Genomic DNA, 45,322 nt, shown 5'->3' with positions numbered 1-45,322 from the left:
GCCGTTCTTTGGCGAAATCGACCCGCCGCAACGCCTGTTGATGGGGCCGGGGCCGGTCAACGCCCATCCCCGCGTGCTGCGCGCCATGGCGGCCGATCTGCTGGGTCAGTTCGACCCGGAAATGACCGGCTATATGAACCAGGTCATGGCGCTCTATCGCCCGATTTTCGGCACGCAGAACCAATGGACCATGTTGATCGACGGGACAGCCCGCGCGGGAATAGAGGCGGCGCTGGTGTCGCTGGTCGCGCCGGGCGACACGGTGCTGGTGATCAACTTTGGTCGCTTCGGGCTGCTGCTGCGTGAAATATTGACCCGTATCGGCGCGGTCATCGAAACCGTCGACGCGCCCTGGGGCGAAGTCGTGCCGATGGAGGCGATCGCCGCCGCCATCGCCCGCACCGGCGCCAGGATCGTGGCCTGCGTTCATGGCGACACGTCCACGACCATGGCCCAGCCGCTCGATGGCCTTGGCGACCTGTGCCGGGCGGCTGGCGCGCTCTGCTATGTCGACGCGACCGCCACCATCGGCGGCATGGAAATTGCCGCCGATCGATGGGGCGTCGATGTCGTAACTGGCGGGCTGCAAAAATGCCTTGGCGGCCCGTCCGGTTCTGCCCCCATCACCATTTCGGATCGCGCGGCTGATCATATTTTCGCCCGACGCCATACCGAAGCGGGCATTCGCAACGCCGACAGCGTCGATGGCACAGGCCCGCGTATCGGTTCCAACTATTTCGACCTCGCCATGATCATGGATTACTGGTCCGACAAGCGGTTGAACCACCATACCGAAGCCACATCCATGCTGTACGCAGCGCGGGAATGTGCGCGCGTGATGCTGGGGGAGGGGCTGGAGGCGCGCTATGCCCGCCACGCCGCCGCAGGCCGGGCCATGAGCGCGGGGTTGCGCGCCATGGGCCTCGCTTTGTTTGGCGATGACACCCATCGCATGACCAATGTGACCGGCGTTTTCATCCCCGATGGCGTCGATAATGACCGGGTCCGGGCCGTCATGCGCGATCATTTCGAAATTGAGATCGGCACCGCCTTCGGGCCGTTGCAGGGCCGCATCTGGCGGATCGGCGCGATGGGCTACAATGCCATGAAGCATAAGGTGTTGATAACGCTGGGCGCTCTGGAAGCCTGCCTGCTGCGCGAAGGTTTCGCCCTGCCGCACGGCGAAGCGGTCCCGGCAGCGCTGGAGGCGTGGGACGCATGACGCTCTCCCGTGACCTGATCGGCTATGGCCAGCACCCGCCGGACCCGCGCTGGCCCGGCGGCGCGCGTATCGCTGTCCAGTTCGTCGTCAACTATGAAGAAGGCGCGGAAAATTGCGTCCTTAACGGTGATCGAGGGTCCGAAGCCTTCCTGTCGGACATGGTCGGGGCGGCAAGCCACCCGGCGCGGGCGATGGCGATGGAAAGCCTGTATGAATATGGCAGCCGCGCCGGTTTCTGGCGCTTGCATCGCCTGTTCACCGAACGCGGCCTGCCCGTGACCATATTCGGCGTCGCCAATGCCATGGCGATGAACCCCGGTGCGGTAGAGGCCATGCTGGTGGCGGATTGGGAAATCGCCAGCCACGGCCTTAAATGGATCGACTATCAATATGTCGCCGAAGAGGTGGAACGCGCCCATATCGCACAGGCCATCGCGCTCCACGAAAGGCTGACCGGCACTCGCCCGCTCGGCTGGTATCAGGGCCGCACGTCGCCCAACACCGCGCGGCTGGTGCGCGAAGAAGGTGGCTTCGTCTATGACGCGGACAGCTATGCTGACGACCTGCCTTATTATGCAGAAGGGCAGCTGATCGTCCCCTACACGCTCGACGCCAACGACATGAAGTGCGTTGCGCTCAACGGCTTTACCGATGGCGAGCAGTTCTTCCGCTATCTGCGCGACACGTTCGATCAGCTGCGTGCCGAGGGTGGCCGGATGATGTCGGTCGGCCTGCATGGCCGCATCGCCGGGCGACCCGCCCGCGCCGCCGCGCTCGCCCGTTTCCTGGACCATGTCATCGCCAGCGGCGATGCCTGGGTCGCCCGGCGCATCGACATTGCCCGCCACTGGATGGAGGTCCACCCCGCATGACCATAGACGATCCGATCCTGCTCGCCGAAGTCACCGCCGCCTTCATGGAATATGAGCGCGCGCTGATGGCGGATGACGTGCCCGCCATGGACACGCTGTTCCATGACGCGCCTACCACCAACCGTTATGGCGTGGGCGAAGTGCTCTATGGCATTGAGGAGATCCGCGAATTCCGCAAGGGCCGCGGCGGATCGCCGCAGCGCAAGTTGGGGAAGGTGGCGATCACCGTCTATGGCGACAGTTTCGCTACCGCCGACGCCGAATTTTTCCGCGACAATAGCGAGCGGCGTGGCCGCCAGACCCAGAGCTGGGTCAAATTCGCGGACGGCTGGAAGGTCGTATCGGCCCATGTCAGTCTGGAGGGGAACACGCATTGACTGCGCTGTTCGAACATAGCCCCTGGGTGGAGGCGCGCGCTGATGCACGGCCCGCGTCGGGAGACCGCCATGCCGACCTGATGGCAGTTGTCCATGACGCGACGCCCGACGAACAATTGGCGCTGATCCGCGCGCATCCCGAACTGGCGGGCAAGGCGGCGATTGACAAGACGCTGACCGATGCCTCCGCCGCTGAACAGGCGTCAGCAGGATTGGATCGACTGACTCCGCCAGAATATGCACGGTTCCACGCCTTGAACGCGGCCTATCGCGCGCGCTTCGATTTCCCCTTCATCATCTGCGTGCGGATGACCGACAAGGCGGGTATATTGGCCGCCATGGAGCAGCGGCTCAGCCATGGTCGCGAAGAGGAGATCGCAACCGCGCTTGCCCAGATCGGCGAGATCGTCCGGCTGCGACTGGAGGATATGGCATGAGCCTGGCCGCGCTGGAATCCGAACTGGCCCGGCAACTCGTCCTGATCGGCCATGGCGGCGCCGACTGGACCCGTCCGCGCGCGCACCCGGATGGGCATGTCCATGACGTCATCATCGTCGGCGGCGGGCAGAGCGGCCTGGCCGCCGCCTTTGGCCTGCTGCGCGAGCGTGTGTCCAATATCCTGGTCATCGACGAAAATCCTGCGGGGCTGGAAGGTCCATGGGACACTTATGCGCGGATGATAACCCTGCGCACGCCCAAGGAACTCAACCCCATCGATTTCGGTATTCCGGCGCTGGCCTATCGCGCCTGGTGGGAAGCGCAGCATGGCGCGGCGGGCTGGGAGGCGGTCGACAAGATCGCACGTGGCGACTGGATGGCCTATCTGCGCTGGTATCGTCGTATCTTGAACCTGCCGGTGCGCAACGACACCAAACTCTCCCTGATCGAGCCGATGGGGGATGGCGTTCACCGCCTGCATCTGGCCGGCCAGCCGCCGCTGCTGGCGCGCAAGGTGGTACTGGCGACCGGCATACAGGGCGGTGGCGAATGGCACACGCCCGCCATGATCCGCGACGCTTTGCCCCGCGACCGCTACGCCCATACCAGCGAACCGATTGATTTTGCCGCGCTCGCTGGCAAGCGCATCGGCATATTGGGGGGAGGGGCCTCTGCCTTCGACAATGCCAATGCGGCGCTGAGCCTTGGCGTGGGTGAGGCGCATGTCTTCATACGTCGCGCCGTGCTGCCGCGCATCAACCCGATCCGATTCATGGAACGGGTCGGTTTCACCGGCCGCTATCCCGCGCTGTCGGACGCGGACAAATATGCGGTGATGGCGTCGTTCCTTGACCATAATCAGCCGCCCACCAACGACACGTTCGATCGCGCAGCCGCCTGGCCCGGCTTCGACCTTCATCTAGGTGCGCCCTGGCTGTCGGTCGATCTGATCGACGATCAGGTTCGCGTGACCACGCCGCAGGGGACGCATGATTTCGATTTCGTGATCCTGTCGACCGGCCTTGTCAGCGACCCCGGCCTGCGCAGCGAACTGGGCGCGGTCGCGCCGCATATCGCGCGCTGGGCCGATCGCTTCACCCCTCCGCCCGGCAGCGCCAATGCACTGATCGATGCGCATCCTTATCTGGGCGAGGGCTTTGAACTGACGCCCCGGACCGAAGCTGGCGCAGCGGCGCTGCACGGCCTGTTCGCCTTCAACTATTCAGCGCTCATAAGCCTGGGCCTGTCGGCATCCGCCCTGTCGGGCCTGCAAACCGCGCTGCCCCGGCTGCTGCGCGGCATCACCGACCAGCTTTTTCTGGATGATCGCACCGCGCTGGTCGCTGATCTGCTGGCCTATGACGAAGCGGAATTTGTCGGGCAGTGGCCAAAACCCCAAGAGGAGGCAGCATGATGGCCAGCCTGTCTACCCATGTCCTCGACACCAGCCATGGCTGCCCCGCCGCCGACGTCGCGCTGCGCCTGCTCCATAGCGACGGGACGATCCTGTTCGCCGGTGTGACTGATGCCGATGGCCGATGTCCCGGCCTGCCGCCGGTCGCGCCGGGGCGCTACCGGCTGGAATTCGCGATTGCCCGCTATTTTGCTTGTCGCGGCGTTGCGCTGGCCGATCCGCCCTTCCTCGACACCGTCATTATTGATTTCGGCATTGCCGATGGGAGCCATTATCACGTCCCCTTGCTCGTCTCGCCCTACGGCTATTCAACCTATCGGGGCAGTTGAAATGAGCGTGCAGTTCCTGCTGGATGGCGATCTGGTCGAGATCGCCGATGTCGATCCCACCGCTACCCTGCTCGATCATCTGCGCTACAGGATGTGCCGCACCGGCACCAAGGAGGGCTGCGCGGAGGGCGATTGCGGTGCCTGCACCGTGCTGGTCGGCGATCTGGATGGCGACGCTATCGTCTGGCGCGCGGTCAATGCCTGTATCCTGTTCTTGCCGATGCTGGATGGTCGCGCACTGCTGACCGTCGAAAGCCTGGCGCCTGCCGGCGCGCTTAATCCGTTGCAGGCGTGCATGGCTGCCAATGGCAGTTCGCAATGCGGCTTTTGCACGCCGGGGTTCGTCATGTCGCTCTATGGCCGCTGCGTCGGGGCAAGCGGGCATGACCTGCCGGTCGCCGACGTGCTGGCGGGCAATCTGTGCCGCTGCACAGGCTATGGCCCCATCCTGGCCGCAGCCAATTCGACCGGGCCGCTGGAGCGGGACGACACGGCAACCGCGGTCGCGCTGAAGGCGTTGCGCGAACGGCCCGCAGCATCAGGCCAGCATGGCGATCGCCGCTGGTTCGCGCCGCGCAGTGGAGCCGACCTTGCCGACCTGCTCGCCGACCATCCCGATGCGCGCATGGTCGCGGGCGCCACCGATGTGGGCCTTTGGGTGACGAAGGGATTGCGGAGCATCGACACGCTGATCTTTCTGGGCGAAGTTACCGAATTGCAGACGATCGAGGAAAGCCCCGCAGGCGTCCGGCTGGGCGCGGGGGTGCGCTATGCTGATGCCCACGCCGCCTTTGCGCGCCTCCATCCCGATCTGGGCGAACTTATCCGCCGGATCGGCGGGCTTCAGGTGCGCAACGCCGGGACGGTCGGCGGCAATATCGCCAATGGATCGCCCATCGGGGACGGACCGCCTGCCTTCATCGCGCTTGGGGCGGAACTGACGTTGTGCAGCCGGGACGGGCGACGGACGATGGCGCTGGAGGACTATTTCCTCGACTATGGCAAACAGGATCGTCGCCCCTGGGAATTTGTCGAAAGCCTGTGGATTCCGCGACCCGATCCCCAAGCCATCATCCATATCGCCAAATTGTCCCGCCGCTTCGACAGCGATATTTCAGCGGTCTGCGGTGCGTTTCATCTGGCGGTCGCTGACGGGATCGTGACCGGCGCGCGTGTCGCCTTTGGCGGCTTGGCGGCCACGCCGCGCCGGGCGCCGATGTGCGAAGCCGCGCTGACGGGTCAGCCTTTCACGCTGGCGACGGTGGAAAAGGCGGCTGACGCGCTGCGCGCCGACTATGCCCCCCTCTCCGACGTCCGCGGGTCCGCTGCCTATCGCCTTGACGCCGCCGCCAATCTGCTGCTGCGCCTCTGGCACCGGGAGCAGGGGCAGGCCGTGTCGGTGCTTGGTCTGGAAGCCGTCCATGGCTGATCGCGATCCTGCATGGCATGTTCTGCCCAAGCCCTCGCACCCGCATGACAGCGCGCCGCTGCATGTCACGGGCGCGGCCCGCTATGCCGATGACGGGCCGGAACCTGCCGACATGCTCCATCTGGCTTTTGGCCAGAGCGCCCATGCCCATGCCCGCATCCGGTCCATGGACCTGTCCGCCGTCCGGGCGGCCGAAGGTGTCGTGCATGTCTTTACCGCCGCCGACATCCCCGGCGCGAATGATGTCAGCCCCGTCGCAGGCGACGATCGGCTGCTGGCCGATGGCGAAGTAATCTGCGTTGGACAAGCCATCTTCCTGGTCGCCGCCACCAGCCAGCGCGCGGCGCGCAAGGCTGCACGGCTCGCCAGGATAGACTATGAACCATTGCCCGCCTGCCTGACGATCGCGGCGGCACAGGCGGCCAAGTCACTGATCGAGCCGACCCAGCGGATGGCGCGCGGCGATGCTGCTGCTGCGCTGGCCAGCGCACCCCATCGGCTGACCGGCAGCTTCGATATGGGCGGGCAGGATCATTTCTATCTGGAGGGGCAGGTCGCTGTCGCGACACCGGGCGAAGATGGCCAGCTTCATCTGCTCTGTTCCACCCAGCATCCCAGCGAAATCCAGCATCTGGTCGCCCATATGCTGCATCGCCGCTCCGCCGACGTGACGGTGGAGGTACGCCGCATGGGCGGCGCCTTTGGCGGCAAGGAAACGCAGGCGGCCCTGTTCGCCGCGGCGGCGGCACTCGTCGCGGACAAAACGGGCCGTCCCGCCAAATTCCGCTGCGACCGGGACGATGACATGGTGATGACGGGCAAGCGGCACGCCTTCCGCGTCACCTATGATGTCGGTTTCGATGCGCAGGGCCATGTGCTGGCGCTGCATTTGCGTCTCGCCTCTCGCTGCGGCGCCACGGTCGATCTGTCCCCCGCGATCAACGACCGGGCGATGTTCCATGCAGACAATTGCTATTGGCTGCCGGACGTTGAAATCCTGTCGGAACGGCTCAAGACCAATACCGTGTCCGACACAGCCTTTCGTGGCTTCGGCGGGCCGCAGGGGATGCTGGCGATAGAGCGCGTCATGGACGATGTTGCCGCGCATCTGGGTCATGATCCGCTGGCGGTGCGGTGCGCCAATCTCTACGGCCCCGGTCGCGATGTCGCGCCCTATGGCATGACCATTGCGGACAATATCGCACCGCAACTCATCGCCCGTTTGCGCGCCGACGCCCGTTATGACGCGCGCAGCGCCGCAATCGATGCCTTCAACGCCACCAGCCCGATCATCAAGCGTGGCATAGCGCTAACCCCGGTCAAGTTCGGGATCAGCTTTACCACCACGCACCTCAATCAGGCCGGCGCGCTGGTGCTGGTCTATGCCGACGGGTCGATCCAGATCAATCATGGCGGCACGGAAATGGGGCAGGGGCTGTATATCAAGGTGGCGCAGGTCGTCGCTGACGTCTTTGCCGTGCCGATCGACCAGGTGCGGATCACCGCCACGCGCACCGACAAGGTGCCCAATACGTCAGCCACCGCCGCCTCGTCCGGTGCGGACCTGAACGGCATGGCCGCCTATCAGGCGGCGATGACGATCCGCGAACGGCTGACCGGCTTCCTTGCCCGCACCTTCGGCTGCCCCGACAGCGAAGTGCATTTTACCCCCGAAGGCGTGATCGCGGGCAACGAGCGGCTGACCTTCGCGCATCTGTGTCGCAAGGCGCATATTGGCCGCGTTTCGCTTGCCGCCACCGGCTATTATGCGACTCCCGACATTGCCTATGACCGGCAAGCGCATCAGGGACGCCCCTTCTATTATTTCGCCTATGGCGCTGCCGTGTCCGAAGTCGCGATCGACACGCTGACCGGCGAGCATAAGGTGCTGGCCGTCGACATTCTCCACGATGTTGGCCGTTCGCTCAATCGCCAGATCGACATCGGCCAGATCGAGGGCGGCTTCATCCAGGGGCAGGGTTGGCTGACGACCGAGGAACTGGTCTTTGACGATCAGGGCCGCTTGCTCACCCATTCACCTGCGACCTACAAAATCCCGACCGCGTCGGATCGCCCCGCCCATATGACGATCAGCCTGTGGGATGGGCAGAATGTGGAGCCGACAATCAATCGGTCCAAGGCGGTCGGTGAGCCGCCCTTCATGCTCGCCATATCGGTCTTTTCCGCCCTGACCCGCGCCGTCGCGGCGGTTGCGCCGAATGTTCGCGCGCTGCCCCGCCTTGACGCCCCCGCCACGCCCGAACGCATATTGCGTGCGGTCAGCGAGCATCGCGCGCGATGAGCGAGTGGCTGGACTGGCTGCGGCACGTTGCAGGCAAAACACCAGGCGCCCTGATCACCATCCTGGGCAGCGAAGGCTCCGCCCCGCGCGGGGCGGGGACGCGCATGCTGGTCACGCATCAGGGGCTGCACGGCACCATTGGCGGCGGTCAGCTCGAATATCGCGCGGTCGAACAGGCGCGCGCCATATTGGCGCTGCCGCCGGGCCAGTGGCGGGTGCAGGATTATCCGCTTGGGCCGCTGCTGGGCCAATGTTGCGGCGGCCGGGTACGGTTGCTCATTGAACATTGCGATCCCGACGTCATGGGCTGGCTGGCGGATGCTGCGGACGATCGAATTCTCGTTTCGACGTTCCAATCCGACCGGGTGGAAAGGCACGTGGGCGATCATGCCGTGCCGTCGCCCCCGTCGGCGCGGGGCGACCGTCCCCGTGCGGGCGACTGTCTGGCGGAAATTATCGGTCAGTACCGTCGGCCGCTCTATCTGTTCGGTGCGGGTCATGTCGGTCAGGCAATCGCCCGCCACGCTGCAAACCTGCCATTCCGCCTGTCCTGGTTCGACACGCGCCCGGTTTTCGAGACGATTGATGGGGTCGCCGTCGTGCCGGAGGCTGCGATCGAACAATGTGTGGCCGACGCGTCTGACGACGCCGCCATCCTCATCCTGACGCACGACCATGGCCTCGACTATCGCCTGACCCACGCTGCGCTGAGTCGTCCGCCCTGCGCCTATGTCGGCCTGATCGGCTCCGCCACCAAGGGCGCGCGTTTCCATGCGCGGCTGGCGAGCGATGGCATCGATGCACAGGCCCGCGCCCGGTTGACCTCGCCGATCGGCGTGCCGGGGGTCATGGGCAAGGAACCCGATGTCATCGCCATCGCCGTCTTGGCCCAACTGCTGCAATTGAGGGCCGGATGATGCAGATGGCCAAGGGGATCAAGGGCTTTCGCAGCGAGATTCTGTCAGTGTCACGCGATCCGTATCGTCATCCTGACGCCGTTCGATATGAACCAGATGGGTTGCTCATTGTGGAGAACGGCCTCATCGTCGCGCGTGGCGACTATGCAAGTCTGGCACCCAGCTATCCGGGCATCCCGATCGACCATTTGCCCGGCCTTGTCGTCCCCGGCTTTATCGACGCCCATGTCCATTATGCGCAGATGGATCATATCGCCTCGCACGGCGAACAGCTGCTTGACTGGCTGGATCGCCATATTTTTCCTGCGGAAAAGGCGTTTGCTGATCGCGCCCATGCCACCAGCCTGGCGAACCTGTTTCTGGACGAGTTGCTGCGCAACGGTACGACCAGCGCGCTTGTCTTTCCCACGGTCCACGCGCATTCGGTCGACGCGCTGTTCGACGCAGCGCTCGGCCGGAACATGCGCATCCTGTCGGGCAAGATCTTGATGGATATGGGGCCGGATGGGCTGGCGGACAGGCCGGAAAGCGGGCGGGACGAAAGTGAAGCGCTGATCCGCCGCTGGCGGGGGCGGGGACGGCTGGGCTATGCCGTGACGCCGCGCTTCGCCCTGACGTCGTCGGACGCGCAGTTGCAGGTCGCTGGCGCATTGCTGGCCGATCATCCCGATATATTGCTGCACACGCATCTGGCCGAGAATCTCCGCGAATGTGCCGCCGTGGCCGACCGCTTCCCGACGGCACGCGACTATCTCGATGGCTATGACCGCTTTGGTCTGGTCGGTGCCCGGTCGGTTTTTGCCCATGGCGTCCACCTGTCGGACCATGCCTGCACACGCCTCGCGGAAAGCGGCGCTGGAATCGCCGTCTGTCCCAGTTCCAACCTGTTCCTGGGCTCAGGCTTTTTCAACTTTGGTCAGGCCGATGTCCATGGCGTACGGATGGGCCTTGGCACCGATGTCGGCGCAGGCACATCCTTCTCGCTGCTCCATACGGCGGGTCTTGCCTATCAGGCCGCCCTTTCGCGCGATTACCCGCTCGATCCCTTCCGCGCCCTTTATCTGGCGACAGCGGGCAGCGCCATGCTTCTGCATATCGACGATCGGGTTGGCGGGCTGGAGCCGGGGCAGGAAGCGGATTTCGTTCTGCTCGACTGTGCGGCCACGCCGTTACTGGCGCGTCGCACGGCAAAGGCCACGCTTGCAGAGCGCCTCTTCGCGTTGCAAATCCTTGGCGACGATCGCGCCATCGCGCGGACCTACATCATGGGCCAATGCGCCTGGAACCGACAAGGCACTGCATCATGACCGATCTCGACCGCTTCATCCGCGCCCTGCCCAAGGCTGAACTTCATTTGCATATCGAGGGCAGTCTGGAGCCGGAACTCATGTTCGCGCTGGCTGAGCGCAACGGCGTCGCCATTCCCTATGCCAGCGTGGAGCATGTCCGCGCGGCCTATGCCTTTGGCAATTTGCAGGATTTTCTCGACATCTATTATGCCGGGGCAGACGTGCTGCGGACACAGCGGGATTTCCACGATCTCGCCGCTGCCTATTTCGATCGCGCGGCGGCGGATGGCGTGGTTCATGCCGAACTCATGTTCGACCCGCAGACTCATACGGATCGCGGCATCCCTTTCGCTACGGTCATCAAGGGCCTGCTGTCCGCCATGGCCGACGCGCAGGCGCGCCATGGGATCAGCAGCGCGCTCATCCTTTCCTTCCTGCGTCATCTGAGCGAAGAGGCGGCCTTCGAAACGCTGGCCGCCGCCGAGCCCTGGCTCGACCGAATCGCCGCCGTCGGCCTCGATTCATCCGAAACCGGCCATCCGCCCGAAAAATTTGCCCGCGTTTTTGCCGCGGCAAGGGCAAAGGGCCTGCGCCTCACCGCTCATGCCGGAGAGGAAGGGCCGCCCGCCTATGTCTATCAGGCGCTCGACCTGCTTCAAGTCGACCGGATCGACCATGGCAATCGCGCGCTGGAAGATGATGCGCTGGTCGACCGGCTGGTACGCGAAGGCATGACGCTCACGGTCTGCCCGCTCTCCAACCTCAAGCTGTGCGTGGTCGATGATCTGGTCAACCATCCGATCGACCGGATGCTGGACCGCGGCCTGCGCGCGACGATCAACTCGGACGATCCCGCCTATTTCGGCGGCTATATCGCCGACAATTATCGCGCGGCCGCCGTGGCGCGTGGCCTTACCAGGGCGCAGTTGGGCCAGCTTGCCCGAAACAGCTTCACCGGATCTTTCCTGACGCCCGATGCCATCGCCGCCCATCTGGAACGGTTGGATGCCCTGTTATGAGGCTGCCTGGAGTCCTTTTCTCGCTGTTCGCGGCGATCGACGCTCCATGTCGATTATAACAGCCAGTTCGGCTGCCCGACGCTAGGATATGGAAATGACAATCAAGCTCATCTGTCTGGATGCCGACGATACGCTCTGGCACAATATGCGGCATTTCAACGCGACCGAAGAGGCGCTGGTGGCGATGCTCCAGCCCTTTGCCGACGCCGATATAGCCCGCGACACGCTTAATACCTGCGAAGGGCGCAATCTCAAACTCTATGGCTATGGGGCCAAGGGTTTCACGCTTTCGATGATCGAGACCGCGGCGGAACTGGCCGGGGACCAGATTTCCAAATCGATGATCGAGGATATTCTGGCAGCCGGGCGCGCTCTGCTGGCCCATCCGGTCGACCTGTTCGACGATGTCGCCGACACGCTCGACGCACTGGCCCACCGGGGTCGGCTCGTGCTGGTGACGAAGGGCGACCTGTTGCACCAGGAATCGAAACTCGCAGCTTCAGGCCTGGGCGACCTGTTCAGCGGCATTGAGATCGTCAGCGACAAGACCGAAGATACGTTCCGCCGTGTGTTCGGCCAATATGACGTCGCCTCGCACGAAGCCATCATGGCGGGGGATTCGCTGCGGTCGGACATCCGACCCGCGCTGGAGGCTGGCGCCTGGGCCGCCTATATCCCGCAGGAGGGGGCGTGGGTCCATGAAATCGCCGACACGCCCGCCGACCATCCCCGCTTCCGCCAGATCGATCGGCTGGCCGAACTGCCCGCCCTGATCGACACCATCGGCTAAACGTCGTCGTCGCCCAGCCAATGCTCTGTCTGCGGCGGCAGATATTGCGCCATGCGGTCCAGCAATATGTCCGGGTCATTGTCGATCAGCAGCATCGCCCGATGCCGGGGCTGGAGGAAACCCTCCGCAACGACAGAATCGATGAAGGTCGACATGGGCGTATAGAAGCCATTGACGTTGAGCAGGCCGCACGGCTTTTCATGATAGCCAAGCTGCGACCAGCACCAGGCCTCGAATATCTCCTCCAGCGTCCCGATGCCGCCAGGCAGGCACAGGAAACCGTCGGCAAATTTCGCCATCATCGCCTTGCGCTCATGCATCGTCTTGACGACATGCAGTTGCGTGATGCCCGGATGGTCATGTTCGCGCGCGCGCAGCGCTTCGGGAATGACGCCGATCACCTCGCCGCCCGCAGCGCATACGGTATCGGCGATCACACCCATCAGCCCGACGGTCCCGCCGCCATAAACCAGGCCAATGCCCCGCTCGGCCAGCAGCGTGCCGACCCGCTCGGCAGCTTCGCGATAGACAGGCGAGTTGCCGGGCGAGGAGCCGAGATAAACGCAGATCCGCATCAGGCCAGCCGTTCCGGCACGGAAAGCGCCTCTTCGACGATCGTACCCTTTGCACCGACCGCTTCCCAGGGGAACACGAACCAGCGCTTGTCCTCGTCCCGGTCGATCATCTCCGCCCAATAATCCACCGTCACGCGCGACCGGCTGTTGGTGATGATGACGGCAAAGCGCAGATTGTCGCCATTGCAGCCATTGTCGGCCAGCAACCGCCGCACATAATCGATCGTGCCGCCGCTATCGTTGATGTCGTCGACGAACAGCAGCCGCTGGCCCGCCGCGCTCTTGGCCGCGACCTTGGCCAGCAGTTCGTCGGCAAAGCCGGGCACCTTTGAACTATGGTCGATCGACAGCATCGGCAATTCGGTCTGATGCGAGATATAGACCGCAGGCACCAGCCCGCCACGGCCGATGCCGATGATGAAATCGGGTGTCCAGTCGTCCTGTTCAACCTGTCGCGCCAGCATTTGAACGTCGGCGACAAAGGCGTCGTTGGAGATATAGTGGAGCTGAGGCTCGGCAGTTTGGCTCATGACAGAAGGTCCGTTGACGGTCTGGAAAGATTGTCCGTTATCGGGTCTGCACGCTTTGGGCAATTGGCTGAGGGGCCGTCATGTCATGGCGGGACCGTCGATCGATATGGGATAGCTGAGTTGCGGGAAGCCGTTTTCGATTTCCTGCAAGGCTATGCCGGCCGCATAGGACGGCGTGCGCGCCGATGCGGTACACAGCGCCAGCGTCATTGGCCGCAATATCGGGTCGGAAATCTTGGTGAAGGACAGAAGGCCGCGCTGCACCTCTGTAATGACGTCGAGCGATGTCAGTACGCCGATGCCGATGCCCTGCAATACGAGCGACGTGATCATCTGGATATTGTCCGATGACACGGCCCGGTCGATCACCACGCCGGTCGTCCCTTCCAGCACCGAAATCTGCTCATAAACCGCCAATGGCTCAGCCGGCACGATCAACCTTGATCCCACGCAGCTTGAAAACCGGGCTTCCCTCTTGCCACCCAGTGGATGGCCGGTCGGCGTGACGAAGCCCAGCACGACCTCCACGAAGGATCGGACGGCCAGGTCGCGCACGGTCTGCGGTTCGAAAAATATGCCGAAATCCACCTCTCCGCGCACCGTCGCCAGCCGGGCTGCGTCATTTTCCAGCACCCGCACGCCGATGGTGATGCCGGGATATTTGCTTTGCAGCGCCCGGATCGCGGCGGGGATATAGCCCTTGGCCAGGGCGTCGATGACCGCAATATCGACATGCCCGCGTTTCAGCCCGCGCAAATCCTCTATCTGCGCGCGAACATCGGCCATGTTTTTCTGCCATTTGGTGCCCGCCGCCATCATGATCTCACCCGCAGCAGTCAGGCGCAGGCCGGTCGGCAGCCGCTCGAACAGCGGCATGCCCAGATTGGCCTCGACATTCAAAATCTGCCGATCGATCGCTGACGCAGATACGTTCAGTTCGTCCGCCGCGCGCCGGATCGAGCCCAATCGGCCTACCGCTATGAAATAGCGCAAGAAACGTGAAAGTGCCGGCATACCCACCCTATTTTTTGCAACACTGCGTCGAATTCATTGCATTTGATCGCACCACGTCAAGCCCCTAGTTGCAATGCACACCACATCGTCCGGCGGCGATTGGCGGGGATCATGGCTGTGCATGCTGCAATGCACCGTCGCGAAAAGGGTGCGCCCAAGGCGCCTTGCGACCGCGGCAGGAGCCGGCCGGGACAACAGAGAGGGCTGGAATTTCTCAATGAAATCCAGCCGACGATCAAATGGGAGAGGGACAGGGAGAATTAACAGCAGGGCGATCAATATGGGCCGCCCTGTTTCAAAAGGGGGGTATCTTATTCATGGCGAATATTGATCGCTTGCGCGGACAGCACCATGTCGCGCCGCGTCCGGACCGTTGTAGTCGGCCTTTTAGTGTGATCGCCGCCGGTCTTATGGCCTGTACCGCACTGACGACGCCGGCCCTGGCGCAGGATGCCGTGCCGAGCGATGCGTCAGAGCCGGGAGCCGAAATCGTCGTTACCGGCGCGCTGAACGCTCTGCCCGACAAGGATGTCGGATCGATCTTCGGTTTTGCCAAGACATTGGTTGAAACGCCCCGTTCGGCCTCGACGGTCAGCAGCGAACAGATTGAGCGCTTCGGCATCACGGACATTTATGATCTGGTCGCGCAGGCGCCAGGTACCTTCACCAACAGCTTCTTCGGCGTCGGTGGTGCGCTCGACATTCGCGGTACGCCCGGCGAAGTCTATTTTCGCGGCGTTCGTCGCCTGGATAATCCCGGCAACTATCCCACGCCCATCGGCGCATCGGACCGGATCGACATTGTGCGCGGCCCGGCCTCGCCCATTTATGGCCCGTCCAAAACCGGCGGCTACATGAACTTCGTGCCCAAATCCGCGCGCGTGAAGGATGGTTCGTTGCTGACCGGGCCGGAGGGTGAAATCAGCTACACGACCGGCAGTTGGAACCGCAATGTGCTGAAGGCAGAACTGCGCGGCCCGGCGAAGATCGGTACGGCCGAATTCGGCTATAGCCTGTATGCCGAGGTCGAGGATAGCGACAGCTATTACGACAATATGTCGACCAACCAGACGATCCTGCAAGCCGCGTTCGACAGCCAGATCACCGACAATTTCCGCATTGAATTTGGCGGCATGTACCAGAAATATTCGGGTCAACAAAATGGCGGCTGGAACCGCCTGACTCAGGCTCTGGTCGATGACGGCACCTACATCACCGGATCGGCCCAGCCGGTCGATACCAATGGTGACGGACAGGTATCGCAGCAGGAATTCACCGCGATCGGCGATTTCAACCCGTTCGGTTCCTTCGGTTGTGGCGGCGGCAGCGTCTTTGCCAACGCGTCCAATAATGACGCCTGCTATGCGACCAACTATCCCTGGCTTGGGCTTACCAACGTCGGCACGACAAAGCTCAGCCGGAAGAAAGTGCTGACCGGCAAGAATGATCTGTTGGTGAACAAGGCCAAGACCGCCTATTTCGACATGATCTACACCGCCGACAACGGGCTGGAGATCAAGAACCAGTTTTTCTATGACGGCATCGATAATGATAACGAAAATAGCTACGGCTTCTCCCAGTTTCATAAAAGCTGGGTGATCGAGGACAAGATCGTCATTTCGAAAAGCTTTGATAGCAGCGCGGGTAAATTCTCGTTCCAGCTGTCGCCTTCGGTACGCTACACCAAATTCCTGCACGGCGATGATTTCGATTTTGAATATTTCCACCGCGTCGACCTGACCAAGGGCTATGACGCGCTGTCGGATCGTCTGCTGTCGACCGAATGCGACTGCGATTATTCCAATTATCTCAAGGGCCATTATACCGACTATGGCTTTGCGGGCCTGGCCGACCTTGATTTCAACTTCGGCCTGGGCCTCATATTGGGTGCCCGCTATGACGATATCAGCGTCAATTCCAGCTTCATCCCGACCAAGATGAACAATGTGCCCGCCGTTACTTCTGCCAAGGGCAGCAAGGGCGGCTGGTCCTGGACGGCAAGCGCGTCTTACAAGATGCCCTTCGGCCTGATCCCCTATGCCACTGCTTCACGCCAATCGACGGTAATTGCGGGCCAGGGCTCGGAGATCGATGCCGGCACGGTGGCCGCCAACGGCTTCATCACCGCGTCCAAAATGGTTGAAGGTGGCGTCAAGGGCAGCTGGCTCGGCGGTCAGCTCTATGCCGCGCTGTCGGTGTACAAGCAGGAGCGCACCGATCACAATATCCAGTCGTCCACGGTCAACCAGTCGGTACAGACAAAGGGACTGGAAGCGGAATTCCGCTGGTCGGTGGATCGGCATTTCCTGATTACTGGCGCCTATACCAAGACGAAGGTGGTCAACCTGACCTTCCTGGATAGCGGCACGGCGTTCAGCTTTCTGGGCTATGAGGATCTGAAGGCCTATCTGAACGACCCGTCGCTGATCTTTGGTGGGCAGCCGGGGGCATTGCTGCCGATTGGCAGCAAGAATGACGCGCGCCGTGCGGGCATCCCTGAAAATCTCTACTCGCTGACCGGCACCTATTCGTTCGACAACGGCCTTGCGCTCAGCGCCAGCGTCGTGAAAGTGGACTCGGTCTTTTCCGGCCAGTCGCAGGCGGTCAAGCTGCCGGGCTATGCGCTGGTCGATCTGGGCGCGTCCTATCAACTGGACAATTGGCTGTTCCGCTTCGTGGTCAAAAATGCGACCAACGAGAAATATTTCCGCGCCAACTTTACAGAATTGTTCGGCAGCACGATCGTCCTGCCCGAACGGCCGCGCAGTTTCCAGGCGACGGTGTCGTACAAATTCTGATGATCATGGAAGGCGTCGGACTGTCGGCGCCTTCCATAGCTGATTGGTTATAAGGGACGTTTCATGCGCCTTCTGTCTTATGTCGCGACACTGGCGAGTGCGACCCTGCTCATTGCCGCGCCAGTCTTGGCCAGCGCCGCGCTGCCTTCGGGCGTCGAGGACTGCCTGCCCGGCAAAGCCTGCGCCCATCCGCTGCCAGTCCGGGTCGTTATCGTGTCGCTGTTTGAAATCGGCGAGGATAGCGGCGACAAGCCGGGCGAATTCCAGCTGTGGAAGGAACGGCGGCATCTCGATACCCGTATCCCTTTCCCCCAGTCCCATCATGACCTTTATTATAATCCCGATACCCAGATACTGGGCATGGTCACGGGCATGGGCAATATCAAGTCGGCGACTGCGACGATGGCGCTGGGCCTCGATCAGCGGTTCGACCTCTCCCACGCTTATTGGCTGGTCGCGGGGATTGCGGACATCGATCCGCAAAATGCCTCCATCGGCTCGGCCGCCTGGGCGCGCTATCTGGTGGATGGCGACCTCGCCCATGAAATCGACGCGCGGGAAATTCCTGCCGACTGGAAAAGCGGCTATTTCCCGCTGCACAGCAAAGGCCCTAATGATCCCAGCCCGCCCGTGGGCCAGGGCGAAATATTCGAGATCAATCCGGCTCTGCGCGACTGGGCCTATGACCTGACCAAGGATTTGGCGCTGCCCGACGATCCTTCGATCCGCAAGGAACGGGCGCGCTTCACCGACCATCCCATGGCGCAGCGCCCGCCCTTCGTGCTGAAGGGCGATCAACTGGCGGCCATGACCTTCTGGCACGGCGCGCGGATGACCGATTGGGCCAATGACTGGGTGAAATATTGGACGCAGGGCAAGGGTGAATTCGTCACTTCCGCCATGGAGGAAACCGGCACCTATCAGTCGATCGTCTATCTCGACCGCATCGGACGGGTGGATAAGCAGCGATTCATGGTATTGCGCGCGGGCAGCAACTTCACCATGCCGCCGCCCGGAGACAGCGCCGCCCATTATCTGCTGACCGAAAATGAAGGCTATGCCGGCATGAACGCCGCGCTCGAAAGTCTCTATCTGGTGGGGTCCAAGGTGGTGGACGAGTTAATCGATCATTGGGATCGCTATGAAAAGACCGTCCCGCAATAGCATGGCGCTTTGCGTTATCCGCGTCGCCAATGTCCTGGTCTGCATGGACGATCCCCGGTTGGGAGTTTGTCGACGGAGCCGCATCACTGGCATCATGAGCGGCATATCGTCACCATTGGCACGCTATTCCTGATCCTGCCCGGCTTTGCGCCAAGGATCGGCGCGCCTATGACCGCTGCCGCGCTGGTTGCGGTCACCCTGAACCTGATCGTGTCCAATCGGATTAGCGCGGCATAGCTTCAAAGGCCTGGAGATCGCGCTCCAGTCGGGCTTGCGCCGCCGCTTTCACATTTTTTGCGAGCCATGCGGCGCATCCTGGCGCATCCATTGCCACGCACGCCGCAGCCCGCGTACCGCCCGGCCTGTCCTGCCACAGGCTGTCGCCCGGCAGGAAACTGTAATGCAACCCGTTACGCACGATCTGCTTTAAATCCGCGTAGCGTAGCCCCTGTTCGGTGACGGCGCGCAGATATTCATTGGTCATGTCACTGCGCGACACGCCTTCATCGTCGGTCGACAGTACCACCGGCACGCCCGCTTCCCGGTATAGCGACAGCGGATGATCGCTGCCCTTCACGCCCAGGATGACCGCGTTGCTGGTCAGGTTGATCTCCACCGCTACCTGATCGCGCGCCATCTGCGCCAGCAGTGCGGGCGCGTCAGTCTCATAAGCGATGTCGATGCCATGGCCGATCCGCCTGGCACCTGCGATTTGCACTGCATCGCGAATGTGGAAGCTTAGATCGCGCGAAGGAACCAGCCCCAGTGTCAGTTCGCCCGCATGGAGCGACAATTGCACCTTGGGATGGCGCGCTTTGAGGAACGCGATCATCTGCATATGCAGCGCATAGTCGCGCACCGCGACCGGATCATGCTCCGGCGCGGCGATATTGACGCCGACAAAACGCGGATCGGCATCGGCCAGGGCAAAGCCGAAGGCGAGTTGCGCGAACACTTGCGCCGGTGGATTGGTGCGGATCGCCGTGTAGAGATAGCGCATCGCCACGTCGCAGGCAGCTTCGCGATCGGCCGTTCCGCATCCGTTGAACGTCGCACCCTGCGCATCATAGCCGTCATAATCGGCCCTCGCGCTGGCAACCGCATCCGGTAGGAGCGGCGCGATCCTGTCGTAGAGCGCGGCAAGATCGCTGGCGTCGGCATCGGCCATCTTCATGCCCAGCAACCAGCCTGCGCGCGCGCCGCTGCCGAGTTCAACATAGGAGACATGATCCGCAGCCGCCTGCCTGCGGGTCAGCGCCATCGCTTCGCCGACATGGCGACTATAGGCCGGGCCAAACGCATCAAAGGTCGCGAAGAAGCGGTCATAGCCCGACACTTCCGGGTCGCCCACGCCCGCCTCGAAACCGCGGGTGGAAAAGGCGTCGATCGCGCGCGAATAATGGGGATAGGTGCGCTCCAGCCCGGCGGCCGGGATATGTTCCGGCGGCGTGCAGGGCGGTTCGACGATATGATACGTGACGGTCGAGACACACAGGCCGTCCGCGGCTGCCCAGCGTAGATAATCTTCCGCGAAATTGGCGCCGCCCGCATGGTTGTGCAGGTCGCCGCCCTTGGGCATGGCCTGAAGGAAGATGCGCAGGCGCGGACTGCTGTCCACGATCCGATCCAGATAGGCTGCCGTGCGCGCCTCGTTGGACAAGGCGGTGGCCGGGGTTCGCGCCACGACCGGCCCGGCGCCAACCATCAGCGCCATCAACAATGCAGCCACCCGCGTCATAACAATCCCCTGTTTCGCGGCCCTTCTGGCGACGAGGCCCAGGATGTTCAATGACGATATTGCGGACATCGCGTTGCCAAAATCAGAGCGGCGGGCGGAGCGGGCAGCATGGCGGGGCCATCTCGCGGGGTGGCCTAATTTTGCGATTCATCCGTCCCGTTAACGGCAATGGACGCAACGCGGAATCCGCAATAGGCCCGCGCTCACACCCGATTTGCATGCAAACGGCGGACGATGGGCCGCCGATCGTCATGTCAAGGGGAAAGGGGACGGCGCATGGCCGCCTGCGGGACATGGGATCATATGTGATGGGCCTGAACTGGCATCCGACCTTGCCCAGTTGCATTCTGGCGCTCAGCGCGCTGGTCGCCACGGCGTCGGTTCTGGCGCGGCCGGACGAAGCAGAGCTGCCGCCTGTCGAAGATGCATTCGCAGCGCCCGACGCGACCCTGGCCATTTTGGGCGACTATTGTTCGCGCTGCCATAATGACAATGACAAGGTCGCCAACCTGTCGCTCGATGATGTGCGCAATGGCGATCTTTTCCATGGCAGGAATATGGAAATCTGGGAAAAGGTGCTGCGTCGCACCCGCCAGGGCGAAATGCCGCCGCTCAACAAGCCGCAGCCAACAGCTGCCGCCAGGGCCGCCTTCGTCCAGTGGCTGGAGAGCGGACTGGACGCCTATGCCGCACAGCATCCCGATCCCGGCCGCGCGACGATCCGTCGCCTCAACCGGGTCGAATATGCCAATGCGGTGCGCGACCTTCTGGCACTCGACGTCGATGTCAGCCGGGAACTGCCGCAGGACAATTCGGGCTATGGCTTTGACAATATCGCTGATGTGCTGAGCATCTCACCGACGTTGATGGACCGCTATATCGCCGTCGCTGGCAAAGTTGGCCGCCTGGCGACGGGCCTGACGTCCCGGCGGGAATTCGTCACATCCTATGAAGTACCCAAGGATGGTTCGGTCATGAATGGGGGCCGCCCTGCCTATAATGAGCGCGCCAGCGACGATCTGCCGCTCGGTTCGCGCGGTGGCGGGGCGTTTACCTATTACGCCCGCTATGATGCCACCTACGAGATTAGCGGCTGGCTGAACGCCAATACCAACAATGAAACCGACCGCCAGCCAGAGGATAAGGTCAGCGTCCGTGTGCCGCTGAAATCCGGGGCGCATGTCATCGGCCTGTCCTTCCGTCGCCAACTGGCGCCCGACGAGAGCGTCCAGACGCTACGCAATGATCTCGACAAGGTGCCGGTGCCGACCGCCGCGCCGGTCATGCTGCCAATGGATGTCGCGGTTGATGGCGTTCGGGTCAAAACCGTTGATGTGCCGTCCTATCGCATGTCACCGCGCTATTCGCAGCAGAATTTCCCGCGCGACGTCCTCCAGATCGACGTGGCCGGGCCATTTTCGCCAAAGGGTGTCGGCCGGACCCCCAGTCGCGATCGCATCTTCATCTGCAAGCCCCGGCGGGCCAGCGCTGAAGCCGCCTGCGCGCGGCAGATCGTCGGGGCGCTGGCCCGCCGTGCCTATCGTCGTCCGGTGAACGACAATGACCTGACGCCGCTGATGCGGGTCTATGCGACCGAGCGCGCCCAGTCCGATTTCGAACACGGGATCGAGGCAGCCGTCGAAGCGATACTGGTCTCACCCCATTTCCTGTTCCTGGTCGAGCAGGATCCGGCAGGCAGCAAGCCGGGCGGCGTCCGGCCCCTCACTGATCTGGAACTCGCGTCCCGCCTGTCCTTCTTCCTTTGGAGCAGCATTCCCGACGATACGCTGCTGTCGCTGGCCGAAACGGGCCAGTTGCAGAAGCCCGGCGTCATGGATGCGCAGATCACCCGGATGCTCGCCGATCCGCGCGCCCAGGCGTTGACGACCAATTTCGCAGGCCAGTGGCTCTATTTGCGTAACCTGGACCAACAACGGCCCGATATCACCATATTCCCCAAATTCGATACGCGCCTGCGCCGTGCCATGGCGCAGGAAACGGAAATGTTCTTCACCTATGTGTTGCGCACCAATCGCAGCCTGCTGGATTTCATCGCTGCGGACTATACCTTCCTCAACCAGCGGCTGGCCGACCATTATGGCATTGGCGGGATCACCGGCACCGCCATGCGGCGCGTCACTCTGGACCCGGCCTCCAATCGTGGCGGATTGCTGGGACAGGCGAGCATCTTGACCGTCACTTCCTATGGCAATCACACATCGGTGGTGAAGCGGGGCAAATGGATTCTCGACAATCTACTTGCCGCCTCGCCGCCGCCCCCGCCGCCCGACGTGCCCGCATTGCAGGAAAAGCATGACGGTCGCCTGCTGACCGCGCGCGAGCAGTTGGAACTGCATCGCAAAAGCCCGGCCTGCGCCGCCTGCCATGTGAAGATGGACCCGCTGGGCTTCAGTCTTGAAAATTTCGATGCGATCGGTGCCTTTCGCCAGAAAGATGCGGGCCAGCCCATCGACGTATCGGCGCGGATGCCCGACGGCACCCAATTTGCCGGCCTGTCGGGGTTAAAGCGCATCCTGCTCAGCCAAAAGGACGAATTCGCCAGCGCCTTTACCGAAAGGCTGCTGACCTATGCGCTGGCCCGCGGGGTGGATGCGCGCGACATGCCGGCCATCCGCACCATCACCCGCAGCGCCGCCGCAGATGGCTATCGCATCCAGACCGTCATCAAGGGGATCGTACACAGCGCGCCCTTCACCCTGCGGCGAACAACTGGTCAATGAGGGCAACGCGATGATCATCCTGCGTAAACCGCTTAACCGCCGTACTTTGTTGCGCGGCGCTGGCACGGCCATGGCGCTGCCATTTCTGGAAGCAATGATGCCATCTGCCAAAGCCGCCGATGTCGCGGCCCGGCCCAAAAGGCTCCAGATATTCTATTCGCCCAATGGCATGATGATGGACCAGTTCATGCCATCATCGCAGGGGCCTGGCTTCATCCTGCCACCTACGCTGGAGCCGCTGGCGCCGCACCGCGCGCAGATCAGCATTATCACCGGCCTTGGCCATCCCAGCGCGGCGGCGATGGGGGATCGTCCGGCGGGGCATGGCCGCTCTTGCCCCGCCTTCATCACCGGCGTCCATGTGAAGCAGACCGAAGGCACCGACATACGCTGCGGCATTTCGGTCGATCAGGCCTATGCCAATCATCTGGGTGACGCGACCCAGCTGAGTTCGCTCGAACTGGGTATCGATCAGGCCAGTCTGCTGGGCAGCTGCGACATCGGCTATAGCTGCGCCTATACCAATGGCATCAGTTGGCGGAACCCCACCGTCCCGCTGCCCGTCACCGCCAATCCGCGCGACGTGTTCGAGCGACTTTTCGGCGATGGCGACGCGCTGGACGCCAAAAGCCGCCTGGCCCGGCTACGGCGGCAATCGAGCATCCTGGATTTCGTGATGGACGATAGTGCGCGCCTGAGCGGCACGCTGGGGATGGAAGATCGCCGGAAGCTCGACGAATATCTGGAAGCGACCCGCGACATTGAACGGCGCATCCAGCGCGCGATCGCGTCGGGCGGTGGCGCGCAGAGTGCTGATCTGGAACGACCGGCGGGCATTCCCGACAGTTTCGATGCGCATGTCCGCCTGATGATCGACCTACAGGTGCTGGCGATGCAGGCCGACATCACCCGCATCGGCAGTTTCATGATCGGCCGGGAACTCAGCAACCGCACCTATCCGGAAATCGGCGTGCCGGATTCCCACCATATGCTCAGCCATCATGGCAATAACCCGGAGAAAAAGGCGAAACTGGCCCGTATCAACCGGCATCATATGGAATATTTTGCCTATTATCTGGAACGGATGAAGGCGGTGAAGGACGGCGAAGGATCGCTGCTGGACCGGACGCTGGTGCTGCGCGGGTCGGCCTTTGGCGATCCCAATGAACATGACCATATGGATCTGCCCATCATTGTCGCGGGCGGGCTGGTGCCGGGCAACCGGCATGTTGTGGCGCCAAAGGGGACGACCATGTCCAATCTGCTGTTGAGCACGTTGCATGTGCTGGATGTCCCCGCGACCCGCTTTGGCGACAGCGACGGCCCGTTCAAGGCGCTGGCCAATGCTTAATCGCGCATGCCTGGGTGTCGCCCTGCTGGCGCTGATGGCGGGATGCGGCATCGCGCAGGCCCGCGCGCCGCAGAGGGATGATGGGCTGGCGCGCGCGATCATGGCAAATGACGTGGCGGCCGTTCAGGCTGCACTGGCCGACAGAGCCGACCCGAACCAGAAGCTGGCCTTCGGCGCGACGCCGCTAGGCTGGGCAGTCAACACCCAAAATCCCGCGATTGTCGCCGCGCTGCTGGCTGGCGGCGCGACCGTCGACACCGCCGATCAGGATGGCGTGACGCCGTTGGCGCTCGCCTGCGAACTGGGCGATCCGGCCATATTGGCGCAGTTGCTGGATGCGCGCGCCGATGTGCGCGGCGCACGGGCCGATGGCACAAGCGCGCTCGCCATCTGCGCCCGCTACGGTCCCGCAGAAGCCGTCGAACGCATGCTCTCCCTGGGCGCGGCCCCGGACAGTGTCGACAGCCGTGGCCAGACGCCTCTTATGTGGGCCGCCGCGGCGGGCCGGACTGAGGCGATGGCCCTGTTGCTGAAGGCTGGCGCAAACCCCAATCGCGTGTCGAAGGGTGGCTTCACGCCCCTGTTCTTCGCGATCAAGAGCGGCGTAGTCCCCGCTACGCAGATCATGCTGGCCGCCGGTGCCGACAGCGCCCATCGCGGCCCGGAAACTAGCAGCGCGGTGCAGCTTGCGCTGTACCAGAAAAATTACGGGGCCGCCGCCCTGCTTGTGCCGCATGGCGCGGACATAGTGGAGCGGGATCGGACCGGCGAGCAGTTGCTTCATGGCGCAGCGGCGGGAGGCGATGCCGAACTCATCCGATTGCTGCTGGCCAAGGGCGCTGATCCCAATGGCCTGACCGGACCCTCGCGGATCACCTGGGTGACCGAAGCCAATTTCGGCGTTCCCCCGCCGCCGGTACCACCCACGCCCCCGTTGCTGATTGCTGCCGCCAATGGCCGCAAGGATGCCATGATGCTGTTGCTGGCCGCAGGCGCCGATCCGCGCTTCGTCGCGGCGGATGGTACCAACGTCGTGCTGGCAGCGGCGCGTGGGGGCAGTGCGGCGACGCTCGACTATGCCCTGTCTCTTGCGCCGGTCGTCGATATAGCGGGGAAAGATGGCATGACCGCGCTCCACCTGCTGGTTGCCGGAGGTGTCCAGCCAGAGCTGGAAGCCATGCTGCACATTCTGGCTGCTCGCGGTGCACGCACCGACATTCCCAGCAAATATGGCAAGACCGCCGCGCAAATGGCAGACGGTGGCCTTACCGAAGTGAAGCAGATTTTTCGCGCGGTCTTTCCTGACAAGATGTCGGTGAAGATGGCGGGTGCCGCGCCGCAGACCGTTCCTGACCATTGACAGCCAAACCGCAGGGTAGAACATCGCATGACCATATCGCCGTCTTTCCGTCTCCCGACGCTCGCGTTGCTGGGGCTTCCGCTCATCATCCTGCCCATGCTGGCGCAACCGCTGACAGCCGCGCCCTCCGCAGCGCCTGCGCCCAAGGCGGCTATCGCTGCGCGCCAGGCAGGCTACAAGAAGATGGGTGCGGCGATGAAGGCGCTGAACGATCAGCTCAAGAGCGGCGTGCCGGTAAAAGCCACGATGGTTGCTGCGGCCCAGACGATCGCCGCCACGGCGCGGGAACAATCCCGGCTGTTCCCGGCAGGCAGCGGCCCGACGGCGGGCGTTTCCACCGACGCCTTGCCCAATATCTGGACCGATCGCGCGACCTTTGATGGGCAGATGGCGAAGCTGATTGCTGAATCGGGCAAGCTGGTCGGCGTCGTCAATGGCGGCAATGTCGATGCGATCCGCGCGCAGGCCAAGGCGACCGGCGGTACCTGCGCCGGCTGTCATCGCCAGTTCCGCGCGGACAATTGAGCGACTGCGCCGTGTCGACTGACGCGCCATCCCGGCGTTCGCTTGTTTGGGATATGTATATCCGGCTGTTCCACTGGTTGCTCGTCGCCCTATTGGCCTTTTCCTGGTGGAGCGGCGAACAGCATGAAATGGAATGGCACCGCCTGTCGGGCTATGCCATCCTGTTCCTGCTGATTTTTCGTATCTATTGGGGGTTTGTGGGCAGCAGCACAGCCCGCTTCAGCCAATTCGTGCGCAGTCCCCGCTCGGCCTTCACCTATCTCCAAACGCTCCGGACACGGCCCTATCGTGCCACGGCGGGTCATAATCCGGTCGGTGGCTGGAGCGTCCTGCTGATGATCGTCAGCCTGATCGCCATGGTGACGGCTGGCTTGTTCGCGGTGGATGTCGATGGCCTCGAATCAGGGCCACTCGCCGACTATGTCAGCTTCGATCAGGGGCGCCTGGCCGCTGATTTGCATGGATTGTTGTTCAACCTGCTGCTCACGCTCGTTGCGCTGCACATTGCCGCCATCCTCTATTATCTGCTGCGCCTGCGCCATAATCTGATCGGCCCGATGATCCATGGCCGCAGCACCATATATATGGAAGGCGCGGCCGATCTGCCCGTCGGATCACCGTGGAAAGCGCTTGTCGGCCTGCTCATCGCCGCTGCCTGCACCTGGGCCATCGGTTTTCGCTAAGCGGCCCGGCATCGCCTAACCCTTGCTGCGGCGCGGGCGCAGCGCGTCGCGCATGGCGATGCTGGAATTGATCCGGGTCACGCCGGGCATCCGCGACAAAATTTCGCTATGGATGCGCTCATAGGCATCCACGCTGTCCGCTTCGACACGCAGCCAATAATCGACAGCACCGGTCATCAAAAAGCATTCGCGGATTTCCGGACATTGGCGCACCGCATGTTCGAAGCGGGCAAGATGATCCTCCGTCTGTCGATCGAGCGTCACCTGGACCAGCACGTTGACCAGACTGTTTTCGTCCCGTCCGCCTGCGACCACGGTATAGCCGCGAATATAGCCCTGCGCTTCCAGCTGCCGGATGCGCCGATGGCAAGCCGAGGGCGAAAGGCCGACCTCCGCCGCAATTTCCGCATTGGATCGCCGCGCGTTCAGTTTGAGCAAGCGCAGAATCGCGCGATCCACATTATCGAAGGATATGGCCATATGTGCAAATCCATTGAAACATTGTGCGATATAGGCGCTAAATATCGAATAATCATCTGCTGATTGCGTAGATATTCGAACAAACGTGATTTATTGTACGTCGACGTAGGAAGGGGAATGGTCATGCAGCATGGAACGGCGGGACGCTTGTGCATCGACCTTGGTGCGCTGGTGGCCAATTATCAGCTGATCGCGCAGCATGTCGCGCCCGCTACCGTTTCTGGAGTGGTCAAGGCCGACGCCTATGGCCTGGGCGCCGCTCCGGTATCCGCTGCCCTGCACGCCGCAGGCTGCCGACATTTCTTCGTCGCTCATTTATGCGAAGCGGCGATCCTGAAACCACATCTGCCGATCGATACCACCCTATACATCCTCAATGGGCTGCCGCCCGGCGCGGAAGGGGATTGCGTTGCGGTTGGCGCGGTGCCCGTCCTCAATTCTCTGGAACAGATTGATAGCCGGGCCGCCTTGGCCCGCACTATGGGCCGCCCCTTGCCCGGCGTGATTCAGGTCGACAGCGGTATGGGTCGCCTCGGCCTGACCCCGGAAGAGCTGGCGATCCTGCGGATGTCGCCGGAGCGACTGGATGGTATCGACCTGCGCCTTGTCATGACGCATCTGGCCTGCGCCGATGATCCCGACGACGGGTTCAACGAGCGGCAGCGTACCGCTTTCGATGCCATCGCCCACCAGTTCCCCGGCGTCCCGCGCTCGATCGACAATTCGGGCGGCGCCATGACGCCGGGCGTAGGACATGGCGACATCGTCCGCGCCGGGATCGCCCTTTATGGCGGCGCCCCCCATGGCCAGCCCAATCCCATGCGGCCGGTCATTGCGCTGGACGCCTATATCGTTCAGCTGCGCACCCTCGAAGCAGGGGCAGGGGTCGGTTATGGTCTGACCCACCGGTTCGATCGTCCTGCGCGTGTCGCGACTATCTCCGTGGGCTATGCCGATGGCTGGCCACGTCATCTCAGCAATCGGGGTAGCGCCTGGATTGGCGGCGTGCGCGTGCCCATCGTCGGGCGGGTGTCGATGGACAGTATGGCGCTTGATGTCACGGACGTGCCAGACGCCCTGCTCCATGCCGGAGCGCCGGTCGAACTGATCGGCCCGCACCAGACCATCGACGATGTCGCGGCGCAGGCCGACACGATCAGCTACGAAATATTGACCCGGCTGGGCCAGCGCTATGCGCGGACCTATCTGCCCGCGCCGGTCGCTAATCCAGACAGGAGTATCATGGCATGAAGGTCGTTATCCTGGGTGGCGGGGTCATCGGCGTGACCTCCGCCTGGTATCTCTCGCAGGCTGGGCATGAAGTCGTATTGATCGATCGCCAGAGCAACGTGGCGCAGGAAACCAGTTTCGCCAATGCTGGCGAAATCTCGCCTGGCTACGCGTCCCCCTGGGCCGCGCCTGGCATCCCCGCCAAGGCGCTGCGCTGGCTGTTCATGCAGCACGCGCCGCTGATCCTGCGCCCCAATGTGGACATGGCCATGCTGCGCTGGATGATCGCGATGCTGGGCAATTGCAACGCCGCCGACTATCGCATCAACAAGGGGCGGATGGTGCGGCTGGCCGAATATAGCCGCGATCAGCTGATTGCCCTGCGCGCCGCCACTGGCATCAGCTATGACGAGCGCCGTCAGGGCACGCTGCAACTTTTTCGCGAACAAAAGCAACTCGACGGCATCGCCAAGGATATTGAGGTGCTGCGCGCCGATAATGTGCCTTTTGAGGTGCTGGACCGCGCCGGCTGTATCACCGCCGAACCTGGCCTTGCCGCCAGCGCGTCCTCCATCGCGGGCGGCCTGCGCCTGCCCAATGACGAGACGGGCGACTGCTTCAAATTCACCAATGCCCTCGCAGACATGGCGCGGGCGCGCGGCGTCCAGTTCCTGATGGGCCGCACCATCAAGGGGCTGGCGCGCGCAGCCGGGCGGATCACCCATGTCGTGACCGACGAAGGCGACGTCACCGGCGACGCCTATCTCGTCGCCATGGGCAGCTTCTCGCCCTTGCTCCTTGCCCCGCTCGGCATGCGGCTTCCGGTCTATCCGGTGAAGGGCTATTCGATCACCGTGCCGATCGTGCGGCCCGATGCCGCGCCTGTCTCGACCCTGCTCGATGAAAGCTACAAGGTTGCGATCACCCGGCTGGGCGACCGCATCCGCGTGGGCGGCATGGCCGAATTGTCGGGCTACACCAATGATCTGCCGCAGGCGCGCCGCGATACGCTCGACCATAGCGTCGGCACGCTGTTCCCCGGCGCGGGCGACCTCAGCCAGGCAACATTCTGGAGCGGGCTGCGACCGATGACGCCTGATTCCACCCCGGTAATCGGCGCAACGTCAATCGACAATCTCTTCCTCAACACGGGCCACGGCACGCTTGGCTGGACCATGGCCTGCGGATCGGGACAGGTCATCGCCGACCTGATCGGTGGCCAGACCCCTGCCATCGAAACCGCCGATCTGGCTCTGGCGCGTTATCGCCGCTGATTTTCAAGGAGAAGCCTCATGACCATCACCCGCATCGAAACCGGCCCGCGCATGAGCGAGGCTGTCATCCATGGCGATACCGTTTATCTGGCCGGCCAGGTTGGCGAAGGCGACAGCGTGACCGCCCAGACCCAATCTGCGCTGGCGGAAATTGAGCGTCTGCTGGCGCTGGCGGGCAGTAGCAAGGCGCATATCCTGCGCGCTACGATCTGGCTCGCCGACATGGCTGATTTTGCCGAAATGAATGCGGTATGGGACGCCTGGATCGCAGACGTTGCAGCGCCCACACGCGCGACCGGCGAAGCGAAACTGGCGACGCCCGATTACAAGGTCGAAGTAATCATTACCGCCGCGCGCGCCTGAAGCTGGCGCAGGAGATAGGCCGGGGGCCATGGCAAAGCCCCCGACATGCCTGTCAGTCCAGAGTCGATGACAAACGCGCGAAACCACGCGGTTCATGTCCCCTGGCCCGCCCGAAACCTGCGTAAAGGGGCGCAACGGCATGAAAATCGGCCAAAACTGCCCGCAAAGCCCAAGTTTGCGCAACGTGGCATATGGACCAGCGCCTCAGCCTTGGTTATGCGGGCATGGCAATAACTCCCATACGGAAGGCATTTTATGAACAATAGCGATCTGGCCGACGGCATTGCCGCGGCGAACGGCATCACCAAGGCGGATGCTCGCAAGATTGTCGACGGTGTTTTTGCCGCCATCGCCGATGCCGCTGCCAAGGGTGAAGAAGTGTCGCTCAATGGCTTCGGCAAGTTCAAGGTGAAGGATTCGCCGGCGCGCGAAGGCCGCAACCCCTCGACCGGTGCGACCATTCAGATCGCTGCGTCGAAGAAGCTCGGCTTTACCCCGGCCAAGGCGGTCAAGGACAAGCTCAACGGCTGATTGGCCGAACCGGCGTCGCTCTAACGAACGACGCCGGTTATGCATTACTTTTGTGGAAGATACACGGCCTTACGCCGCCAGTCCCAGCGCGCGCAGCAGGGCGGCGGAATCGGGTTGACGTCCGCGGAAGGCGACGAAATTGTCGATTGCCGGGCGCGATCCGCCGCGCGCCAGAACATGGTCGCGAAACAGGCCGCCCAGTGCGGCGCGATCCGCCTTATCTTCGGCAAAGGCTTCAAAGGCGTCGGCCGACAGGCGTTCGGCCCACAAATAGCTGTAATAGCCAGCGGCATAACCGCCTGCAAAAATATGGCTGAAACTGTGCGAGAAGCGATGCCATGCCGGAGGGTGGATCACTGCCACATCCTGGCGCACGGCAGCGACAATCTCTTGCACTGTCGGGCCATTCTCTTGCGCCGCCGACTGGTGCAGGCGCAGATCGAACAGGGCAAATTCGACCTGCCGCAGCAGCGCCACCGCGCCCATGAAACGCCGCGCCGCCAGCATCCTTGCGATCATGGCTTCGTCCAGTGGACGGCCGTTTTCCTCATGCGCGGACACGCGCCGCAACATTGCGGGTTCCCAGGCGAAATTCTCCATGAACTGGCTCGGCAGTTCCACCGCGTCCCATTCGACGCCGGATATGCCACCGACCGATGGCATATCCACCTGCGTCAGCAGATGATGGAGGCAATGGCCCATTTCGTGGAACAGGGTCACCATTTCCTGATGGGTCAGATGCGCCGGGCGATCCGCGCTGCCGCTGGCGAAATTGCACACCAGATAGGCGATGGGAATGTGCACCGTCTCGGCTTCGCGCAGGCGTGGGCGACACACGTCCATCCACGCTCCGCCACGCTTGCCAGCGCGAGCGAACAGATCGCAATAGAGCGCGGCTATCGGTACGCCATCGGCATCATGCACGGTGAAATAGCGCACATCATCATGCCAGACCGGCGCGCCGTCGGCCGATCGGATGTCCACCCCGTACAGTTCGGTGACCAGCGCAAAAAGGCCGTCCAATATACGCGCGAGCGGCAGATGTGCGCGAATTTCCGCCTCGTCCAGGGCATGGACCGCGCGCCGCATTCGCTCGGTCGCATAGGCGATATCCCAAGGCTCCAACTGGTCGATACCCAGCTGCGCCTGCGCGAATTTCGCCAGTTCGGTCAGCTCCCGCTCCGCATGGGGGCGGGCGCGTCGGGCAAGATCGACCAGAAATGCATCGACTTCTTCACCATCGCGCGCCATTTTGGTGGAAAGCGACAAGGCGACAGGGTCGGCATAGCCCAACAGCCCTGCCGCCGCCTGCCGCAACGCCAGCAACTGTGTAATCCGGTCGCTATTGTCGAACTGCCCGGCATGAGGCCCCTGATCGGAGGCGCGGGTGCCATAGGCTTCATAAACGGTGTGCCGTAGATCGCGATCGTCGGCAAAGCCGGTAATCGCGCGCACCGACGGCGCGTGAAGATCGATCAGCCAGCCGTCCAGGCCCTTCGCCTCCGCCGTACGGGCCATGGCGTTGCGGTCGCTTTCCGGCACGCCTGCCAGTCGGGCGGGGTCGGTGATGTGCAGCGTCCAGGCTTCGGTCGCGTCCATGACCGCATTGGCAAATTCGGTCGCCAATCGGCCCTGCGCCACGCTGTTGGCGGCAAAGGCCTCCCGCTCTGCGCCGTCCAGGCCCACGCCAGACAGCTCAAACCCTTGCAATGTCAGCGCCAGCGCGCGCGCCTGCGCTTCGTCCAGCCCGTCGCGCGGGATGGCGGCCAGCGCGTCATAGAGCGCGCGATCCTGCCCGACTTCGGCAAAATAGCTGTCGATCATCGGCTGCGCGTCGCCATGCGCCGCGCGCAGTTCGGGCGTGTTCGCGACCCCGACCAGATGGGACACGGTCTGCCATACCCGCGACAGGGCGGCATCGGCGCGATCCTTCGCCAGAAAGATCGCGTCATAGCCTTGCGCGCTGGCACAGCGCCGCATCGCCGCGCGATGATCGGTAATCGCCGTTTCGACGGCGGGCAGGATATGGTCGGGCCGAATGTCGCCAAAACGCGGGTGCAGGCCGGAATCGAGCAGGGGGTTCGTCTGTGTCATGACGCTTCTTTACACAGGGCAATATGCCCTGTCTGCCCGCATCCACTCGTTTGATCGAGGCGAACGCCCAGTCCATCCGCCGCAATATGCCGGACGCCCGAATGGGCCGTGCTCCCCTGCTTGGGCCAGCGGACTATTGGCGGTTCAGACCGGCCAGCTTTCCAGCCGCCAGGCCGAATCCCAGAACATCCACTCATATCTGGTCGCGTTGCGGAAGGCGCGGGCCATGGCGTCGCGCACCGCCGGAGTCGTGGCGGCGGCCGCTTCGTCCACCAGCGCGCGAACCCGGTCGGTCGCCGCGCCAAAACCGGGATCGGCATAGGTTTCGATCCACGGTGCATAGGGGTTGGGGCTGACGGCGCGCGGCTTGATGGCGCAGCCGACTTCCCAATAGACCCAGAAACAGGGCAGGATGCCAGCGACCAATTCCTCATAGCTGCGGGTCGCGGCCAGGCTGGCGAGATAGCTGGTGTAGCCAAGGCAGGAGGGGGTTGGCTCGGCACCCTGCGCTGTGGTTGCGCTGACGCCGAACTGAGCGAAGAAGGCCTGATGCAGCGCTTCTTCAACCTGCACCGCAACTTTCGCGCCGTCGGAAAATTCCAGCCGCCCTGCGGCACTGGGCGCGCGGGCCGCGGCGATCGCCAATGTGCGGGCATATTCAGCCAGATAGAGACTGTCCTGCACGATATAATGTTGGAAGCTGTCGCGTGGCAATGTTCCGTCTGCCAGCGCGGTCAGGAATGGATGGTCCAGGATAGCCTGCCGCAACGGGGCGGCGTCCGCCCAGATCTGATCGCAAAAGCCCATCGCCATGTCCTTCGTCAAAAGCGCACGGATGCGCTGGCGCCGAATTGGCGGCCGGTGTTGATGGTGAAACTGTCGAACGGTCCATCCGGGCCAAGGCCCAGCAGTAGCGGCAATTGCTGCTGGCCAAAAGCCGAGATCGCCCAGCGCTTGTCGAGCAGGTTCTTGGCCCAAAGGTCAAACGTCCATGCCCCGTGGCTGACGCCTATACGCCCATCGACCGAGGTGTAGCCAGGTGAATGGAGGATATTGTCGATCTCGAAATCGACGCGTGAGACATAGGCGACACTAAGCCGAACATTGACAGTCGCAGGTCCGGCCGCGCCCTGCCAGCCAATACCGCTGTTGATGGTCCAGTCCGGCGCGTTGGGGGTGCGCTTGCCGCTCATGTCCAGGATAGCGGGTTCACCCGGTTCTGGCGTGGGGTTGGGCGTGAAATAGGTGCCGGTGCGGCTGTGGGTCCAGGCCAGCCCGCCATCCAGGCTGAAGCCCGCGCCCAGCGCCGCCTGCGCCGACGCTTCGATCCCGTGGACATCGACCTGTGGCACCGACAGGACGACCGAGTTGCCCAGGAACACGGTGTTCTGGAAATTGTCATAGTCAGTGATGAAGCCCGCGAGCGACAGGCGGATACGCCCATCCGCGCTCTCACCCTTGACGCCCGCCTCGATCGAGCGGGTGGTTTCGGCCGGGAACACGGCCTGCCATACATCGGTCGGGCCGGGCAGGGGGTTGAAGCCGCCCGCCTTGAAACCGATCGCGCCGGTGACATAGGCGGTCAGATGATCGGTCGGGCGCCAGGCGAGGGACAGTTTGGGCTGCCATTTCTCGAACGTCCGGGCACGTTGCGCGACAATCGTTCCAGTGACGGTACCGACCGTATCTTCCTTGCGCCGGTCGCGGTCATAGCGCAGCGCCATCGTGGCTTCGACCTGTGGCGCAATGTCGTAGCTCGCCTGCCCGAAAACACCGATCTGGCTGGAGCGGGTTTCCGCGCGCAGCGCTTCGCTGCCGAACAGCAGCGGCCCGAAATCATCGGTCCGGTCGCGCTCCAGCCGTTGGTAGAACAGGCCTACATGCCAGCGCAGCGGCCCGTCGCCGCGTGACGTCAGCCGGGTTTCGCTGGTCCAGGCTTTTATATCAACAGGTTGGGAGATGGGTTGAATACCATCCGGGAACAATGGCGCGCCGAAAAGCGTCAATGGCTTGTCGTTGCGAAAATCCAGTTCTTCAACGAAATCTTTATGATAATCGTCATAGCCGCCAGTCCATGTGAAGAGCAGCCCGTCACCCGCTTCCTGTTCATAGCTGGCCTGCGCGCCCCACCATGTACGCGATGCCCGCCCTTCAAAATCCCCGAACGGATCGGTCAATGCCGCACCCGACAGGCGCCCGCCATAAAGGCCAGTAACATTGCCCGATGAAATATAGGCCGCCCCGCCTTCTTCATTGGCCCAGCCCAGGCGAAAGCGGAACGTCGCCGTTTCGTTCAGCGCGACCTTTGCCTTCAGGCGCAGATTGCGGCTGATGCTGCCATCGACCTTCTTGTCCAGAAAGCTGTTGCGGATGAAGCCGTCGCTGTTGCGATAGGAACCGGCCAGGCGCAATTGCACCTGTTCCGACACAGGGGCATTGACCACGCCGTCGGCGGTCCAGGTCAGGCCGTTGCCGATCCCGACGGCTGCTTCGCCGCCCCAGTCCGGGCCGGGATCGTTGGTCGTCATGGCGATGGCCCCGCCCGATGCCGACCGGCCGAACAAGGCGCCCTGCGGCCCCTTCAAAATCTCGACCCGCGCCAGATCATAGGGGCGCAGCGTGAAGAGTTCGGAATCGGGCAACGCCAATCCGTCGACGATATAGGCGATAGAGGGCGATTGGCTGCGGTTGGTGGATACGCCCCGCACGGATATGAGGTTGGTGCCCGGATCCTGATCGTTGATGATGAAGATGCCGGGCGTTGCCGCGATGAAATCGTCGATCGTGGTCAGGCGCTGCGCGGCGATGGCGGCGGGACCATAGACGGCGATCGTGTCGGGCACCCGGATTTCGGCTTCTGCGCGGCCGCGCGCGGTGACGACGATGCTGTCGTCCGCATGGGCGTAGCCTGAACCCAGTAGCAGTGCGATCGATATGGCAGGCGACATAATGGCGTAAAGACGCATATCCCTATTCCTCCGCCGGTGTGAGCCGGATCAGGTTCGCGGGTTTGCAGACTGGACGCCCCCTGCGCCCGATCCGCCTCTCAGCCCTGACAGCGCCAGGACACCCCGTGGGTTGAAACTGTCGGTGCGCCTATGGCGTCCTGCACCGGGCGTCAATCGATGGCTGAGGGTCTGGCGCATATTCATGCTGAAATGGGGTCGGTTTTCAGTCGACTATGGCGTCTGGCAAGGATCATCCGTTATCGACGCCGCAGCCCGACCTTTATTCTTCCTGTTGCTATGACCTGCGTACCGGCCCTTTTACCATCATGATGATCGCCCCGTTTCTATTGCTGGCCGCTGCGGCAGATGATGCGTTGCCGCGGCGACCCCATTCGCACATCCATGCGGCGGGAGAGATTGACGAGACGCAGGGGCCGGTGCTGCTGGAGGTCACCTATACCGGCGAAGTGATGGCCAATGTAGCGGGCGGGTTGAAGCGGCGCGCGCGCTATCTCGACAATCTCGACATAGTGCTGGAGGCTGATCTGGAGGCGACGCTGGGTTGGCGCGGGGCCGAGGCGCATGTCTATGGCCTCTACAATAATGGCGCGTCGATCTCCAACGCGGTGGGGGACGTACACGCAGTCAGTAATATCGAAACGGGCATTCAGACTATATGAAGCCTGGATCAACCAGACGATCGCGCCCGGATTGTCGCTGAAGGCAGGATTATATGATCTCAACTCGGAATTTGACGCGCTCGACGCCGCTGGCGTATTCGTCGGCAGCGCGCATGGGATCGGCAGCGATATTTCGCTGACGGGTCGCAATGGTCCGTCGATCTTCCCATCGACATCGCTGGCCGCGCGTGTCGAATGGCAGCCGGCCGAGGGCTGGGCTGTGCGCGCTGCGATATTGGACGGGGTACCGGGCGATCCCGATCATCCGGCCCGCACCGCGATCAAACTGGGTAACGGCGATGGCGCGCTGCTGATCGGTGAACTCGACGTGCCGATTGCCGGCGCGCGGCTGTTGCTGGGGCATTGGCGCTACACAGCGACGTTCGAAGCCTGGGATGGAAGCATAGGGCGGGGCAATGCCGGGGTCTATCTGCGTGGGGAAATGCCGCTGATGACCGATGGCGAGGAGAAGGTGGACGGTTTCTTCCGGCTTGGCACGTCAAGCGGGCGGTTCAACATGTTCGACCGGTTCGCCAGTCTGGGCGTAAAATGGACAGGCGCGGTGAACGGGCGGCCGGAGGACGAGCTTGGTCTGGCGGTGGTGACCGCCTCCACATCCCCTGATTATCGCCGAAGCAGCGCCGCGCAGCGCACTGAATCGGTCGCCGAAATCACCTATCGTGCGCCGCTGTCGCCATGGCTTACGGTGCAGCCCAACCTGCAATATGTCCACAATCCCGGCGCTGACCCGACCATCCGCGACGCCTGGGTCGTCGGGCTGCGCTTTGCCATTGGTTCGCGCCTGATCGACTAGGGGTGATCGCAGCCGGACTGGCCAGCGCGACGTGCGGCGGGCAGGGCGAATGTGATCAGCAGGCAAAGCGCCATCGGCAGGATAGCGAACAGGAAGAAGGGCCCCGGACCCGCGCCGTTGCCGATCAGCCAGCCACCGGCCAGCGGCCCGCCGATCGCGCCGATACGGGCGACTGCCACGCCAAAGCCAATGGCAGTGGCCAGACAATCGGGCGGAAATACGCCGGTAACGACGGCCATGATGCACAGATGGACCCCGACAATGCCGCCGCCCGCCACCAGCAGCAGCAAGTTGGTCGACAAAGTCCCGGCAGACAGGATCGCCAGCAGGGCGAAAGCCGCGATGATCGTGACATAGGCACCCGCCAGCGCCAGCACGGCATGGTTGCGATCAATCAGCCAGGCAAGCGCCAGAGCGATGACCAGTCCACCCGACTGGATGATGGTGATCGATCGTGCGGCCTGATCCAGCGTGAAGCCCGCCTGCGGCAGCAAGGTCGGCGTCCAACTGATGATAAGATAGAGGCCGAAAGCATTGATACCATAGAGTAATGCAAAAACGATCGTCGGGAACCGGAGCGGCTTGCGCAATATGCGGGCAAGCGGGCGGACGGCGCGGGCGTCAGTTCCGGGCTCTGCTTTCTTTTCCGGCGGAAATAGCAGGAACAGGGCGAGCGCAAGCAGCAATGTCGCTGCGCCCGGCAACAGGAACAGGGCGCGCCAACCGCCCAGCGCGATCAGCGGCGGCGCAATCAGGCCCGCGACGATCGCGCCAAAGGAGATGCCGAGCGATACGATCGTCAACGTGCTTGCGCGTCGCCCCGGCGGTGCCCAGATCGCAGCCAGCGCGGTGACGTTGGGCAGGCATGCGCCCAGAGCCAAGCCAGTCAGCAAGCGCCATATGATGAAGCTGGCGATGTTCGTTCCGCTGGCCGTCGCCATGGTCAGCAGGCCGATACAGATGACCGAGAAGGTGATCATCCGGCGCCGGCCGAAGCGATCCCCCAGCGGCGCCAGCAAAACCGCGCCGACGCCCAGGCCCAGCAATACCGCCGAAAGGGCAAAGCCGAAGCGGGCGGGCGGAATGTCCAGCGCCTTTGCGATATGGGGCAACGCCAGCGGCATCGCCGCCAGATCATAGCCATCGACGAACAGGACCAGCCCGCACAGGAACAGCGACAGGATCAACCGCGGGGTAAAAGATGGCGTTATGCCCATGTCCTGCGGACGGGTCATGGATCGGCGTTCCTCTCTATGGGCATTGCGCAGCGCTTATCGTAACGAATGATATAATTGGTTGGCGCCACCCCAGCCTGTCAAGCGCTAAAAAACGAGCGAACGGGTTGCGATAATAATAACGAACGTTATAGTGTGCTGCTGAAAAGGCGTAATGCGCCAGCCAGGAAGAGGATAGACCATGGTTCCCGACAACATCCATATCGCCCATCCCGACAAGCTGTTCATTGGTGGCGCATGGGTCGGATCGACGGCTGACCGGATGATCGAAATCGTTTCGCCCAATAGCGAGGCGGTTATTGCCCGCGTCGTCGATGGAACCGAAGCGGACATGGATCGCGCCGTCGCTGCCGCACGCACGGCGTTCGATGATGGCCCATGGTCCACCATGGCGCCTGCCGAGCGTGGCGCGATCGTGCGGCGGATGGGCGAAGAATTGGGCAAGCGCACGCCTGAACTGTCGGCCGCCTGGACGGCGCAGGTCGGTGGCCTCGCCAGCTTCGCGCCAATCATGACTGGCGGTGCGACCGCGACATTCATGGCGATCGCAGGCTATGCCGACAGCTTTCCCTTTGTCGAAAAACGTCCGGCGAGCCAGGTCCATACGGCGATCGTGGCGCAGGAACCCGCTGGCGTTGTCGCCGCGATCGCGCCCTGGAACGCGCCCTATGGCATCATGTCGTCCAAGGTCGCCTATGCCATGGTTGCAGGCTGCACCGTCATCATGAAGCCGTCGCCGGAGACCCCGCTGGAAGCCTATATCATAGCCGAAGCGGCGGAAGCGGCAGGGGTGCCGGCCGGCGTGGTCAATCTGGTCGCGGCGGGACGCGACGCATCCGACCATCTGGTCCGCAACCCCGGCATCGACAAGGTGACTTTCACCGGATCGACGCTGGCGGGCAAGCGGATCGGCGAGGTCTGCGCCGGGCGGGTCGCGCGCTGTACGCTGGAACTGGGCGGCAAGTCGGCAGCGATCGTGCGCGACGATTTTCCCATAGAGGTCGCCGCTGCAATTCTGGGCAACACCATCACGATCATGAGCGGACAGGTTTGCGCCATGCTGTCGCGTGCGATCGTGCCGCGCCATCGTCATGACGAACTGGCCGACGCCATTGCGAAGGTGATGCAGGGCATCCGCATCGGCCATAGCGATGCGCCCGATACACAGCTTGGCCCGGTGGCGATGAAGCGCCAGCTTGAACGGGTGGAGGAATATATCGCGCTGGGTCGCGCAAGTGCCGATCTCGTGACCGGCGGCAACCGTCCTGCCCATATGAACAGCGGCTATTTCATTGAACCCACCCTGTTCGCGAATGTGGATAACAAGAGCCGCATCGCGCAGGAGGAAATTTTCGGCCCCGTCCTGTGCCTTATTCCCGCCGATGATGAGGAGGATGCAATCCGCATCGCCAATGACAGCGCCTTTGGCCTGAATGGATCGGTGCTGACCAATGACGCCGATGCCGCCTATCGCATCGGCCGTCGCATCCGCGCAGGCGGATTTGGGCAGAATGGCATGAAGATGGAGTTCGGCCTGCCTTTTGGCGGCTTCAAGCAATCGGGGATCGGGCGCGAGGGCGGGGTGGAAGGCCTGCACGCCTATCTGGAAACCAAGACCATGTTGCTCGACGCCACGCCCAGCGGCTTTTGAGCATAATCATGCTGGATGCGCAGGGGCGGGGGCAGGGGTCCGCCTATACCGCCGCACGTATCATTTATGGGGGGTGGTTCCTGTTTTCGGGGATAGAATATTTCACCCCCTTCGATCTTCAGCCGCTGGGCAACACGCCGCTGGCGCAGGAATTCACCCTGGCGCTGATCCACAGCGGCTTGTTCGCCTGGATAAAGATCATGGAGGTGATCGTGGCGCTGCTGGTGCTGGCGAACCGCGCGGTATTGCCTGCCGCGCTGGCCAGCGTGCCGCTCAATGTCGTGATCGGTTACTGGAATTTCGTGCTGGATCCGGGCGTAGTCGAATATGCGTTCGGCATCGTCACGCTATTGCTCAACGCCATCCTGCTCTGGCCATGGCGCAGGGAATTGATCGGCCTGCTGCGTTGGTACCCTGTGATATATCGGCCATATTGCCAGTTTCGTATGCTTGGGATACTTTTTCTTCCTGTGGGATGACTCGCTGACGACCAGCTATAGCGTCGCGGTGGGCGAAGAGAGGGATGCAGGGCATGGCTCATGATGTTCTAGATCGTGTGGAGTGCGTCCGCTGAGCGCGGTCGAGCGTTTTTCCACCCGGCTGGTGCCGCCACCGCGTCGCCAGCGTTTCTGGCGAGAGGTCGTTGCCGAAGCCTTCCCCGGCATGACCGCCCACGCGCCCGAAGGCATCAAGGCGGATCTGGCGCGCTGGTCTCTGGGCGGCGTGGGGCTGGCGCGGGCGCGCAGCGAACGGGCGCAGGTCAGCCGGATCGCGACCGATGGAGAGGAACGGCATCTGCTGCTCCATCTGCTCCATCGCGGGTCGGTGACCATGTTGCACGGCGATCGCAGCAGTATTGCCCGCGTGGGCGACATCGTGATCGCCGATGACCGCCATCCCTATTCCATCGACATTTCGCAGTATAACGACTGCCTGATCCTGCAAATACCCGTTGCAATGATGGGCGATGATATTGCGGGGCGCGACTGGCATGGTTGCCTGCTGCCGTCCACCAACCCCCATGTCCTGTTCATGGCCCATATGCTCCACGGCCTGTGGTCGCAGCGCGACCAGTTTGATCATCTGGATGACGATGCCGGGATATTGCTGGCCGATGCGGCGCAGATGATGTGCCGTCGCAGCACATTGGAAAGGCCATCCATCCATCAACTGCGCTCGCCGATTGAATATGCGCTGGAACATCTGGGCAATCCCGACCTTGGCACGGCGCTGATCGGCCAGGCGCTGAACCTGTCGTCGCGCGCCGTACAGAAAAATTTCGTCCGTCAGGTCGGGCTGACGCCGACCGCCTTCATCACCGTGCGACGCCTCGAACGCGCGGCCGCGTTGCTGGCGTGCGATGATGGACGCACGATTACCGACGTTGCGTTCGAAGTCGGTTTTAACGATTCCGCCTTCTTCACCCGCTGTTTTCGCAAGCATTTTGGCGTCGCGCCGAGCCAATGGCGAAGCACCAACGGGCGTTCGCTTGCGTCCTGATCCCAGGTTCGTCTGAATCCAAGACCTTTGCCTCCATAGCGCCTATCAGGACATCAAGCCGCCGATACAGGCGCGATGTTCCAGGGGAGATGAAGATGGGCAAGTCCATGATTGCGATGCTGATGGCGTCCGGCGCGCTGGTCGTAACACCAGCAATGGCGCAGGATGCCGAACAAAGCGGCGGCATCGCCGAAATCGTCGTAACCGCGCAGAAACGCGCGGAAAATGTGCAGGACGTGCCGATCGCCATTTCGGCCTTCACCTCTGAATCCTTGCAGGAACGGGCCGTCGGCAGCGTGGCGCAGCTCTCGGCTATCACCCCCAACGTCAATCTGGACGCAGGCACGCCCTTCTCCGGCTCCACCGCCGTGCTGTCCGCCTATATTCGCGGCATCGGCTCGGACGATTTCGCCTTCAACATCGATCCGGGCGTCGGCATCTATCTGGACGGCGTCTATCTCGCCCGTACCGTCGGCGCGAACCAGGATCTGCTGGACGTCGAACGGGTTGAAATCCTCAAGGGGCCGCAAGGGACGCTATTTGGTCGCAACACGATCGGCGGTGCGATCTCCATCGTCACTGCCGATCCGGGCAGCGCGTTCAAGGCGAAGGGCGATGTGACGGTGGGCAGTTACAATCTGTTCCAGGCGCGCGGATCGGTAAGCGTCCCCGTCACCGATGGCCTCAGCTCTGCCTTGACCTTTGGCATCAAGTCGCGCGACGGGTTCCTCAAGCGCCTGCGTTATCCGGACCAGCGCGCCAATAATGCGCCCCCCTTCACCGCCTTTTCCGCCGCTGGCTATGACAGCGCCAACAAGGAAGGGGCCAACGACAACTGGAACCTGCGCGGAAAGCTGCGCTGGGACAATGGCGGCGCTGTGCGGGCGACCTTCTCCGGCGACTATAGCAAGGACAAGGGGACGTCCGCCAACAAGCTGATCGGCACGGCTGAGTTCGTACCCGGCAATTTCGCTGGCACGACCAACCTGCCCGGTACGGCCTTCGACCCGACCGGGACTACCGGCTTCCTGTTTGCCGGCCTGTATAATTTCTGCATCGGCAGCACGGGCGCGGAAATCGCGGCGCGCAACGCCCAGGCGCTGTGCGGCGTATCGGGTACCCAGTTCAATCCGCAATTCCAGCTGGCCAGCGTCGCCAGCGCGAATGTCGATGGCAACCCGGCCAATGACCGGCTGCCCTGGGATGGCCGCTACCTGATTGCCAACAAGGACCGCAGCTATGCCAGCGGCAACAGCTATTCCAATTTGGAAAGCTGGGGGTTGAGCGGCATTGTCGACTTCGATCTGGCCGACAATATCGCGCTCAAATCGATCACGGCCTATCGTGAATTGCACTGGAATGCAGGGCTGGATGCCGACGGGTCGCCGCTCAACTTCCTGCAACTCAGCTTCACCATGAACCAGTGGCAGTTCAGCCAGGAATTCCAGCTGCTCGGCAATGCGTTCGATGAAAAGCTGCGCTATGTGCTGGGGGCCTATTATTTCAAGGAAGCGGGCGACCTGCATGACTATGTGACCTTTGGCGAAGGTCTGGTGCAGGTCGATGGCCCCAACCAGTTGAGCACCAAAAATTACGCCTTCTTCGGCCAGATCGACTATCGGCCTATCGACCTGATCGGCATCACCATCGGCGGGCGCTACACCAATGAACGCAAGCGGTTCGAAGGCGGGCAGCAGGAACTGAACGGGTTTAACTACAAGCTGTTTGGCTGCGCCGACGCCAATGGCAATATCTTCCCCGGCGGCCCATTTCCGCTGGCGCCGATCCCATGCCAGGTGGGATTGAGCTATCCTGATCCGACCAACCCGGTGCGCGTCTATACGCCGGGCGTCAATCGCAAGAAATTCAGCGATTTTTCGCCCAAGGTCGGGGTGCAGCTCCACCCGTCGGAAGATGTCATGCTCTATGGCAGCTGGTCGAAGGGGTATAAGACGGGTGGCTGGACCACGCGCCTCACCAACCCGCAGGGTAATGTCGCGCCCGACTTTAACGAGGAAAAGGCGACGACCTGGGAAGCGGGCATCAAGTCGACGCTGCTCGACCGCCATCTGCAAATCAATGCGGCGTTGTTCTCGACCAAATATCGCGACATTCAGCTCAATATTCAGATCGGCACATCGCCAACCATTGCCAATGCGGGCGACGCGCGCATTCGTGGGTTCGAACTGGAAATGGTTGCGGCGCCTGTCGATGGCCTGACGATCAACGGCGCGATCGGCTATATCGACGCCCAATATACGTCGGTGTCGGCAGGCGCTGCTGCTGTCGGCGGGGCCAACCCGTTCCAGGCGGGCACTTTGGTGGGCGAGGCTCTCCCCAAAACGCCCAAATGGAAGGTCAATCTCAGCCCGCGTTATGAAGCGACGCTGGGCAATGGCGGATCGGTCGTGCTGCTGGCGGACTGGACCTATACGTCCAGCGCGTGGAACGATACGCAGCGGACCTTGCTGCTCAAGCGTGTATCGACCGACATCGTGAACGCCTCGATCAGCTATCGTGAGCCCGACGGCCACTGGTCGCTGACGGCGGGCGGCACCAACCTCACGGACAAGCGCTTCCTGACGTCCGGCGGGTCGAACATCGCGGCTGGGGCTATGTTTGGCTCCTATAACCGCCCACGCGAATGGTATGTTCGCTTCGGGTTCGAATTCTGATCATGGGCAGCATCGCGATCGACGCGGCGGTGGTGGAGGGGGCTGGCAGCCCCTTCCGTTTCGAAAAACTGGCCATGGATGCGCCTGGGCCCGGCCAGATCAGGGTAAGGCTCCATGCTTGCGGCATCTGCCATACCGACATGGTGATGCGCGACGGGGCGCTGCCTATCCCGTTCCCCGTCATATTGGGCCATGAAGGCGCTGGCGTCGTCGATACCGTGGGGCCAGGCGTGGATGGTGTCGCGCCGGGCGATCATGTGTTGCTCAGCTTTCATAGTTGCGGCGCGTGCAGCGCCTGCCACGATCATCAGCCCGGCTATTGCGCGGAATTTGTGCCGCGCAACTTTCTGGGGGTAATGCAGCCGGGGCAGGGCGCCATCTGGCGTGGGGACGAGCGGATCGGCGGCAATATCTTCGGCCAGTCATCCTTTGCCACCCATGCTCTTGCCCATAGCGACAATGTCGTGCGGATCGATCGCGACCTGCCGCTCGACATTCTGGCGCCTCTGGGATGCGGAGTGCAGACCGGCGCAGGGACTGTGCTGGAAACATTACAGGTGCAACCCGGCCAGTCGATTGCGATACTGGGTGCCGGCGCCGTCGGCCTGTCGGCCCTGATGGCGGCGGTCATTGCGGGCGCGGGACGGATTGCGGTGATCGATCGCCATGCCAGCCGCCTTGCGCTCGCGCGCGAACTGGGCGCGAGCGAGACAGTCGATGATCTGGCCGCGCTTGACGGACAGTTCGATCATATCGCCGATACCACCGGCGTCCCGGCGCTGCTCGGCCTTGCGGTCGATCGGCTGGCACAGCGCGGCACGCTGGCGCTGGTCGGTGCTTATCCGCCGGGCGGCTTCACGATCGACCCTTCATCCATCATGAGCATGGGACGACGGATTGTCGGCGTGGTGGAAGGGGGCATCGACCCGCAGCTATTCATCCCGCGCCTGATCACTTATTATCGCGAAGG

At 62.9% G+C, this 45,322-nt stretch carries 40 protein-coding genes and 1 riboswitch (1 of these 41 only partly in view); of the genes, 31 read left to right on the top strand and 9 right to left on the bottom strand.

Annotation, left to right across the window (positions count from 1 at the left end):
* The 12 genes from SX1_RS06760 to SX1_RS06705 form a co-directional block, all read left to right on the top strand.
* Window positions 1-1,222, top strand: a 1,222-nt coding sequence (locus tag SX1_RS06760) for a pyridoxal-phosphate-dependent aminotransferase family protein (RefSeq protein WP_019052401.1), incomplete at its 5' end; no start/stop codon positions are given.
* On the top strand, window positions 1,219-2,094 hold the full coding sequence (gene puuE / locus SX1_RS06755) for an allantoinase PuuE (RefSeq protein ID WP_019052400.1): 876 nt from the start codon (window positions 1,219-1,221) through the stop codon (window positions 2,092-2,094). The genes SX1_RS06760 and puuE, both read left to right, overlap by 4 nt.
* Window positions 2,091-2,471: an oxalurate catabolism protein HpxZ gene (gene hpxZ, locus SX1_RS06750; RefSeq protein ID WP_019052399.1), complete on the top strand. Its 381-nt coding sequence runs from the start codon at window positions 2,091-2,093 to the stop codon at window positions 2,469-2,471. Before puuE ends, hpxZ begins: the two co-directional genes overlap by 4 nt.
* Entirely contained in the window at window positions 2,468-2,908 is a 441-nt protein-coding gene (gene uraD, locus SX1_RS06745) for a 2-oxo-4-hydroxy-4-carboxy-5-ureidoimidazoline decarboxylase (RefSeq protein WP_019052398.1), read from the top strand. The genes hpxZ and uraD overlap by 4 nt, the downstream gene beginning before the upstream one ends.
* Window positions 2,905-4,323 (top strand): FAD/NAD(P)-binding protein, encoded by a 1,419-nt coding sequence (locus tag SX1_RS06740; RefSeq protein WP_019052397.1) that lies wholly within the window; start codon window positions 2,905-2,907, stop codon window positions 4,321-4,323. Before uraD ends, SX1_RS06740 begins: the two co-directional genes overlap by 4 nt.
* Window positions 4,320-4,652, top strand: a complete 333-nt coding sequence (gene uraH, locus SX1_RS06735) for a hydroxyisourate hydrolase (RefSeq protein WP_019052396.1) — start codon at window positions 4,320-4,322, stop codon at window positions 4,650-4,652. Before SX1_RS06740 ends, uraH begins: the two co-directional genes overlap by 4 nt.
* A gap of 1 nt (window position 4,653) precedes the next feature.
* The gene (gene xdhA, locus SX1_RS06730) at window positions 4,654-6,081 is read left to right on the top strand and encodes a xanthine dehydrogenase small subunit (protein ID WP_019052395.1); all 1,428 of its coding nucleotides are present in this window, start codon (window positions 4,654-4,656) and stop codon (window positions 6,079-6,081) included.
* On the top strand, window positions 6,074-8,383 hold the full coding sequence (gene xdhB / locus SX1_RS06725; protein ID WP_019052394.1) for a xanthine dehydrogenase molybdopterin binding subunit: 2,310 nt from the start codon (window positions 6,074-6,076) through the stop codon (window positions 8,381-8,383). Before xdhA ends, xdhB begins: the two co-directional genes overlap by 8 nt.
* Window positions 8,380-9,300 (top strand): xanthine dehydrogenase accessory protein XdhC, encoded by a 921-nt coding sequence (gene xdhC, locus SX1_RS06720; RefSeq protein ID WP_019052393.1) that lies wholly within the window; start codon window positions 8,380-8,382, stop codon window positions 9,298-9,300. Before xdhB ends, xdhC begins: the two co-directional genes overlap by 4 nt.
* Window positions 9,297-10,607, top strand: a complete 1,311-nt coding sequence (gene guaD, locus SX1_RS06715) for a guanine deaminase (RefSeq protein WP_019052392.1) — start codon at window positions 9,297-9,299, stop codon at window positions 10,605-10,607. Before xdhC ends, guaD begins: the two co-directional genes overlap by 4 nt.
* The gene (locus tag SX1_RS06710; RefSeq protein WP_019052391.1) at window positions 10,604-11,608 is read left to right on the top strand and encodes an adenosine deaminase; all 1,005 of its coding nucleotides are present in this window, start codon (window positions 10,604-10,606) and stop codon (window positions 11,606-11,608) included. Before guaD ends, SX1_RS06710 begins: the two co-directional genes overlap by 4 nt.
* A 94-nt stretch (window positions 11,609-11,702) precedes the next feature.
* A complete protein-coding gene (locus SX1_RS06705) occupies window positions 11,703-12,398 on the top strand; it encodes an HAD family hydrolase (protein ID WP_026149556.1) in 696 nt (231 codons plus the stop codon).
* Here SX1_RS06705 and SX1_RS06700 read toward each other — a convergent pair.
* The 3 genes from SX1_RS06700 to SX1_RS06690 all read right to left on the bottom strand — a co-directional run bounded on the left by SX1_RS06700 (window position 12,395) and on the right by SX1_RS06690 (window position 14,517).
* Window positions 12,395-12,973 (bottom strand): LOG family protein, encoded by a 579-nt coding sequence (locus SX1_RS06700; protein WP_017182003.1) that lies wholly within the window; start codon window positions 12,971-12,973, stop codon window positions 12,395-12,397. The genes SX1_RS06705 and SX1_RS06700 overlap by 4 nt on opposite strands.
* A complete protein-coding gene (locus tag SX1_RS06695) occupies window positions 12,973-13,503 on the bottom strand; it encodes a phosphoribosyltransferase (protein ID WP_019052389.1) in 531 nt (176 codons plus the stop codon). The genes SX1_RS06700 and SX1_RS06695 overlap by 1 nt, the downstream gene beginning before the upstream one ends.
* A 78-nt stretch (window positions 13,504-13,581) precedes the next feature.
* A complete protein-coding gene (locus SX1_RS06690) occupies window positions 13,582-14,517 on the bottom strand; it encodes a LysR family transcriptional regulator (protein ID WP_026149555.1) in 936 nt (311 codons plus the stop codon).
* A gap of 317 nt (window positions 14,518-14,834) precedes the next feature.
* Here SX1_RS06690 and SX1_RS06685 point away from each other — a divergent pair, with 317 nt between their 5' ends.
* The 3 genes from SX1_RS06685 to SX1_RS24170 all read left to right on the top strand — a co-directional run bounded on the left by SX1_RS06685 (window position 14,835) and on the right by SX1_RS24170 (window position 18,716).
* On the top strand, window positions 14,835-17,315 hold the full coding sequence (locus SX1_RS06685) for a TonB-dependent siderophore receptor (protein ID WP_026149554.1): 2,481 nt from the start codon (window positions 14,835-14,837) through the stop codon (window positions 17,313-17,315).
* Between the two features lie 63 nt (window positions 17,316-17,378).
* Window positions 17,379-18,479 (top strand): purine nucleoside permease, encoded by a 1,101-nt coding sequence (locus SX1_RS06680; RefSeq protein WP_019052386.1) that lies wholly within the window; start codon window positions 17,379-17,381, stop codon window positions 18,477-18,479.
* Window positions 18,480-18,545: 66 nt separating this feature from the next.
* The gene (locus tag SX1_RS24170; protein WP_019052385.1) at window positions 18,546-18,716 is read left to right on the top strand and encodes a hypothetical protein; all 171 of its coding nucleotides are present in this window, start codon (window positions 18,546-18,548) and stop codon (window positions 18,714-18,716) included.
* Here SX1_RS24170 and SX1_RS06670 read toward each other — a convergent pair.
* Entirely contained in the window at window positions 18,703-20,217 is a 1,515-nt protein-coding gene (locus tag SX1_RS06670) for an adenosine deaminase family protein (protein ID WP_019052384.1), read from the bottom strand. The two genes, SX1_RS24170 and SX1_RS06670, sit on opposite strands and share 14 nt — an antisense overlap.
* Window positions 20,218-20,435: 218 nt before the next feature.
* Between SX1_RS06670 and SX1_RS06665 the strand changes: the two genes are divergently transcribed.
* The 5 genes from SX1_RS06665 to SX1_RS06645 are packed head-to-tail and all read left to right on the top strand — an operon-like array spanning window position 20,436 to window position 26,877.
* Entirely contained in the window at window positions 20,436-22,958 is a 2,523-nt protein-coding gene (locus SX1_RS06665; protein ID WP_019052383.1) for a DUF1592 domain-containing protein, read from the top strand.
* Window positions 22,959-22,968: 10 nt separating this feature from the next.
* On the top strand, window positions 22,969-24,309 hold the full coding sequence (locus tag SX1_RS06660) for a DUF1552 domain-containing protein (RefSeq protein ID WP_026149553.1): 1,341 nt from the start codon (window positions 22,969-22,971) through the stop codon (window positions 24,307-24,309).
* The gene (locus SX1_RS06655; protein WP_019052381.1) at window positions 24,302-25,669 is read left to right on the top strand and encodes a transient-receptor-potential channel family protein; all 1,368 of its coding nucleotides are present in this window, start codon (window positions 24,302-24,304) and stop codon (window positions 25,667-25,669) included. The genes SX1_RS06660 and SX1_RS06655 overlap by 8 nt, the downstream gene beginning before the upstream one ends.
* Window positions 25,670-25,696: 27 nt before the next feature.
* On the top strand, window positions 25,697-26,194 hold the full coding sequence (locus SX1_RS06650) for a c-type cytochrome (protein ID WP_019052380.1): 498 nt from the start codon (window positions 25,697-25,699) through the stop codon (window positions 26,192-26,194).
* A 53-nt stretch (window positions 26,195-26,247) separates the two neighbouring features.
* Complete coding sequence (locus SX1_RS06645; RefSeq protein ID WP_019052379.1) at window positions 26,248-26,877, top strand: cytochrome b/b6 domain-containing protein; 630 nt, start codon at window positions 26,248-26,250, stop codon at window positions 26,875-26,877.
* Window positions 26,878-26,892: 15 nt separating this feature from the next.
* On the opposite strand, the gene SX1_RS06640 is transcribed toward SX1_RS06645, so the two are convergent.
* On the bottom strand, window positions 26,893-27,357 hold the full coding sequence (locus SX1_RS06640) for an Lrp/AsnC family transcriptional regulator (protein ID WP_019052378.1): 465 nt from the start codon (window positions 27,355-27,357) through the stop codon (window positions 26,893-26,895).
* A gap of 117 nt (window positions 27,358-27,474) precedes the next feature.
* On the opposite strand from SX1_RS06640, the gene alr reads away from it, so the two are divergent.
* The 4 genes from alr to SX1_RS06620 all read left to right on the top strand — a co-directional run bounded on the left by alr (window position 27,475) and on the right by SX1_RS06620 (window position 30,755).
* Window positions 27,475-28,608 carry an alanine racemase gene (alr, locus tag SX1_RS06635; RefSeq protein ID WP_019052377.1) on the top strand — a complete coding sequence of 378 codons (1,134 nt, stop codon included), beginning with the start codon at window positions 27,475-27,477 and terminating at the stop codon, window positions 28,606-28,608.
* Window positions 28,605-29,861, top strand: a complete 1,257-nt coding sequence (locus SX1_RS06630; RefSeq protein ID WP_019052376.1) for a D-amino acid dehydrogenase — start codon at window positions 28,605-28,607, stop codon at window positions 29,859-29,861. Before alr ends, SX1_RS06630 begins: the two co-directional genes overlap by 4 nt.
* Window positions 29,862-29,879: 18 nt before the next feature.
* Window positions 29,880-30,224, top strand: coding sequence for a RidA family protein (locus SX1_RS06625; RefSeq protein ID WP_019052375.1), 345 nt, complete (start codon window positions 29,880-29,882; stop codon window positions 30,222-30,224).
* Between the two features lie 255 nt (window positions 30,225-30,479).
* A complete protein-coding gene (locus tag SX1_RS06620; RefSeq protein ID WP_017182407.1) occupies window positions 30,480-30,755 on the top strand; it encodes an HU family DNA-binding protein in 276 nt (91 codons plus the stop codon).
* A gap of 69 nt (window positions 30,756-30,824) precedes the next feature.
* Here SX1_RS06620 and SX1_RS06615 read toward each other — a convergent pair whose 3' ends face one another.
* The 3 genes from SX1_RS06615 to SX1_RS06605 all read right to left on the bottom strand — a co-directional run bounded on the left by SX1_RS06615 (window position 30,825) and on the right by SX1_RS06605 (window position 35,815).
* Window positions 30,825-32,849, bottom strand: coding sequence for a M3 family metallopeptidase (locus SX1_RS06615; protein WP_019052374.1), 2,025 nt, complete (start codon window positions 32,847-32,849; stop codon window positions 30,825-30,827).
* Window positions 32,850-32,993: 144 nt separating this feature from the next.
* Complete coding sequence (gene tenA, locus SX1_RS06610; RefSeq protein WP_026149552.1) at window positions 32,994-33,656, bottom strand: thiaminase II; 663 nt, start codon at window positions 33,654-33,656, stop codon at window positions 32,994-32,996.
* Between the two features lie 14 nt (window positions 33,657-33,670).
* The gene (locus SX1_RS06605; protein WP_255209711.1) at window positions 33,671-35,815 is read right to left on the bottom strand and encodes a TonB-dependent receptor; all 2,145 of its coding nucleotides are present in this window, start codon (window positions 35,813-35,815) and stop codon (window positions 33,671-33,673) included.
* A riboswitch (TPP riboswitch) is annotated at window positions 35,806-35,933 on the bottom strand. (Overlaps the previous gene by 10 nt.)
* Before the next feature lie 190 nt (window positions 35,934-36,123).
* On the opposite strand from SX1_RS06605, the gene SX1_RS24780 reads away from it, so the two are divergent.
* Complete coding sequence (locus SX1_RS24780) at window positions 36,124-36,477, top strand: carbohydrate porin (RefSeq protein WP_255209710.1); 354 nt, start codon at window positions 36,124-36,126, stop codon at window positions 36,475-36,477.
* Between the two features lie 31 nt (window positions 36,478-36,508).
* Window positions 36,509-37,291 carry a carbohydrate porin gene (locus tag SX1_RS24775; protein WP_255209709.1) on the top strand — a complete coding sequence of 261 codons (783 nt, stop codon included), beginning with the start codon at window positions 36,509-36,511 and terminating at the stop codon, window positions 37,289-37,291.
* Here SX1_RS24775 and SX1_RS06595 read toward each other — a convergent pair.
* Window positions 37,288-38,526 carry an MFS transporter gene (locus tag SX1_RS06595; protein ID WP_019052371.1) on the bottom strand — a complete coding sequence of 413 codons (1,239 nt, stop codon included), beginning with the start codon at window positions 38,524-38,526 and terminating at the stop codon, window positions 37,288-37,290. The two genes, SX1_RS24775 and SX1_RS06595, sit on opposite strands and share 4 nt — an antisense overlap.
* Window positions 38,527-38,707: 181 nt before the next feature.
* Here SX1_RS06595 and SX1_RS06590 point away from each other — a divergent pair, with 181 nt between their 5' ends.
* From SX1_RS06590 to SX1_RS06570, 5 genes are all read left to right on the top strand, one after another.
* On the top strand, window positions 38,708-40,177 hold the full coding sequence (locus SX1_RS06590) for an aldehyde dehydrogenase (RefSeq protein WP_019052370.1): 1,470 nt from the start codon (window positions 38,708-38,710) through the stop codon (window positions 40,175-40,177).
* An 8-nt stretch (window positions 40,178-40,185) separates the two neighbouring features.
* Window positions 40,186-40,656 carry a hypothetical protein gene (locus SX1_RS06585; RefSeq protein ID WP_019052369.1) on the top strand — a complete coding sequence of 157 codons (471 nt, stop codon included), beginning with the start codon at window positions 40,186-40,188 and terminating at the stop codon, window positions 40,654-40,656.
* Window positions 40,657-40,738: 82 nt separating this feature from the next.
* Window positions 40,739-41,677, top strand: coding sequence for an AraC family transcriptional regulator (locus tag SX1_RS06580; RefSeq protein WP_019052368.1), 939 nt, complete (start codon window positions 40,739-40,741; stop codon window positions 41,675-41,677).
* An 89-nt stretch (window positions 41,678-41,766) separates the two neighbouring features.
* The gene (locus SX1_RS06575; protein ID WP_019052367.1) at window positions 41,767-44,352 is read left to right on the top strand and encodes a TonB-dependent receptor; all 2,586 of its coding nucleotides are present in this window, start codon (window positions 41,767-41,769) and stop codon (window positions 44,350-44,352) included.
* Window positions 44,353-44,354: 2 nt separating this feature from the next.
* Window positions 44,355-45,322, top strand: the 5' portion of a protein-coding gene (locus tag SX1_RS06570; RefSeq protein ID WP_019052366.1) for an NAD(P)-dependent alcohol dehydrogenase. The gene runs 118 nt beyond the window's last position; only the first 968 of its 1,086 coding nucleotides appear in the window; it begins with the start codon at window positions 44,355-44,357; its stop codon lies off the right edge, out of view.

The organism is Sphingobium xenophagum NBRC 107872 (assembly GCF_000367345.1).
GTDB classification, from domain to species: Bacteria; Pseudomonadota; Alphaproteobacteria; order Sphingomonadales; family Sphingomonadaceae; genus Sphingobium; species Sphingobium xenophagum.
The sequence above is the reverse complement of the archived record's forward strand: the minus strand, read 5'-3'. Positions and strand labels throughout refer to the sequence as shown.

Excerpts from the sequence above, each read along its gene's own strand:
- SX1_RS06590 (WP_019052370.1), top strand. The coding sequence starts at position 38,708 with ATGGTTCCCGACAACATCCATATCGCCCATCCCGACAAGCTGTTCATT.
- xdhB (WP_019052394.1), top strand. The coding sequence starts at position 6,074 with ATGGCTGATCGCGATCCTGCATGGCATGTTCTGCCCAAGCCCTCGCAC.
- SX1_RS06630 (WP_019052376.1), top strand. The coding sequence starts at position 28,605 with ATGAAGGTCGTTATCCTGGGTGGCGGGGTCATCGGCGTGACCTCCGCC.
- SX1_RS06665 (WP_019052383.1), top strand. The coding sequence starts at position 20,436 with ATGCAAACGGCGGACGATGGGCCGCCGATCGTCATGTCAAGGGGAAAG.
- SX1_RS06705 (WP_026149556.1), top strand. The coding sequence starts at position 11,703 with ATGACAATCAAGCTCATCTGTCTGGATGCCGACGATACGCTCTGGCAC.
- puuE (WP_019052400.1), top strand. The coding sequence starts at position 1,219 with ATGACGCTCTCCCGTGACCTGATCGGCTATGGCCAGCACCCGCCGGAC.
- SX1_RS06640 (WP_019052378.1), bottom strand. The coding sequence starts at position 27,357 with ATGGCCATATCCTTCGATAATGTGGATCGCGCGATTCTGCGCTTGCTC.
- tenA (WP_026149552.1), bottom strand. The coding sequence starts at position 33,656 with ATGGGCTTTTGCGATCAGATCTGGGCGGACGCCGCCCCGTTGCGGCAG.
- SX1_RS06695 (WP_019052389.1), bottom strand. The coding sequence starts at position 13,503 with ATGAGCCAAACTGCCGAGCCTCAGCTCCACTATATCTCCAACGACGCC.
- SX1_RS06620 (WP_017182407.1), top strand. The coding sequence starts at position 30,480 with ATGAACAATAGCGATCTGGCCGACGGCATTGCCGCGGCGAACGGCATC.
- SX1_RS06685 (WP_026149554.1), top strand. The coding sequence starts at position 14,835 with ATGGCGAATATTGATCGCTTGCGCGGACAGCACCATGTCGCGCCGCGT.
- SX1_RS06595 (WP_019052371.1), bottom strand. The coding sequence starts at position 38,526 with ATGACCCGTCCGCAGGACATGGGCATAACGCCATCTTTTACCCCGCGG.
- xdhA (WP_019052395.1), top strand. The coding sequence starts at position 4,654 with ATGAGCGTGCAGTTCCTGCTGGATGGCGATCTGGTCGAGATCGCCGAT.
- SX1_RS06670 (WP_019052384.1), bottom strand. The coding sequence starts at position 20,217 with ATGACGCGGGTGGCTGCATTGTTGATGGCGCTGATGGTTGGCGCCGGG.
- SX1_RS06690 (WP_026149555.1), bottom strand. The coding sequence starts at position 14,517 with ATGCCGGCACTTTCACGTTTCTTGCGCTATTTCATAGCGGTAGGCCGA.
- SX1_RS06645 (WP_019052379.1), top strand. The coding sequence starts at position 26,248 with ATGTATATCCGGCTGTTCCACTGGTTGCTCGTCGCCCTATTGGCCTTT.
- guaD (WP_019052392.1), top strand. The coding sequence starts at position 9,297 with ATGATGCAGATGGCCAAGGGGATCAAGGGCTTTCGCAGCGAGATTCTG.
- SX1_RS06710 (WP_019052391.1), top strand. The coding sequence starts at position 10,604 with ATGACCGATCTCGACCGCTTCATCCGCGCCCTGCCCAAGGCTGAACTT.
- SX1_RS06625 (WP_019052375.1), top strand. The coding sequence starts at position 29,880 with ATGACCATCACCCGCATCGAAACCGGCCCGCGCATGAGCGAGGCTGTC.
- alr (WP_019052377.1), top strand. The coding sequence starts at position 27,475 with ATGGTCATGCAGCATGGAACGGCGGGACGCTTGTGCATCGACCTTGGT.
- SX1_RS06615 (WP_019052374.1), bottom strand. The coding sequence starts at position 32,849 with ATGACACAGACGAACCCCCTGCTCGATTCCGGCCTGCACCCGCGTTTT.
- SX1_RS24780 (WP_255209710.1), top strand. The coding sequence starts at position 36,124 with ATGATGATCGCCCCGTTTCTATTGCTGGCCGCTGCGGCAGATGATGCG.
- hpxZ (WP_019052399.1), top strand. The coding sequence starts at position 2,091 with ATGACCATAGACGATCCGATCCTGCTCGCCGAAGTCACCGCCGCCTTC.
- SX1_RS06740 (WP_019052397.1), top strand. The coding sequence starts at position 2,905 with ATGAGCCTGGCCGCGCTGGAATCCGAACTGGCCCGGCAACTCGTCCTG.
- SX1_RS06585 (WP_019052369.1), top strand. The coding sequence starts at position 40,186 with ATGCTGGATGCGCAGGGGCGGGGGCAGGGGTCCGCCTATACCGCCGCA.
- uraH (WP_019052396.1), top strand. The coding sequence starts at position 4,320 with ATGATGGCCAGCCTGTCTACCCATGTCCTCGACACCAGCCATGGCTGC.
- SX1_RS06700 (WP_017182003.1), bottom strand. The coding sequence starts at position 12,973 with ATGCGGATCTGCGTTTATCTCGGCTCCTCGCCCGGCAACTCGCCTGTC.
- xdhC (WP_019052393.1), top strand. The coding sequence starts at position 8,380 with ATGAGCGAGTGGCTGGACTGGCTGCGGCACGTTGCAGGCAAAACACCA.
- SX1_RS06605 (WP_255209711.1), bottom strand. The coding sequence starts at position 35,815 with ATGCGTCTTTACGCCATTATGTCGCCTGCCATATCGATCGCACTGCTA.
- SX1_RS06660 (WP_026149553.1), top strand. The coding sequence starts at position 22,969 with ATGATCATCCTGCGTAAACCGCTTAACCGCCGTACTTTGTTGCGCGGC.
- SX1_RS06650 (WP_019052380.1), top strand. The coding sequence starts at position 25,697 with ATGACCATATCGCCGTCTTTCCGTCTCCCGACGCTCGCGTTGCTGGGG.
- SX1_RS06680 (WP_019052386.1), top strand. The coding sequence starts at position 17,379 with ATGCGCCTTCTGTCTTATGTCGCGACACTGGCGAGTGCGACCCTGCTC.
- SX1_RS06575 (WP_019052367.1), top strand. The coding sequence starts at position 41,767 with ATGAAGATGGGCAAGTCCATGATTGCGATGCTGATGGCGTCCGGCGCG.
- SX1_RS06655 (WP_019052381.1), top strand. The coding sequence starts at position 24,302 with ATGCTTAATCGCGCATGCCTGGGTGTCGCCCTGCTGGCGCTGATGGCG.